This window comes from Agrobacterium sp. 10MFCol1.1 (assembly GCF_000381165.1).
Classification (GTDB): Bacteria; Pseudomonadota; Alphaproteobacteria; order Rhizobiales; family Rhizobiaceae; genus Agrobacterium; species Agrobacterium tumefaciens.
On sequence record NZ_KB906074.1, the window covers coordinates 510710 to 566669 of the forward strand.

Sequence of the window (55960 nt, forward strand, 5' to 3'; positions counted from 1 at the left end):
GTGGCATTAGGGCGCCCGCAGATCGAGGAAGAGGCGAGCAGCCTGCTTCCGGACGACGTCCCTTTGCCAAGCTTCCGGCCCGAGGTTGCGGCTGCCGAAACGGTGGAGCCATCACCCCGCCCTGCCGTTCTAGCGAAGACCGATGAACACCCGGCAGCCGTTGCTTCCGCACCTGCTTTCGATGCGCCGGTGCCTGCGCGTGCACCCCAGCAGCCGCGGCAGGGCACGGCCGGCATGCTCGCCTTTGCAAAACCTGATAATCCGGTGCGCGAGCCGAGCAAGATGGATGCGGTTCCGTGGCCGGATCGCGGCAACGGCACGGCGATCTACGATATTTCCTCCGGCCTGGTTCATATGCCGAACGGCGAAAAGCTCGAGGCACATTCGGGCATCGGCAAGATGCGCGACAACCCCGACTATGTTCATGTGAGAATGCGCGGCTCGACGCCGCCCTCCAGCTATCGTCTGACGATGCGCGAGGCGCGGTTCCATGGCGTCGAAGCAATCCGTCTGACGCCGGAAAATGGCGTCAATCCGCATGGCCGCGACGGTCTTCTCGCCCACACCTACATGCTGGCGAAACGTGGTGAATCGAATGGCTGCGTTGTGTTCCGGGATTACTCCCGGTTCCTTGCGGCCTTCAAACGTGGCGAAGTCAAACGCATGGTCGTGGTGCCGAAGCTGAATGGTGGTCGCCCAACGCTCGCAAGCAGCGGTGGCAAGAGTGGCGGCAAGACCCTGCTCAGCATGTTCTCACGCGATAACGATACCTGATTTACGCTTCCGCGGACGTAAAACCGCTGCACATTTTTACCGGAGAAATGCCCTAGCGGCCGCGACGCTGGGTCAGCACCATGCCGGCGAGAATCAGCAGAATGCCGAGTGCGCTTGCCCAGAGTTTCGGCGGCTGATCGCTGAAAAAGTCGAGCACGACGCTTGAGACCATCTGGCCGCTGATGACGAGAAGTGCGGTATTGACTGCGCCGATGCGGGGGATGAGCCAGCTTCCCGAAGCGATGAAGACAACACCGATGGGGCCACCGATAAAGGCAAGCCACGGCGCGTCGGCCGCGCCCGGCGGAATGAGGCCGCCGACGATGAGGCCGATGACGGTCAATACCCCGAAACCGACGATATGGTTCCAGAACGAGGCGATCAGCGGTGAGTTCGACAGGCTGAGGCGACCGTTGACCTGACGGCTCAGCGCCACGAAGACGCCGCCGGTAAACGCCATGGCTATCCAGACGATCATGCCGTTCTCCCGACAAGGATAATAAGTGCGCTGCCACAGAGAATCAGTGCCACCGCCGCCATGTCACGCAAATCCGGCCGCCGTTTGGGCAGGCCAAACAGGCCGAAGAAATCGGCCAGAAGGCTGAAGATCACCTGTCCGCCCAACCCGAGCGCGATGGTGCCGGAGAGGGCAAGCGGCGAATTGACGGCGGTGGAGGTGAGGATGACGATGGCCGCACCAATCACCCCACCGCAATAGGCCCAGAGCGGCGCCTTCGGTTTATTCAGCGCACCCGCCTCCGTCTTCGGGCGCATGATCGCGAGATAGATCAGCGCCGCCACCGTGCCGGTGCCGTGTGCAGTCCAGGAGGAGAAAAGTGCGTTACCGTAGTGCGCAAGCTGGCCGTTGAAATGCACCATCAATGTCAGAAGACAACCGCTTGCGAAGGCGGCGGCAAGGTGCAACGGGTTCAGGCGGGGATGGGTCGTTTCTGTCATGGCCAGCCAAAATATGATTATTCAGCGAAGCGTTACAACATCGGCACCTGAATCGAAATCGATTTGTCAGTTGTTTCCAGAAACATGTGCAACCAGCGCACCCCACTCTCTTACTTAGCGCAGTCGGTCATAACATCCGCGAAAAAATCGGCGATCAGCGTGGATACGCCCTTCGGGTTTTCCCAATGCGGATTGTGGCCATGCCCATCGAGCGTAACGGTTTGAGCCTCGGGAAAGGCGGCGGCCAATTTTCGACGATGCGACGCGCCGAAAAGGGGGTCTTCGAAACCGGCGAGGCACAGTACCGGTTTTTTTATTCTGGACGCGCTGTGATGCAGGTTTGTATCCGCAAAGCGCTCAACGACGCCATGCCAGACGGCGGCCGGCATGTTGGCGGCATCCTGTTTCATTTTCGACAAAAAATCATCGTCGACTGGCTGACTGCACGAATACCAGCCGCGCAGAAAGCCGCTATTGGGTCCGATCGGGTCCCGAAGTGCGAGAATATCTCTGGTCAACTGGCTTTCCGCGCCAAAATCCGGCTCAAGCGTTGCCGAGATGAGGGCAAGAGCCCGGATCGTGTCGCCTCGCCGGGCGGCAAGTTCGATAGTGGTCATCGCACCCATGGAGTGGCCGAGCAGAAACAGCCGTGAAATACCCAGGAGCGTTAGAAACCGATCGACCGTTTCGGCGAAATCAGCGACATGCAGGCTCTGTCCCGCCGAGGAAACACCGTGTCCGGGCAGGTCAGGAACGATGAGCCTGTATTCGCTGAAAAAAGGCTCCAGCATGGAGAAGCTGCGGCTGGTGTCCGAAAAACCATGCAGCATCAGCAGGACTGGGCCCGGACCGCCGGTGTCGATGAAAGCCAGCTGGCGACCGCGGGGCAATTCTACATATTGCTTCCGCTTCTCCCAATCATCCTGCAATATTGCTGTCACAGGCCGATCCCCGCCTTTACGGCAGTGAGACCATCCTGCCCGTCGAACGTCGATACGCCCTTCAGCCAGGCGTCCAGTCGTTGCGGCTCATCCTTGATCGCCTGCCTTGCCGCGTCTTCCGGGGACATTCCACCGTTCATGATATGGTCCATGCCCTTGTTCTCATACTCCACGTCGAATGCGAGATTATCGAGCAGCTTCGCCACATTCGGGCATTCCTGTAGGTAGCCTTTGCGTACCTGCGTATCGACTGTTGCAGCGCCGAAGTCGGGCCCGTAAAATTTATCGCCACCCGTCAGGTACTTGATGTCGAATTTGCTGTTCATCGGGTGCGGCGCCCACCCCTGGAAAACAATGAAGGACTTGTTGCGGGCGAAACGGGTTACCTGCGAAAGCATGCCCTGTTCGCTGGATTCGACCACTTCCCAATTGTGCAGTCCCAGTGCCGGATCGTTGACGGCATCCAGCATCAACTGGTTGGAGCCCGGTTCGATGCCGTAGAGCTTGCTGTCGAACTTGTCCGCGAATTTTTGCAGGTCGGAGAAATCCCTGACGCCGGCATCCCAAACATAGGTCGGAACCGCGAAAGTGTATTTGGCGCCTACAAGATTGGTTCGGACTTTTTCGACCGATCCGTCTTCCTTGTAGGGCTTGTAGTAGTTCACCATTGCCGGGTTCCAATAGCCCAGAAAGACGTCGAGATCCTTGCTCTTCAGGCTCGTGTAGATGACGTCGATCCCGAGAAGCTGGCTTTGCGGCTCATATCCCAGTGATTTCAACAGCGACATGGCGATGCCGGTAGTGAAAGCGAGATCGTTCCAGCCGGGTTCAGCCAGTCGCACAACCTTGCAAGTTTCAGCATCCGATGCGAGCGCGGAAGTGCCGACGGTCGTCAAAACCATCGCGGCCGAAAAAACACCTGCCCATTTTTTCATTGTTCCACCTTTTTGTCTATTGGGTCATTAGATTGACCGGTGGGACAATAATTGATCTTTACGGAAAATTTGTCAATATTGCTCACGCAAGGAGACAAAGATGCGACTGACCAAGATAAGTGATATTCGCCGGGCGGAGCTGAGGCGGGCTGCATTCGAAGTTCTTCAGCGTGAGGGAATGGCGGGTGCCACGCTTGAAAGGGTGGCGGCGCAGGCAGGCGCCTCAAAAGGCATCGTGCTGCATTATTTCGCCAACAAGCAGGAACTGTTCGAGCACGCGATGCGCGAAGCCAATGTGAAGCTGAAGGAGGCCGTGGTGGCGCGCCTCAATCGGGCGGTCAGTCCGCGTGAACGGCTCGATGCGATTATCGAGGCGAATTTCGACGAGAGCTTCTTTCAGCCCTCGATCTGCCACGCCTGGCTGTCGCTTTGCGCCGAGGTTCCGCGTGAGCCGCAGCTCGCCAGGATTCAGAAGGTGATCCATGCGCGGATGCGCTCCAATCTTTTGTCGGCTTTGGTGCATCTCGTGCCGAGGCAAGACTGCGCAACTGTCGCGCTTGGAATCACTTCGCTTATCGACGGCCTCTGGTTGCGCTCAGGATTGCAGTCCGGTGGTTTGACGCGCGAGGAGGCAATGGAGCAGATGCGGGATTACCTGTCTCACAGGTTACCGCACGCAAAAGCTGGCAATCCGTAGGGAACCAGTACGCGCGCTTCGCATTATTCCACCATGAAGAAAACGACACGCAAACCCTTGAACCGGATGACGATTTTCGTCATTTCGATTTTCACTCTCGCAGCTGTGATCGCCGCGGTCTATCTGGTTGGGTTCACGCCCGGCGAAGTGTAGGTCAGCGCAGTCAATTGCCGGTGGGAACGGTCTTGCCCTTGCCGCGCTCCAGCGCAACGGTCAGCTTGGCAACGCCAAAGCGGAGGCTGCGCATGAGGAAACGGCTGGTTTCCAGAAAAGTGCGGTAGGGCAGCACTGTGAAGTAGCGCCAGCGGGGCAGACGGTATATCCGCAGATTGTTCTGGATCTGGCTTTCCCCGTCCGCATCCTGCGTGGCGCAGAGTGGGTAAATGAAGGCTGCCTTCAGGCCAGCGAGGTATTCCAGGTCGAAGGCAATATCGTAGGCAAGCCGCATGGGGATCAGCTTCGAGATCCATTTGCCGGCGCGGCGGTTGACGAGATATGCGCCCGAACCCTTTTCCCGCGTCAACGCAATTGCGAGTGAGCGTCCGCCAACGAGCTTGCGGAACGGAAACTTGCGACCGTTGCTGACCGTGGTCAGCCGAAGCAAATCCCAGTCGCTCCCGTTCACTATCGCCTCGTCGATCGCTTCCAGGAAATCCTTTTCGAAGATGACATCGTCTTCAAGAATGAGCGCGATGTCGGCATCGCTGCCCATGAACCTGTTTGCACAGGCGACATGGCTGAGATAGCAGCCGATTTCCGGCGGCGAGGTGCGGCGGCCATGCATGAGCATGTAGGAAAGCTCGCTGAATTCCGGGATAGGATAATTCAGTTCGCGGCCATTGACGCCCTGGACCCGCTCTGCCTTCAGCCCGATGGCGTCGAGGCGTGCGTTCATGTCCTCGAGGCGCTTGGTGGCGCTGTCCATATTGATCAGGAAAACGGCAAGCTTGCGCCCGCTTTTCGGTAAAATATGCAAAGCAGTCCTCGCCCGGTTTCTGCACCCTGTTGCAACTCCTTTATTGCAACGGCGTGACGGGGGCTATGGAAAAAACTGCATTCGCACACTCATAGTTGTCGAATCAAACCTTTTCCACAAATCCATCCAGCACACGCTTTTGTCCGGCGCGGTCAAAATCGATGGTCAATTTGTTACCCTCGATGGCGGAGATGTTGCCATTGCCGAATTTGATATGGAAAACGCGGTCTCCGACCACGAATTTCGACGGTGTGTCGGCAACCGATTTGGCCACCAGTTCGCCGTCGATCGTGCGGGCGCGGGGCCCGCTTTCGCCATAACCAATCCGCTCGACCGCATGGCCGGAGCGTGTGCCCCAGTTATCGCGGGTCGCGTCGGACTTGTTGGCCTGGGCACGTTTCCAGCCGGGGGTGGAGTAGTTGTTGGCGAAGGGCTCCGCCTTGTCGAAACGGGACTGGCCATAACCGCCGCGTCCGCCGTAACCACCGTAATTGCTGTCGGATGCCGCCACATCCACGTGCGCTGGCGGCAGTTCATCGAGAAAACGCGAGGGCAGGGTGGATTGCCACAGACCATGGATACGCCGGTTCGATACGAACCAGATATGGCATAGCTTCTTGGCGCGGGTGATGCCGACATAGGCGAGACGACGTTCTTCCTCCAGACCGGAGCGGCCGCCTTCGTCCAGCGCCCGCTGGTGCGGGAACAGACCTTCTTCCCAACCGGGAAGGAAGACGGTGTCGAATTCCAGCCCCTTGGCGGAATGCAGCGTCATGATGGAGACGGCATCTAGATTTTCGTTCTGCTCGGCATCCATGACGAGCGCGACATGCTCGAGGAAACCGCGCAGGCTCTCGAAGGCCTCCATCGAGCGGATGAGTTCCTTCAGGTTTTCCAGCCGACCGGGTGCTTCCGCCGTCTTGTCGGCCTGCCACATGGCAGTATAGCCGCTTTCGTCCAGGATCTGCTCGGCAAGCGTGGTGTGTTCGGTGTTTTCCAGAAGCCCCTGCCAGCGGCGGAAATCCTGCACCACGTCGAACAGCGCCTTGCGCGCCTTCGGTTTCAGCTCGTCGGTCTCGATGATGTCGGTCGCTGCCGCCAGCATCGGAATGTCGCGGGCGCGGGCGTAATCATGCAGATTGCGGATGGTCGTGTCGCCCAGGCCGCGCTTGGGGGTGTTGACGATGCGCTCGAAGGCCAGATCGTCGGCCGGCTGGCAGACAAGGCGAAAATAGGCCATGGCATCGCGGATTTCGAGACGCTCGTAGAAGCGCGGACCGCCGATGACGCGGTAATTGAGGCCAAGCGTGACGAAACGGTCTTCGAACTCGCGCATCTGGAAGGAGGCGCGAACGAGAATGGCCATGTCGTTCAGCTTGTGGTTCTTGCGCTGAAGCTGCTCGATTTCTTCACCGACGGCGCGGGCTTCCTCTTCGGAATCCCAGGCCGCATGCACCACGACCTTCTCATCGTCGGGGCTGCTGCGCTCGGTGAACAGGGTCTTGCCGAGACGCCCTTCATTATGGGCGATCAGATGGCCGGCGGTGCCGAGAATATGCTCGGTGGAGCGATAGTTACGCTCCAGCTTGATGACCTTGGCACCGGGAAAATCCTTGTCGAAGCGCAGGATGTTATCCACTTCGGCGCCGCGCCAGCCATAGATCGACTGGTCGTCGTCGCCGACGCAGCAGACGTTTTGCGGCTCGCCTTTGGGGCGCTGGGCAAGAAGCCTGAGCCACATATATTGCGCCGTATTGGTGTCCTGATACTCGTCCACCAGAATGTAGCGGAATTTCTGGTGGTACTCCTTCAGAATATCGGGATTGCGGCGGAAGATGCTGATGGGGTGCAGCAGAAGATCGCCGAAATCGCAGGCGTTCAGCGTTTTCAGCCGGTTCTGATAGGCCGTGTAAAGTTCGCGGCCCTTGCCATTGGCAAAGGCGCGGCTGTCGCCCTCGGGAATATCCGGCGGTGTCAGTCCCTTGTTCTTCCAGCCGTCAATCATGCCGGCGAATTGTTTGGCCGGCCAGCGCTTGTCATCAAGACCTTCGGCCTGGATAAGCTGTTTGATCAGCCGCACCACATCGTCGGTGTCGAGAATGGTGAAATCAGACTTCAGGCCGATGAGTTCGGCATGGCGACGCAAGAGCTTGACACCGATGGAGTGGAAGGTGCCGAGCCAGGGCATGCCCTCAACCGCGCCGCCGACCAGAACGCCAATACGTTCCTTCATCTCGCGGGCGGCCTTGTTGGTGAAGGTCACGGCCAGAATCTGGCTGGGATAGGCGCGTCCGGTCGCCAGAATATGGGCGATGCGGGTGGTGAGAACGCGGGTCTTGCCGGTGCCGGCGCCCGCAAGCACCAGAACCGCGCCGTCCAGTGTCTCCACGGCTTCGCGCTGTTCCGGGTTAAGACCGGACAGATAGTCGGGCGTGGGCCGGGCCTGATCGCGTGCCGCCATGGCGCGCGCGGCAATGCCAAGCCCGCCGGCGTTGCCTGCATCGGCATTGTTCGTCGCCTTGCGCGGCGCCTCAGGTTCTTCGTCGAAGAACGGCATATCGTCAAAACTGTTGCTCATGCGGCCCAATGTAGTGATTCGGGATATAAAGGCTAGAACCGTGTTCTGCTTTTATTCCGGTATCATCAGTCAAAACGCCTATTCCAAGACGTTTTTTCGTCTCAGGCCCGCCTGTCGGCATCAAAAGCCGTGTCCACCGGCAATTGTAGCGCCACGGCCAGTTGGTTGGTCTTGGCGGCAAGGGCGATGACGCGCATGAGATCGGCATGCTGTTCGCCCGTCATGCCCTTGGCTTTTGCAGCCGCGGTATGGGAGTGGGCGCAGTAGGAGCAGCCATTGGTGACGGAAACGGCGATATAAAGCATTTCCTTCACCAGCGGATCGAGCGCTGAAGGTGTGGCCATCACCGCCTTGACCTCGGCCCAGGTCTTTTCCAGAAGATCGGGGTCGAAGGCGAGGTAGAGCCACATATTGTTGATGAAATCCGATTTCCGCGTTGTGCGGATATCGTCGAACACAGCCTTGACGCGCTGGTTGGCTTCAGGATTTTCGGCTTTCGTTACGGTGCTCATGCATTCCTCCGGTCATGGCTATCTCAGCTGCAGATTACCGGATTGGCGAATGTTTGCGACAGAAATGGCCGTCAGTGCGCTTTCGACGATAATTCATCACAAATTACAATTATGTAAGGAACGGATTTGTGCGTTGCCTTCGTTAAGGCATGCGGGAATACTTCTACCGTTCCGAAAAGCTCTTTTCGGGGCGGGTTTATGCTGTGCGGATAATCGGAGAATTGTATGCGGGTGTGGAAACAGGTGGGTGTCTGTCTTGCTGTGGCGGGAGCAGGACTCTGTCTTTGGGGGTTTTATTCACCCGAAGCGCGGAATCTGCTCGCGGGTATCGGCATCGGCAAAACACCTGTTGGCGCGGTCGAGGTTGCCGCATCCGGTGCCAGAACACCCGCTTCGTCATCTGGACAGAATGCCGGCGCCGCACGTCGCGATGGCAATGCGACCCTGGTGGCGATGGCCCCGGTCAAGCAGGGCACGGTCAATGACAGGCTGAACGCCATCGGCAGTGGCGAGGCCATCCAGTCGGTTGTCGTCATGCCGCAGACATCAGGCACGCTTTCGGAAATCCGCATTTCATCCGGCGCCCGCGTCGTAAAGGGGCAGGTGCTCGCGCGGCTCGATGACGAGGAGCAGGTGATCGAGCGGGACAAGGCGCAGGTTGCGCTACGCAGCGCCGTCGAAAAATCGAGTTCCTACAGTAACCTGAAATCCGTATCCCGCCTTGATGTGCTGGATGCGCAGATTGCCGAGGAAGCCGCCAAGCTTGCACTGAGCACCGCCGAGCTGAACCTCAGGCGCCGCGACATCGTCGCACCGATTGAGGGTGTTGTCGGGATCGTGGCCGCCAATATCGGCGACAATGTCACCACGCAATCAACGATCGTCGGCATTGATGACCGTTCTCAAATTCTGGTCAATTTCTGGGCGCCGGAACGGTTCGTAACTGCAATTACCGTCGGAATGCCTGTAGAGGCCACCTCGATTTCACGCCCCGGCGAGACGTTCAAAGGTGAGGTCGAGGCCGTCGACAACCGTGTCGACGCCGCAAGCCGTACCATCCGCATCCGGGCACGGTTTGCTAACGACAAGGATGAGCTTCGAGCCGGTATGTCCTTCGGCGTTACCATGCGTTTTGCCGGAGAGACCTATGCATCCGTCGATCCGCTGGCCGTGCAGTGGGATGCCGAAGGTTCCTATGTCTGGCGCGTGACCGACAATAAATCGGCCAAGGTGCGGGTGCAGATCGTGCAGCGTAACCCCGACGCCGTTCTCGTGAAAGCGGAACTGGCGGAAGGCGATCAGGTCGTGACCGAAGGATTGCAGCGGGTGCGGGAGGGTGGTGCCGTCCGTGTCGCAAGCCAGCCGAAGCCCGAGGAGGTTGCCAGCCAATGACGACTCAGTCGCCTTCGGGTCAGGATTCCAAGCTCGCCTTCACCGCACTGTTCGTTCGCCGGCCCATTCTGGCAGCGGTTCTCAATACGTTGCTTGTGGTTGCCGGCCTTGCCGCGCTGGTTGGCGTTGAGGTGCGCGAGTTGCCGGATGTGGACCGGCCGTCCATCAGCGTCAGGACGACTTATGAAGGTGCGGCGCCCGAAACCATCGATCAGGAAGTGACGCAGACCATCGAGGGGGCTGTTGCGCGCGTCAGCGGCGTCAAATCCATCTCCTCCAATTCGCAATTCGGCACCAGCCGCGTAACGATGGAATTCGGCGACAATGTCGATATGGCCGTCGCCGCAAACGATGTGCGCGATGCCATTGGCCGCGTAACCAACCAGTTGCCTGATGATGCTGACGAGCCGCAGATCATCAAGGCGGATTCCGACAGCCAGCCGATCATGCGTCTTGCCGTCACTTCGTCCACGCTCAGCATGGAAGATCTGACCAAGCTGGTGGATGACGAGGTCATCGACCGCCTTGCCGCCGTCGACGGCGTGGCGGATGTGGAGCTTTACGGCGATCAGGAAAAAGTCTTCCGCGTCGATCTCAATCAGGCCGCACTTGCCAGCCGTGGTCTGACGGTGACGGATATTTCGACCGCGCTGGCCAGTGCCGCGCTGGATGTGCCGGCGGGATCGCTGAAAAGTTCGACGCAGGACATCGTCGTGCGCGCGACCGCGAGCCTCACGAAGCCTGAGGATTTTTCCAACCTTCTGATCAAGGACAATATCCGCCTGCGCGATGTGGCAACCGTGATGCTGGGTGCGGATGACGAATCCACCTCGCTGCGGTCCAATGGTGTGCAGGGCGTGGGTCTGGGCGTCATCCGGCAGGCGCAGTCCAATACGCTCAATATCTCCACCGGCGTGAAGGCTGCCGTCGAGGCCATGTCGGCCAACCTGCCGCAGGGTACGCGCATCGTGGTGACCAGTGACGACGCCGTCTTCATCGAAGGCGCGTTGCACGAGGTGGAACTGGCGCTTGGTCTTTCCGCGCTGATCGTGGTTGTGGTGCTCTACCTGTTCCTGCGTGACTGGCGGGCAACCCTCATTCCGGCGATCACCATGCCGGTGGCTTTGATCGGCACGATCATCGCCATCTACATGGTCGGATTCTCGATTAACATCCTTACGCTGCTCGCCATCGTTCTGGCGACGGGTCTGGTGGTCGATGATGCGATCGTGGTGCTGGAAAATATCGTACGCCGCCGTGCGGAGGGCATGGGGCCGCGCGCTGCCGCTGTTCTCGGCACGCAGGAAGTGTTCTTCGCGGTGATTGCGACGACGGCGACACTTGCCGCAGTGTTCATTCCGCTCTCCTTCCTTCCGGGCCAGCTGGGTGGCCTTTTCCGTGAATTCGGTTTCGTTCTCGCCTTCGCTGTCGGTCTTTCCTCCATCGTGGCCCTGACGCTTTGTCCGATGCTCGCTTCGCGGATGCTGAAAGACGGATTGAAGGAACCCACGGGACCGCTGGCGTGGTTCGGCAATGTCTTTGCCTCCACCTACAAGAAGACGCTTTCCGCCTGCCTCAACAACCCGCTCATCGTCATCATCGTTGCGCTCGTCTTTTCGGGCCTGTCTTGGATTGCCTTCGGCATGATCCAGAACGAACTGACGCCGCGCGAGGACCGCGCCTCGGTGATGATGCGTGTGACGGCGCCGCAGGGTGTCAGCCTCGACTATACGCGCGACCAGTTGCAGCGGATCGAAGAAAATCTCCAGCCGCTGCGCGACAGTGGCGAAATCCGCAATATTTACTCCATCACCGGTATGAACGGTTCCTCCAACACCGGTTTTCTGGTGCTGACGCTGGCGCCGTGGGCTGATCGCGACCGCACGCAGAACCAGATTGCCGCCGACGTTACCGCTGCCGCCAACAAGGTGCCGGCGCTGCGCGGCAACGCCATGCAGCCGAACAGCCTGCGCATTCGCGGTGCGGGCAACGGCCTGCAGATGGCAATGGTCGGCAGCAATTATCAGGCACTGACAGCTGCAACGCAGAAACTACTGCTTTCCATGGAGGAAAGCGGCCTGTTCGAAACGCCGCGTTTGGACAACGAGCCCAACCAGGCGCAGCTATCCGTTTCCATCGACCGTGAGCGCGCCTCCGATCTCGGCATTGATATCACCGGCCTGTCACGCGCCATGCAATCGCTGCTGGAAGGACGTTCGGTTGTCGACGTCTTCGTGGATGGGGATGCAATCCCGGTCCGGCTGCTGTCCTCCACCCGGCCGATCAACGACCCGACCGATCTCGAAAACGTCTTCCTGAAAACGGGTGACGGCAAGATCGTGCCGATGTCGGTCATTGCCACCCTGAAGGAAAATGCGGTGGCGCCGCAGCTGAACCGCGAGCAGCAGCTTCCCTCCGTCGGCTTTACCGCCAATCTCAAGGACGGCGTTTCGCTCGGTCAGGCTTTGGAAAAGGTGAACGAGCTCTCACAATCCCTCCTGCCGCCCGGCGCCCGCCTTCTGCCGCTCGGCGAGGCGGCGACGCTTGAGGAGAATTCGAGCGGCATGCTGCTGACCTTCGGTTTCGCCATCGCCATCATCTTCCTTGTCCTGGCCGCGCAGTTCGAAAGTGTCCTGAGTTCGATCATCATCATGTCGACGGTGCCGCTCGGTCTTGCCTGCGCCGTCATCGCGCTGCTCGTCACCGGATCGAGCCTCAACGTTTATAGCCAGATCGGGCTTGTGCTTCTGGTGGGCGTGATGGCGAAGAACGGCATTCTCATCGTGGAATTCGCCAACCATCTGCGTGACCAGGGCGCCACCGTGCGCGAAGCCATCGAAAAAGCCACCAGCATCCGCCTGCGCCCGGTGATGATGACAATGATCGCGACCATTTTGGGCGGCGTGCCGCTGGTGCTGGCGCAGGGAGCAGGGGCGGAAGCACGCATCGCGCTGGGCTGGGTTATCGTTGGCGGTCTGGGTTTTGCGACGCTGGTGACGCTTTACATCACCCCGGTCTCCTACCTGCTGATTGCCCGTTTCGCCAAACCGCAAGCCGATGAGGAAATCCGCCTCCACCGCGAACTGGAACTTGCCGCGCGTCGGAAGGCGCTTGAGGAGGACAAGCAGCTGCTTGCGGCGGAATAAACGGTCCTCGCCAAATGTGTCCCGCGCAATCGCGATGCTGGACAAAGCCTTAACCTTATCCCATACCACCCAACGGAATTTCGTAACGGATCGAGTCCGTTACGGCGGTATCTTGCGGTGGAGATGGACGATGGCGCTGAAAGATGTAGTCGCGGGAAAACGCAACGAGGAAGGCATCGCGTCGGTGCTTGCAGCGCTGAAGCAGCAGCTGGGTGACAAGCTCCAGACTGGGCAGGCGTTTCGCGAGCAGCATGGCCATACCACCACCTATCTGACCTTGCAGGCGCCTGATGGTGTCGTCTTTGCCGAAAACGCAGATGATGTGAAAGCTGTGGTGAAAGCCTGCGCGCTCTATAAGGTGCCGGTCATTCCTTTCGGTACGGGGTCGTCGCTTGAAGGGCAGGTCAATGCGCCTGATGGCGGAATCTGCATCGATTTCAGCCGGATGAATCGCATCATTGAGGTAAACGCCGAAGATCTTGACGTGACGGTGGAGCCGGGTGTGACGCGCGAGGACCTTAACGTCTATCTGCGTGATACCGGCCTGTTCTTTCCGATCGATCCGGGTGCCAATGCCTCTATCGGCGGCATGGCCTCCACGCGAGCCTCCGGCACCAATGCCGTGCGTTACGGCACGATGAAGGACAATGTGCTGGCCGTTACCGCCGTTGTTGCCAATGGTGAGGAAATCCGCACTGCTCGCCGTGCCCGCAAGTCGTCGGCCGGTTACGATCTGACGCGGCTTTTCGTCGGCGCCGAGGGCACGCTTGGGGTTCTGACCTCGGTTACGCTGCGGTTGCAGGGTATCCCGGAAAAGATCGCCGGTGGCGTCTGCACCTTCGACAGTATTCAGGCGGCCTGTGATGCCGTTATCATGACGATCCAGATGGGTGTTCCGGTTGCGCGCATCGAACTGCTTGATGAAGTGCAGGTGCGGGCCTGCAATGCCTATTCCGGCCTGAACTACGCGGAAAAACCGACGCTGTTCGTGGAGTTCCACGGCACCGAAGAGACGGCGGCCCTTCAATCGCAGCAATTTGCAGAGATCGCGGCGGAATGCGGTAGCGTCGATTTCCGCTGGACCAGCGATGCGGCCGAGCGCAACAAGCTGTGGAAGGCCCGGCATGACGCTTATTGGGCCTCGCGGGCGCTCGCGCCGCATCTCGACGGTTTGTCCACCGATGTCTGCGTGCCGATTTCGCGGCTGGCGGACTGCGTGGTGGAAACGCAGCTGGATATCAAGGAAAACGGCTTTCTGGCGCCGATCGTCGGTCATGCCGGCGACGGCAATTTCCATGTACTCATCCTGTTCGATGGCAAGGATGCCGAAAGTGTCGCCAAAACCGAAGCTTTCGTTGCGCGTCTCAATCGCCGGGCCATCGCCATGGACGGCACCTGCACCGGAGAACACGGCATCGGCCAGGGCAAGATGAGTTTTCTGGCCGAAGAGGCGGGAAATGCGCTGGATGTTATGCGCGCCATCAAAACGTCGCTCGACCCCGATAACATCTTCAATCCAGGCAAACTGTTCCGTCTTGTCTGATCATTCTCACAATTGATTGGTACAAAACGCTGCTTGCCGTTAAGGCAAATAAGAATAGGTTTGCAGCGTTCGCGAAGGGAGAAGCAGTTCAGTGCTCGGGCGTATTCTGGTTTTTCTGGGCGGACTGCTGGCCGTGGTGCTGTTTTCAGCGCTGCTCATTCCCTATTTCGTTGACTGGACCGATTTCCGCCGCGATTTCGAAGATCAGGCAAGCCGCATTCTGGGCAAGAAGGTGGTGGTGCACGGTCGCGTCGAAGCCCGGCTTCTCCCTTTCCCTTCGGTGACGCTGCATGACGTGCGCGCCGGAACGGATGCGGACGGATCGCCGCTCATTCAGGTGGCGCGTTTTTCCATGGATGCCGAGCTGGCGCCTTTCCTTTCCGGTGAAGCGCGTATCTTCGACATGCGCATCGAGGAACCCAAGGCCAAGATCCGGCTTTTGAAAGACGGCACTCTGGACTGGATGCGCGGCAGCCGGGCGGAAATTCCAGCCCGCACCGTGGTTCTGGAAAGTGTGCAGATCGAAGGCGGGCAGATCGAATTCATCGACGAGCAATCCGGCCGCAACCGTGTTGTGACGGGTCTTAACGCCGACATGTCCGCCAATTCGCTGGCCGGACCATGGAAGGCGGAAGGGCGCGCTGCCGTTGACGGGCATCCAGGCTCGTTCTCGCTGTCCAGCAGTGAGCCGGATTACGCCAATGGGCGCATGGGCCTGCGGATTCGCGTGGTGCCGGATGAACATCCGGTCGAGGTCGATCTGGACGGTGCGATTGCCGCGACTGCGGGAAAGCCCGCCTATAGCGGTTCCTTCGCCTTCAGTTTCCGTGAAGACCAAAAACAGAAGCAGCAGGCCGGGCAATCGCTGTTCTCGTCGCCGCGCACCCGCGGCAGCTTCGAACTGACGAATGAAAGCGTGCGCATACCGAGCTACCGCATGGAGCTCGGCGGCAACGAAAATCCTTACGTCGTGACCGGCGAGGCAACGCTGGATACCGGGGCCAAGCCGGAATTCCTGCTGACGGCGGATGGCCAGCAGATTGACGTCAATCGTTTCGCACCGCCCGTCGTGCAGACCGGCAAGACCTCGCGCCAGCCCACCGCCTCCGTGCGCCAGCGCATCGAGGCATTTGCCGCCATGGTCGCCCGCATTCCGGTTCCGCCGGTGCCGGGCAAGGCCAGCATCAGCCTACCGGCGCTGGTTTCCGACGACACGACCATTCGTGACATCCGGCTGGACGTGCGCCCTGATGGCAGCGGCTGGCAGGTGGTTAACGCCGTGGCAACGCTGCCCGGCAGGACGCAGCTGGAAGCCAAAGGTTCCCTGACGCTGCTGGATGGTCCCGCTTTCAACGGCAATCTGCTCGTTGCCTCCAACCAGCCATCCGGGCTGGCAAACTGGCTTTCCGGTTCTGTCGATCCGGCGATCCGCCAGCTCAATGCCGCCGGTTTTTCCGCCGACGTCTCGTTGACGACGCTGAACCAGCGTTTCGACAATCTCGAGCTTGCCATTGGCGATGCCTCTCTGAAGGGGAAGCTGGAACGGCGCTCTGACGGCAAGGCCTCCAATCTTTCGATCGATCTTGCCGGTAACGAGATCGATCTCGACGCCCTGAAGGCGCTTGGCAGCCTGGCGCTCGGCGATCAGGTCGGAAGTTCTGTTCTCGACCATCGCATCGACGCCAAGTTCAAGGCCGACCGGTTCAACATGGCCGGTGTGACTGCAAATCATGTGGAAACCGCCTTCACCATGGCGGGCGGCGTTCTCTCGCTTGAAAAGATGACGGCTGGCGATATCGCCGGTGCCGAAGTCAAGGCGAAAGGGCAGTTGCAGGGGTCGTTGCTGAAATATGCGGGCAAGGGCACGGTGAACCTGCATGCGACGGACATGCAGCCGTTCTTCGCTATGCTGCAGCAGAAATTGCCTGGTCATCCGTTCCTCAGCCGTCTGGCGGCGAGTTCGCCGTGGTACGCCAATTCCGACCTTGCCATGGATGTTTCGGTCAACAGCGAAAATGGCGGCGCCAATGTCGCCGTTTCCGGCACAGTCAACGGCAGCCGTCTGTCGGCCGTGGCCAAGATGCCGGATTTCCTGTCCATCACCGATGATACAGCGATGTCGCTGGAAGGGGTTTTGAAAAACCAGTCGACGGCGATCCTGTTCGGGCAGGCAGGGCTTGATCCTCTGCCGTTCGATGCCGACGGGGAAGGGCTGCTTTCCGTCAAGCTCAACGGCACGCTCGGTTCTCCCGTCCAGACCGATATCCGATTCTCGACGGAGCGCACGCATTTCTCGATGATCGGATCCTTTGCCGTTGCCGCCGCCAATTTCGGCGAGGGTAGTGCGGATCTGGCGCTCGAAAGCGCTGATATAGAGCCCTATCTCATCATGAACGCCGTTGGCCTGCCGCAGCTTGGTGGTGGCATGGCGCTGAAGGCGAACGGAAAAATTGCGGTGGATGCGCAGAAGATTGCGTTTTCCGCCCTCGGCGGGCAGGCGGGCGGCAACCCCTTCTCGGGCAGTCTGGCGTTCCAGCGCGCGGCCCCCCATTCCGTCACCGGTGATCTTGCCCTTCGGACCGTCGATCTTGCCTGGCTCGGAGATGCGATCTACGGACCGGTGATCGACCCGGAAACGGGCGCGCTCAACGCCAAGCCGCTGGCCATGCCGGCTTTCCCGCAACTCAAGGCCGCGCTGTCGCTGAAAGCGGAAAGTTTCGAGGCCGGTCCCTTCGGTACGGTCACGGGTCTTTCGACCAAGGTCACGCATGATGATGGCAATCTCGCGCTTGATGATATCGCCGGCACCTTCATGGGCGGAAAGCTGACCGGGCGGCTTGCCATGTCCACAGGCGAGGGAGCGGGCATTTTCCGCACCAAGATCGCGGTGAACGACGCCAATCCCGAGTCGATATTGTGGGCGAATGCCAACGGCCCGGTCGCGACGGGCCGGGTGGCGATCGATCTGACCGCCGAATCGACGGGCAAAAGCGTTGGTGAAATTTTGAAATCGGCAGGTGGCTCCGGGGAAGTGCGCGCCAGCGGGCTTGTGCTCAAAGGGCTTAATCCCGGCGCCTTTCCGCCGATCCTGCAGGCGGCGGAAGGCTTGCAGCAGCCGATCGACGCGCCAAAGGTTCGGCCGCTGGTGGATCAGAGCCTGTGGCAGGGCGAAATACCGCTCGGCAACGTAGCCCTGCCATTCACCCTGAATGGCGGCGCGCTGCACTTCCAGAATTTGCGCGCCGGGATCGATCCGGTGACGCTTACCGGAGATGCGACGGTCGATATTGCAGCATCGACCGTGAATGGCGATCTCGATCTTATCTTCAATCCCGGCACCGAAGTGGTTGCTGGCGCCGAACCGTCGCTGCGTCTCAACTATAACGGTCCGCTCGCCGCACCTGCTTTGACGACCGATGTTTCGGCGCTCGGCAATTATCTGTCACTTCGGGCTTTCGAAAAGGAACGCCGTCGCGTCGAGGCCATGCAGGCCAGCGTTCTCGAAAAGCAGCGCCTGCGTCGTGAAACGGCGCTTTATCGTTCTCAGGCGGCTGAACGTCAGGCTGAAAAGGAACGGGTGGAGGCGGAAGCCAAGGCCAAGGCCGAAGAGGAGGCGCGCCTTAAGGCGGCGGCAGAGGAGCGTCTGCGGCAGGAAAAGGAACAGCAGGAGCGGTTGCAGCAACAGCAGCAGCAGCAGCAGCAACCTGTTCCCGAGCGGCAATCAACGCCGGCCCTGACGGTGCCTCCAACGGAAGATGCGATCAGGCAACTGGCGCCCGAAAACGCTCCGGCCAATCCATAAGTTTGCTGCGACGACGGCGCATTTTGGAGAGAGGTTAGAGACCGTGTCTCAGGGCGAATTTTGACGCGGTCCGGGCAGCTGCCGCCTCGACCACTTTGCGAAAATTATCCGTTAGCCTGTTAAATCCAGGCTTCACGCTCGCCGAAGGGCGTGTCGGCATCAAAATTCTTGGTGCCGATCCTGCTGCTTTCCCCCGACAGGCTGGGCTTGTCCGCGCTGTTGCTTGAGGAAGCCGATTTGTCGGAGCTGTTTTCGAGTGCCTCGAGCTGCGCTTGCAGCGATGCAATAGTACTCTTCAGTTCTTCCTGTGCTTTCGCTTCGGAGGTCTGGGCGAGTTCTGACTGCTTTTCGGCAATCTGCGATTTCAGTTCGGCAACGCTTGAAGACGAGGTGGATGAAGAGGAGAGGACGGAAACAGCGATGCTCGTTCCCGAAACGGCTGAAACCATGGGTCGCCTCGTGGCGTGCGGATGAAAAGGAAAAGCTTGAAATACAAATCTGGAAGCAAGGCTACGCAGTACTGAAGCGCCTTGCAGTACAAATTAGCGCGCTAATGTTTAATGAATGCTTTCACGACATTATGAGTTTTCGGCAAGAATGTTTGTAGTCGGAGAATGGCTGGATATGAGCCGGCGCATATGCGCGCCGCTGCAGTGTCATCTTTCGATGCCACCTTGCAGCAAGCTCACTTGCTCTTCAGCCAATTCAGTACATGGACCCGAAGGGATGAGGACAGATTGCTGTCGGCTGGCCGGTTGTCGTCTATTTCCGCAAGCAGGGCGGCGAAACTGATCTTGCGCTTTTCGGCGATGATTTTAAGCTCGTCCCAGAAGGCATCCTCGAGTGAAATGCTGGTGCGGTGGCCGTGCAATGTCGTGGAGTGCTTGCGGATCATCAGATCAATCTCTCCGGCTGGTCCGGTTGGGAATCTGAATCATGTCGTGCCTGCAAGCCTCTGTTTAGCGGTGTTTTTTCCGGTCTTCCGAAAGCTTGCCCGGGCAGGCCGGCTCTTCAATCCCTGTCGGTCCTGTCATCGTCCTTTTCAAGCCGCCCCTGATCGAGCGCCTTTGCGGCTTTTTCGTTAAGGGCCGATGTGAGGTTTTTTTCCGCTTTGTTGCGACCGAAATACAGGCGGTTCTGATCCGCCTGTTTTTCTTTTTCGCTACGGGCTTTCTGCTTCCGGAACTGACGCAGATTGACGATATCGGCGGCCATGCGGATATGTCTCCTTGAGCTTCGCGCGATCGGGCAAAACGCCGTTATTGCTTCTTGCGGAAGGCATCCAGAGAAACGACAGAGCCTTCCTTCTTTTCCTCGCCGGACTTGGGCGTCTCGGACGTTGTAGCCGGCTTTGCCTCATGGGAAACGGGATAGGCGGTGATTTCGGCCTCTTCCAGTTCTTCCTCGTCTGCCAGGGGTACATCGAACTCAAGCTCGAAATTGACGGAAGGATCGTAGAAACCTCTGATGGCGTTATAGGGAACAACCAGCTTTTCCGGCGTATCCGAGAAGGACAGGCCGATTTCAAAGCCGATCTCCGTCACTTTCAGGTCCCAGAACTGATGCTGGATGACGATGGTCATCTGCTCGGCATATTTGGACTTGAGGTGCTGCGAAATCCGCACACCGGGCGCGCCGGTCAGAAATGTTATGAAGAAATGGTGGTCGCCGGGCAGGCGGCCGGTTGCGGCCACTTCACCCAAAACTTTGCGAATAACGCCGCGAAGGGCATCCTGTGCGAGAATGTCGTAACGGATATGATCCTGCCCCATGCGGTCCTGTCTTTCCCTTATTCGAACGTCTTTTAAAGCGCTGCGCACCAAGTGCGCCAAGGACGCTGTAACACTTTGAATCTTTGCGTAATCCGCAAGCCGGGATCAATTTCGATCCTGGCGGCTACGCATTACCCAAGTATACGCAATGTCCTGAACGGCAGCAACGGAAAAGCCGATGCTGTGTGCAAGTCAGCTATCATATAACCAATTCAGGCAAAATGGAGAAGGTGGAGGTTTCTGTTGCCAGGTACCTCCGAACCCCGCCTCACGGGGCTAACCGTGAGGACTTTAGAGCGGAATTCCCGCACCGCCATTAGGCAGCGAGAGCGTATTCCTTAGCGTTGTTGTCATTTGCAACTACACTTGTGACCCGATAACGGCGGTATCATGCCGAGCAAAAGTTCGATCTTTACGCCCTTGTCGATCCTATTTCGCCCCCATCAAAAGCCGGCCTTCATCTTCAAAAGCCGCCGGTTTTTGGTGGAGGCGCCGGGTACCGCCCCCGGGTCCAATAGGTTTATTACACCGACCGTTTATCGCCATAGCCGGGTTGCCCCGGCAAGGTTCATATAGGCGTTTCCCTTGGCGGAGAAAAGGGGCCGATGACAATTCCATGAAAAGATTTCGTGTTTGCCGCCCACAATTTAGACAATTCTTGACGACGAGGGATTGCTGACACATTCTCCCTACAACCGGTCACCACAAGCAACACCGGGCCGGGGACACACGAAGGAGTGGACATGACTGACTATCTCGCAGATGTGAAGAAATACGACGCAGCGGCCGACGAAGCGATTGTCGGCAAGATCGTCAAACATCTCGGCATTGCCCTGCGCAACCGGGATTCATCGCTGGTGTCCGCTTCCGATCCGGAAGAGCTTGCGCGTGTGAAGGCGAACTGGTGCGGCAAGAAGCTTGGCGTGACCGATGACAGCGCCGACAAGGCGATCGATGCAACCGCCAAGGCCATGGCCGCAGACCGCTCCAAGTCGCGTGTGACCTTTTATTATCTGGTGGCCAAGGAACTGGGCAAACTCCAGTCGCTCTGATTTTTTCGCGGGGATAAGCGACCCGCTGGTGATTGGTTCTGTCGCCCTGTGTTATTATATTCCCTTGATATCAGGGAATCGGCGGCAGAACACATGAAACAATATCTCGATCTTCTCCGGCATGTGATGGACACCGGCTCCGACCGCGGAGATCGCACCGGCACGGGTACGCGTTCGGTCTTCGGTTACCAGATGCGCTTCGATCTTGCGGAAGGTTTTCCGGTTCTCACCACCAAGAAGCTGCATCTGCGCTCGATCATCCATGAACTCCTGTGGTTCCTGAAGGGCGATACCAATATCGCCTATCTCAAGGAAAACGGCGTTTCCATATGGGACGAATGGGCCGATGAAAATGGTGATCTGGGTCCGGTTTACGGAGCACAGTGGCGTTCCTGGCCGGCGCCCGACGGCCGCCACATCGACCAGATCGCGCTTTTGATCGAGGCCCTGAAAACCAATCCCAATTCCCGCCGCCACATTGTTTCGGCCTGGAACCCGGCGCTGGTGGACGAGATGGCGCTGCCGCCCTGCCATTGCCTGTTCCAGTTCTATGTTTCGGATGGAAAGCTGTCCTGCCAGCTTTACCAGCGCTCGGCCGATATTTTTCTCGGCGTGCCTTTCAATATTGCTTCCTACGCACTTCTGACGCTGATGGTGGCGCAGGTCACGGGGCTGAAGCCCGGCGATTTCGTCCATACGCTTGGTGACGCGCATATCTACGCCAACCATTTCGAGCAGGCGAAATTGCAGATGACGCGGACCCCCAAGTCCCTGCCGACGATGCGCCTCAACCCGGATGTGCGAGATCTCTTCTCCTTTAAGTTCGAAGACTTTACGCTTGAGAACTACGAAGCGGATTCAACCATCAAGGCACCGATCGCGGTATGAGCGAGCCGCGCATCACCATCATCGTCGCGGTGTCGGAAAACGGCGTTATCGGCCGCGACCTCGATATGCCTTGGAAGCTTTCCACTGACCTCAAGCGCTTCAAGGCGATGACGATGGGCAAACCGCTCATCATGGGCAGGAAGACATTTCTCTCGGTGGGCGAGCGTCCCTTGCCGGGCCGGCCGCACATCATCGTCAGCCGAAATGCCGATTACAGGCCCGATGGCGTGGATGTCGTGTCGTCGCTTGAAGATGCCCTCGCGCTTGGCAAAAGCAAGGCTGCAGAACTGGGTGTGGACGAGGTTTTCGTGGCCGGTGGCGGGGAAATCTACCGTCAGGCCATGCCGTTTGCCGATCAACTTTCCGTCACCCATGTGGCCGTAAAGCTTGATGGCGACACTTTTTTTCCGGAAATCGATCCCGCCGTCTTTGAAAAAATCGAGGAAAATGCCGTTCCCGCCGGGGAAAAGGACAATTATCCGGTTCTGTTCACCACTTATTTGCGCAGAGCCGCGTCAAAGTGAACTATTTACCCTGATTGGGTATTTAGTTACCACCTCTGCGTTGAAACGCACGCTTCTCCTTCTTATAACGGGTCCATATTCCCGCCGCACGCGAGCAATCGCTTTCGAACGGGATCGGGAGAGGCTTTTATAAAGAGGTATTGATGCCCTGGAGCAATCAGAATGGCGGCGGCGGCCCTTGGGGCGGCGGCGGTGGTGGCGGAAACAACCAGGGCGGCGGAGGCGGCCCATGGGGGCAGGGACCTAACCGGCCTCGCGGCGGTGGCGGCGGCAATGGCGGCCCGCCCGATCTGGAAGAGATCATCCGGCGCAGCCAGGACCGCTTCAAGAATGTCCTGCCGGGCGGGTTCAATGGCGGCGCGATTGCGATCGTCGCTCTCGTCGTTCTGGTTTTCCTCGGCATTCAGTCCATCTACACCGTCCAGCCGGACGAGCGCGGCGTGGAGCTGCGTTTCGGGCGTCCGAAGGATGAGATTTCGATGCCCGGCCTGCATTTCCATCTGTGGCCGATCGAGACGGTTGAAATCGTCAAGGTGACCGAACAGCAGCAGAATATCGGTTCGCGCGCTTCGTCTTCCTCCGCGAACGGCGTGATGCTGACCGGTGACCAGAATATCGTCAACGTGCAGTTCTCGGTGCTCTATACGGTTTCCGATCCGAAATCCTACCTCTTCAACGTCGACAGCCCGGCTGAGACCTTGCAGCAGGTTTCCGAAAGCGCGATGCGCGAAATCGTCGGCCGTCGTCCCGCACAGGACATTTTCCGTGATAACCGTCAGGCGATCGCGGCGGATGTGCGCACCATCATCCAGTCCACCATGGACGGATACGGGGCCGGCATCTCCATCAATGCTGTCGCCATCGAAGACGCGGCGCCGCCGCGCGAAGTGGCCGACGCCTTCGACGAAGTGCAGCGTGCCGAGCAGGACGAGGACCGCTTCGTGCAGGAAGCCAACCAGTACGCCAACCAGAAGCTGGGTGCCGCACGTGGTCAGGCAGCACAGATCATCGAAGAGGCAAACGCCTACAAATCTCGTGTCGTCAACGAGGCAGAGGGTGAGGCACAGCGCTTCATTTCCATCTACGATCAATATCGCACGGCACCTGACGTGACCCGCCAGCGCATGTTCCTGGAAACGATGGAACAGGTCCTGAAGGGGTCCAACAAGGTCATCATCGACGAAAAACAGGGTGTGGTGCCTTATCTGCCTCTGAACGAGATCATGCGCGGCAATCCGGGCGCGGCACAGCAGGGAGGCAACTGATATGAGCAACCGTCTTACGGCCGTTCTCGTCGGTCTCGCCGCCGTGCTTTTCCTGGCCTATTCGTCGATCTTCGTCGTCACCGAGCGCCAGCAGGCCATCGTTGTGCGCTTCGGTCAGATCCAGGACGTGAAAACGGCGCCGGGCCTCTATTTCAAGCTGCCCTTCGCCTTCATGGATGCCGATCGGGTGCAATATATCGAGAACCGGGCGCTGCGCTTCGATCACGACAACATCCGTGTTCAGGTTTCCGGTGGCAAGTTCTACGAGGTTGATGCCTTTGTGGTCTATCGCATCACGGATGCCCGCCGCTTCCGGCAGACGGTCTCCGGTGACCAGATGTCGGCGGAATCGCGTCTACGCACTCGTCTCGACGCGTCGTTGCGCCGGGTCTACGGTCTTCGCGGCTTCGAATCGGCGCTTTCGGATGCGCGCGCATCGATGATGCAGGAAGTACGTGACGATCTGCGTCCCGATGCGGAATCGCTTGGCGTCAGCATCGTGGATGTCCGTATCCGCCGCACCGATCTCACGCAGGAAGTCTCGCAGCAGACCTTCGAGCGTATGAAGTCGGAACGTCTGGCCGAAGCCGAGCTGATCCGCGCCCGCGGTAACGAGGCGGCACAGCGTCGTCGCGCTATTGCCGACCGTCAGGTCGTGGAATTCGAATCCGACGCCCAGCGTCAGTCCGAAGTCCTGCGCGGTGAAGGCGATGCGGAGCGTAACCGGGTCTTCGGCGAAGCTTTCCAGCGCGACCCGAGCTTCTTCGAGTTCTATCGTTCCATGGCGGCCTATTCCAGCGCGCTGTCTGGAACCGGCACTACGCTGGTCCTGTCTCCCGACTCGACCTTCTTCCGTTATTTCAACGACATCAACGGTGCTCCATCCACGGCTCCGGCCGCACCTGCCGCACCGCCGGCAAATTGATAACGGATCGAATGATTTTGGAGGGGCCGGTTTTAACCGGCCCTTTCTTTTTGAGTGAATGGCTGGGTGGCAGCAAAGCGGAAAGGGGCAAAATCCTGTTGTCTCGCGCCCGGAAAGGGATATCCGTTTTCGCGCCGATGCTGTAGGCAGTGAGCAAGGCAGCCGGTGCTGTTCACGAAAAGGTATTTTTACACTTCATCATTCCGCCTTATGCTTTGACGATATATGCAGGGAATGACGATTTGAAACGCGAGGACGCTTATGGCCGTGACCCTTCTTTCGCCTTTTCGCAGCAGCATTGCCGCAGTCGCGGGCTTCGCACTTGTGGCGGGTAGCCTTTCGGCACCGGTTGCGGCATGGGCGCAGAGCCATGGGCCGGCATCGGTCGCCGATCTTGCCGCACCGCTTCTTGATGCGGTGGTGAATATTTCGACGTCGCAGAACGTCAAGACCGAGGGCAAAGGGCCTGTGCCACCGAAACTGCCGGAAGGTTCGCCTTTCCAGGAGTTCTTCAAGGATTATTTCGACAACCAGAAACCGGAAGGCGGCGACAAGGTCAGTTCGCTGGGATCCGGATTCGTTATCGATCCGGCTGGCTACATCGTCACCAACAATCACGTCATTGAGGGCGCAGACGCCATCGAGGTGATTTTCCCGAATGGTTCGAAGCTGAAGGCAACGCTGGTCGGCACTGATACCAAGACCGATCTTTCCGTTTTGAAGGTAGAGCCGAAGGCTCCGCTGAAGGCAGTCAAGTTCGGCGATTCGCGCAGCATGCGCATCGGTGACTGGGTCATGGCCGTTGGCAATCCCTTCGGCCTCGGTGGATCGCTGACCGTCGGCGTCGTTTCCGCGCGCGGGCGCAATATCAATGCCGGCCCCTATGACAACTTCATCCAGACGGATGCTGCAATCAACAAGGGTAATTCCGGCGGTCCGCTCTTCAACATGAAGGGTGAGGTGATCGGCATCAATACGGCGATCATTTCGCCGAGCGGCGGTTCGATCGGCATCGGTTTCGCGGTTCCGACGGAACTCGCCCAGAATATCGTCGAGCAGCTCATCCAATTCGGCGAAACCCGCCGTGGCTGGCTCGGCGTGCGCGTCCAGCCGGTTACCGACGACGTGGCCGCAAGCCTTGGCATGGAAGCGGCAAAGGGTGCCTTGATTTCCGGCGTGGCCAAGGGTGGCCCGGTAGAAAACGGCCCGATCCAGGCCGGCGATATCGTGCTGAAATTCGACGGCAAGGATATTCACGAGATGCGTGACCTCTTGAGGATCGTGGCGGAGAGCCCGGTCGGCAAGGAAGTCGATGTCGTGGTCTTCCGTGACGGAAAGGAAGAGACCGTCAAGGTACAGCTTGGCCAGTTACAGGATGCGCCCGATGAAAAGGCCGCAACCGACGATCCGCAGGCCGAGGACGGTGACGGCGGCATGGTCGTGCCTGATGACAAGGGCGGTTCCGACGATCAGGCGCAGGACCAGACGCCGGAGGTGCGCGAAGCGCCGCAGCGCGTGCTCGGCATGAACCTCGTAGTGCTGAGCAACGAGTTGCGGACCGAGAAGGGCATAGCCGAAAGCGTCGAAGGCGTGCTTGTCGCCAGCGTCGATCAGGGTTCGCCGGCCGAACAGAAGGGCATGAAGGCGGGTGATGTCATCGTCGAGGTTGGACAGGACTTCATGGAGGTTCCGGGCGACGTGCTTGTGCGTGTCAACGGCCTGAAATCCGAGGGTCGCAAGAATGCGCATATGATGGTTGCCGATGCACAGGGCAATCTGCGCGTCGTGGCGCTGCCGCTGGAGTAAAGCTTCTTTCGCCCGGTTCGGCAGGAATCGGGTGGCTGTGGTTCGGCTTGCTCTCTATTCCTCGGTCTCCGGCAAAGGAGGCCAAGGATATGAAATTATTAGAAAACAAGGTTGCGATCATCACTGGCGCGTCATCCGGCATCGGCCGGGCGACGGCAAGCCTGTTTGCCGAACAGGGCGCGGCCGTCATTATCAACGCGCGTGGTGCCAAAGCACTCGAGGACGTGGCTTCCGCCATTCGCCAGGCCGGCGGTCGCGTTCACCCTGTCGTGGGTGACGTCACAGTTGCGGAAACCCATGCCCGTCTGACGGATGCGGCCATGACCGTCTTTGGCGGTCTCGATATCGCCGTCAACAATGCCGGTGCCGTTGGGGCAACAAAACCGCTTGCGGAGATTTCGGTAGAGGAATGGGATCACGTGATCACCGCCAACCTCACTTCCGCATTTCTCGGCGTGCGCAGCCAGATCCCTGCAATGTTGAAGCGGGGAGGAGGTTCGGTCGTCTTCATCTCCAGCTTCGTCGGCACCAGCGCCGGCATACCCGGCATGGCAGCCTATGGCACCGCCAAGGCGGCGCTGATGGGGCTGGTGAAGGGCATTACTGCCGACTACGCCTTCAAGGGAATTCGCGCCAATGCACTGCTTCCCGGCGGAGTCGATACGCCGATGGCGGGAGATGCGGCCCAGAAGGAGTGGGCTGCGGGGCTGCATGCGATGAAGCGCATTGCGGAACCGGAGGAACTGGCGCAGGCCGCCCTTTTTCTCTCCAGCCCCATGTCGAGCTTTGTTGCCGGATCGGCCCTGTTTGCCGACGGCGGAAATGCGGCGGTGAAGTAATTGCCGAACTGGCGGACGAGGGCGCTACTGCGCTCGTCGTTCCCGCCACTCCGCGAGCGTCAGCGCATAGGTCACATGCGGGCGCAGATGCGGATGGGTGTCTTCCGGGACACGCGGGTGGTCGAAGTCTCGTGACGGGTCACGCTTGAGGCCGATACGTTCCATCACCCGCGTCGAACGCTGGTTGTCATGGACGGCAAAGGAGACGATTTCCGGCGTTTCCTTTTCGTCAAAAGCCATGACGAGCAGCGATTGCGCGGCCTCGGTGACATATCCGTGACCCCAGAAACGGGTGGCGAGCCGCCAGCCGATTTCCATGGTTCCGAGCGGGAAGGGCGGATCGAGGTTCATGACCGGCGATATGCCGCAAAATCCCATAACCTCACCAGTTTCGCGCAGTTCCATGGCGTAGAAGCCGTAACCGCTGCCGCGGATCATGCCATTGATGGTTTCGAGAACCGCATCCGCTTCCGCATGGCTGCGGCGGAAGGGAAAAAATTCCATGACCTTTTCGTCGGCGTTGATTTCGCGGAACAGATTGCGGTCGCTCTCCTTCCACTCGCGCAGAATGAGCCTTGATGTTTCACGGATGATCATGGGACGACAAAATCCGTCTTGCGGTAACCCTGAATGTAAAGGAGTGCGGTCAGGTCGCCATGGTCGATGCGCATCTGCGCCTCGGCGGCGACGGCGGGCTTGGCGTGCAGGGCAACGCCCGCGCCGGCCAGATGCAGCATGCCGAGATCGTTGGCGCCATCGCCGACCGCCATTGCCTCGTCCGGCGAGATGCCGAGCTTTGCGGCGATATCGTTCAACGCATCCACCTTGGCCTGTTTGCCAAGGATCGGTTCGGCAACGGTGCCATCCAATTGGCCATCGGCCTCGCCGAGAAGATTCGCGCGGTTCTCATCAAACCCCAGCATCGCAGCCACCCGGCCGGTGAAGACCGTGAAACCGCCGGAAACGAGGGCGGTATAGTAGCCTTTCGCCTTCATGGTGGCGATCAGCTCCTTGCCGCCTGATGTCAGCGTGATGCGCTTTTCGATGACGTCATCGATGACGGAGACCGGCAGGCCCTTCAGCAGCGCCACGCGCTCGCGGAGCGCCGGCTCAAAAGCGATTTCGCCATTCATGGCGCGGGCGGTAATCGTGGAAACCTTGTCCTTCAATCCCACTTCGGCGGCCAGCTCGTCGATGCATTCCTGACCGATCATGGTCGAATCCATATCGGCGATCAGAAGCTTCTTGCGGCGCTTGTCCTGTTCCTGAACGACGATATCGATCGGCTGGCCCGAAAGCACGCCGGCAATCGCGTCACGTGCCTGTTCGGCATCGGTGCCAGAGGGCAGGGCAATATCGCAGGCGATGCCATCGGCCAGCCAGTATAGACCGGATGCGTTTACGGCATTGGCGGCCGCTTCGCCGAGGGCCGGTGTCATAACAGGATTTGACGGATTGGCGATAAGCGTGGCAACGAAAGCCATGATGAAAAACCTTGATGAGAATTTTGATGCGATCCTGATAACCGGCCCGACGGCAAGCGGCAAGTCCGCGCTTGCGCTTCGTATGGCGCGGGAGCGGAACGGTGTCGTGATCAATGCCGACAGCATGCAGGTTTATGACACGCTGCGGGTGCTGACCGCCCGGCCATCCGAGGAAGAAATGGCAGGCGTGCCACATCTGCTATACGGCCATGTGCCGGCAAGCAGTTCCTATTCAACGGGTGAATGGCTGCGGGACATTTCCGCCCTGCTTGTGGAATTGCGCAGGCAGCAGCGTTTTCCGGTCATCGTTGGCGGTACGGGGCTTTATTTCAAGGCACTGACGGGCGGCTTGTCCGATATGCCCGCCATTCCTGACGACATACGCGAGAGGCTGCGCGCCCGGCTGATCGAAGAGGGGTCAACGGTCCTGCACGCGGAACTGTCGCGGTGCGATCCCTTGATGGCACAGGGGCTTCAGCCGGGGGACGGCCAGCGGATCGTTCGGGCGCTGGAAGTCATGGAGGCGACCGGAAAGTCGATCATGGAGTTCCAAAAAGCCAGTGGTCCGATGATAGTTGATCTGGACCGAGCGGAGAAATTCGTGGTCCTGCCGGAACGGCCCGTGCTGCACGACCGCATCAATCGGCGGTTCGAAACCATGATGGAGAGTGGTGCTGTGGAAGAGGTGAAAGCTCTTCTCGCCCTGAACCTTGCGCCTGACGCCACAGCGATGAAGGCGATCGGCGTTTCCCAGATCGCCGATATGCTGGCTGGCGGTATGAGTGAGGCAGAGGTCATCGAAAAATCGGCGGCCGCGACCCGCCAATATGCCAAGCGGCAGATGACCTGGTTCCGCAACCAGATGGGGCCGGACTGGGCACGTATCCAGCCGTAGGGGCCGCGCTCAGTCCTTGCGGTAAAGGCTGCCTAGCGGCTTTTTCATCAGGCTCTCCCGCAGCGAAGGACGTGTCTCTGATGGAGGCGGGCCACTCTGTGCCTGCATCTGGAAGCCGACTTTGCGCAATTCGTTGACAGCGCTGGTATCCGTTGCCGTTGCGGGCGACTGTGGCGCGAGGGTTGTGCGTCCGGGCAGCATGTCGGGGCGGTAAGGTTCGTATCCCTCTGTCGCCGCCGTCCCCAGTTCGCGTTTCCAGCGATCGACGTCGTCCGCCTCTCTGGGAGCGGACATCGGTTCCTGCATATCGGAGAAGGCCGCTTCGACGCTTTGCTGGAAGCCGGTGATGACCGGCTTGGCTACCGCGCGCATGCGGCTGACGATGGTGTTCAGATCCACCGTATCGGGCGTTTCGTGGGGCGTATGGCTGACTGCGCCGTTCGCCTTCGGCAATTTTGCCGTGGAGACGCGGTCGAAGCGCATGCGCATCGGTACGCCCACCGCCTCGCCAAAGGCGATTGCCTCGCCATTGCCGATGGACGAGAGGAAACTGGTGGTCGAGGTTGAGGCGTTCGGTACGGCGGACAGAATGATCTTCTGGTCGATCTCGTTCGTCAGCCGCATGGCAAAAACGGTCGAGCATTGTGACAGGATGGTCTGGTCCAGCTCACTCGGACGCTGGCTGATGACGCCAAGCGAAATACCGTATTTGCGGCCTTCCTTGGCGATCTGCGCGATCGCCTGCCGGGTCGGGAAAAATCCGCGCTCAGGGTCTGCCGGAACATAACGGTGCGCTTCTTCGCAGACGACAAGCATATGAAGCGAGCCGCGCGCCAGCACCGCGAGTTCGAAGGACATACGGCAAAGGACGGAAACGACCGAGTTCACCACTTCCGAGGGGATACCGGACAGCTGGAAAACCGAAATCGGCTTGCCTTCTCCTGGAATACGGAAGATATGCGCCACCGTTTCCAGAATGGTGTCGCTGATCGTATTGCTGGAGAACATGAAGTTATAGCGCGTATCGTTGATGGCCGAGAGGATGCGGCCCTTGAGGGATCGCAGTGTCGGCTTTTCGCCGCGCCCTTCCAGCCGCCCGATGCGCTCGTCGATGAGGGCGAGAATATCGGCCATGCGGTAAGGCACCGGCGTGTCGGGCGTGATCGCGCTCTTGTCGGACGTGCGGCGAACGGCGGAGCCATCTGTGCCGCGAAATGCCTTTTTCGCTTCCGGAATGATGTCGCGAAGGACGTCCATCTCTTCCGGTACGGGCTTGCGTCCGCGGAAAATCACTTCCGCGAATTCTTCAAGGCGCATCAGCCAGAAGGGAAGGTCGAGCGTGTCGGTGTCGATGACGACAGAATGATCAGGAAAGGCGGCCGCAAATTCATTGTGCGGATCGAGAATGAGGACACGCAGCTTCGGGTCCGTCTCGATCGCCTTGTTCAGAAGAAGGGAGACGGCGGTGGTTTTGCCCACGCCCGTCGAGCCGACGACGGCGAAATGTTTCGCCAGCATCTGCTGGATGTTGATGGCCGCGCCAATCGTGTCGTCCTGCGTCAGCTTACCAATGACGCATGTGTCTCGCTTGCCGCTGTCATAGATCTTGGAAAGGTCTCCCGTGCGGATGCGATGCGCGACCGCGCCCAGGTAGGGGTAACGGGAAATGCCGGTGGAAAAACGTTCGCTGCCATCTTCGGTGCGGTAGACTTCTCCAACGAGTTCCACGTCGATCAGCAGCCGGTTCGGCTTGTCCGACGACCAGTGTTCTTCGCCCGTGCGCATGGCATATACCAGTGCGGCGACACGGCTCGTTCCCATTTCGATCGAGATCAGGCGTCCGACGGACCAGAGCTGCGCGACATCGGTTGAGCCGATTTCCGTTTCTGCGGCGATTGTCGCATGGGCGCCATCACAGGCGATGACGCGGCCGAGCATGCGGTTAGCCGGCTGCTGGCCGGATCGCCGTTCGGTTTCGTCCATGCGGGACGCTCTATGAAACTCGTCACTATTCACGTCTTATCCCGGTACATGCGGATGATCGCGGTGGTTCGGGCATTATCTGCATCTTTGATTGTAAAAGATTATATTTAACAACCTGTGTATCTGTTGCGTTCGAAAATTTCGTCCATGGCGCCTTACGGGTAATAAAAGAAGCGGACGCCGATTTTTTCCGCAATATGCGTTGACGACTGGCGCTTTTCTGGCTAACACTCCGGCCCATGAAAAATCTTAACGTACTTATCGTGGTGGGACGGCGCATGGGCAGGATGGTGTAACCATCCGGCGAAAGCACCCATGCGCTGAACGAGGCTCCTCTAGGGGCCTTTTTTTATGTCTTCAAACAGGCCCTCGGGCTCCTCGATATCCAAAGCCAAAGCGGGATGGAAACAGGCAATGACGGATAAGGATAATACGGAAAACAGCAATAGCATGACAGGTGCGGAGATTGTTCTGAAGGCGCTGAAGGACAACGGCGTCGAGCACATCTTCGGTTATCCCGGTGGTGCCGTGCTTCCGATCTACGACGAGATTTTCCAGCAGGAAGACATTCAGCATATTCTCGTGCGTCACGAGCAGGGTGCCGGCCATGCTGCCGAAGGTTATGCCCGCTCCACCGGTAAGGTCGGTGTCATGCTCGTTACCTCCGGCCCCGGCGCCACCAATGCGGTCACCCCGCTGCAGGATGCGCTGATGGATTCCATTCCGCTCGTCTGCCTTTCCGGCCAGGTTCCGACATCGCTGATCGGCTCCGACGCATTTCAGGAATGCGATACCGTCGGCATTACGCGCCCCTGCACCAAGCACAACTGGCTGGTAAAGGACGTCAACGAACTGGCGGGCATCATCCATGAGGCCTTCCGCATCGCACAGACCGGTCGTCCCGGCCCCGTCGTTGTCGATATTCCGAAGGACATCCAGTTCGCCACCGGCACCTATACGCCGCCTTCCGCCGCCATTCAGCAGAAGAGCTACAAGCCGAAGGTTCAGGGCGATCTCAACGCCATTCACGCGGCCATCGAATTGATGTCTAAGGCAAAGAAGCCGGTTTTCTACACCGGTGGTGGCGTCATCAACTCCGGCCCGGAAGCGACACGGCTGCTGCGCGAACTGGTAGAGCTGACCGGTTTCCCGATCACCTCGACGCTGATGGGTCTCGGCGCCTATCCGGCTTCCGGCAAAAACTGGCTCGGCATGCTGGGCATGCACGGTTCATACGAAGCCAATATGACAATGCATGATTGCGACGTGCTGGTCTGCATCGGCGCGCGTTTCGACGACCGTATTACCGGGCGCCTGAATGCGTTTTCGCCGAACTCCAAGAAGATTCACGTCGATATCGATCCGTCCTCGATCAACAAGACCGTACGCGTCGACGTTCCGATCATTGGCGACGTCAGCCATGTTCTGGAAGATATGGTTCGCCTTTGGCGCGCTTTGCCGAAGAAGCCGGAAAAAGCGCAGACCGCGGAGTGGTGGCTGCAGATCGAGCGCTGGCGCGCCCGCAACTCCTTTGCCTACAAGAATTCCAACGATGTCATCATGCCGCAATATGCATTGCAGCGTCTTTACGAGGCATCGAAGGGGCGGGAGACCTTCATCACCACCGAAGTTGGCCAGCACCAGATGTGGGCGGCGCAGTTCTTCGGCTTCGAGGAGCCGAACCACTGGATGACCTCGGGCGGTCTCGGTACCATGGGATACGGCCTGCCGGCAGCTATCGGCGTTCAGGTCGCGCATCCGGAAGCGCTGGTTATCGACATTGCCGGTGATGCCTCGATCCAGATGTGCATTCAGGAAATGTCCTGCGCCATCCAGTACGGTCTGCCGGTGAAGATTTTCATCCTCAACAACCAGTATATGGGCATGGTGCGGCAGTGGCAGCAGTTGCTGCACGGCAACCGCCTGTCCAACTCCTATACCGAAGCCATGCCTGACTTCGTCAAACTGGCGGAAGCCTATGGCGCGGTTGGCATGTATTGCGACGATCCGAAGGAACTGGACGACAAGATCGCCGAGATGATTGCGGTCAACAGGCCGGTCATCTTCGATTGCCGCGTTGCCAATCTCGCCAATTGCTTCCCGATGATCCCATCTGGTAAAGCCCATAACGAGATGCTGTTGCCGGACGAGGCGACGGATGAAGCTGTTGCCAACGCCATCGATGCCAAGGGCCGTCAGCTAGTCTGAGCCGGGAGAGGAAAAGGATATGAACGCACACCTACAACCCACCGGCTCCGCCTATTTCATCCAGAAGGAAACGGCTGCCGTCGAAAATCACACGCTGTCGGTTCTCGTCAGCAACGAGCCGGGCGTTCTCGCCCGGGTCATCGGTCTATTTTCCGGCCGGGGTTACAACATCGAAAGCCTGACGGTTTCGGAAACCGAGCATGAGGCGCATCTGTCGCGCATCACGATCGTGACGCGCGGCACGCCGATCGTGCTGGAGCAGATCAAGGCGCAGCTGGAACGCATCGTTCCTGTGCACCGGGTGCTCGATCTTACCGTTCGCGCCCGCGAACTCGGTCAGGAACGGCCGATCGAGCGTGAAGTAGCGCTGATCAAGGTCGCCGGTTCGGGTGAAGCCCGCGCCGAGACGCTGCGTCTTGCGGATGCGTTTCAGGCCAAGGTGGTGGACGCGACAGTCGAGCATTTCATCTTCGAAATCACCGGCAAGTCGTCCAAGATCGACCAGTTCGTGGCCATCATCAAACCGCTCGGCCTGATCGAGATCTGCCGCACAGGTATCGCAGCGATGAACCGCGGTTCGCAGGGGATGTGATCCTCCGCCTTTCGAATATCCTTGTAATACCAAGCCCGCGGTTCGCCGCGGGTTTTTTTATGGGCTGCGCTCCGGTGAATTGATATTCAACCATATGGTTGACTTTTTAGTCTGGCGGCCTATATTCAACAACATGGTTGAATTATCTGTTCCACATCTCGACACTGTCTTTCATGCCCTTGGCGATGCGACGCGGCGCACGATGCTGCGCGATCTATCCCGTGGCGAGCGAACGGTGAGCCAGCTGGCCGAGCCGTTCGACATATCGCTGGCTGCGGCATCCAAGCACATCAAGGCGCTGGAAAACGCCGGGCTTATTCGTCGTGAGGTGAGGGGGCGTACCCATGTCTGCCGCCTTGCGCCGGAACGGTTGGCAGAGGCGCATGAATGGCTGGATTTCTACCGGCAGTTCTGGAACAGCCGCCTCGATATTCTTGAGCAGATGCTCAGGGAGGATGATCAGGGAAAATCCCCTGCAGATGGAGGAAATGACAATGGCTGATATTGCAATGCCTGACGCCTATGGCCGGCTCGTCGAGCCGACAACACTGAAGATAGAACGGCTCCTGCCGGGACCAATCGAGCGGGTCTGGGCCTATCTGACACAGAGCGAACTTCGCCGCCGGTGGCTGGCGTCCGGCGAGATGCGGCTTGCGCCCGACGCACCATTTGAACTCGTCTGGCGCAACGACGAGCTTTCCGACCCGCCGGGCAGCCGCCCGGAAGGTTTTTCCGAAGAGAACAGGATGACCTCACGCATCATCACTGTCGTTGCGCCGCACCGCCTCGTCTTCACCTGGGGTGAGAGCGCAGAGGTGTCGATCGAGCTTCAGGCTCTGGGCAAGGATGTGCTTCTGACACTGGTTCACCGCCGGCTTGCGGATCGCACGACCAAGCTTAATGTCAGCGCCGGCTGGCATGCGCATCTCGACATTCTCGCCGCCCGTCTTCAGGAAAAGGAACCGGGGCCTTTCTGGGATAGCTGGCTGGGGCTGAAAGAGGAATATGAGCGCCGCATACCGTAACTGGGTGCAGCATGTCTGGGAGACTGACGGCGCGGTTCGCTGCGCCGTTATTGAATTGAAATGGTGCAGCCCAAAGCATCAGCCCGCAGGGCTCACATTTCGATTCAATTGCTTGAGTGCCTGATTCCGAAAAACATCTTAATGCTTTGTTAAATCAAAGCATTTCCAGCGCCGTCTTGCGTGTCGGTGGAGGGAAAGCGGCATCCAGTGCGGCCCAGTCCTCATCGGTGATTTCGAGATCGGTGGCACCTCGGTTCTCCTCCACGCGTGCGGCGCTGGCGGATTTTGGAATGGCGATGACGCCTTCTCTTTCCAGAAGAAAGGCCAGTGCCAGTTGCGCAGGCGTAGCCTGATAGGCCTTGGCGATGCGGATGAGTTCGTGGTTGTTGAGGATGCGCCCCTGTTCGATTGGCGAATAGGCCATCAGCGGCACGCTGTGCCACTGACACCAGGGCAGAAGGGAAAATTCCGGTCCGCGCCGGGAGAGATTGTAGAGCACCTGATTGGCGGCGCAATTCTTACCGTCGGGAACAGCAAAAAGCTCCTCCATGTCGTCGGTGTCGAAATTCGAGACGCCCCAGTCGCCGATCTTGCCTGCTTTTTTAAGCTTTTCGAAAGCGGCCACCGTTTCTTCCAGCGGGTGATCACCACGCCAATGCAGCAGATAGAGATCGAGGCGGTCGGTGCCGAGCCTTGCGAGGCTGCGCTCGCAGGCCTCAATCGTGCCTCGGGCGCTGGCGTTCCAGGGATAGACCTTGCTGACCAGAAACACCTCGTCGCGCCGGCCGGCAATCGCCGTGCCCACCACCTCTTCGGATCGGCCGTCTGCATACATTTCGGCCGTGTCGATCAGCGTCATGCCGAGATCGATCGCCTTGCGAATGCTCTCGACTTCCTGCGGAGCCGATGATCTCATCTCGCCCATGTTCCAGGTGCCGAGGCCAAGGGCTGGTATCTCTTTTCCGGATGGCAGGGTGACGGAAGGAATGTCGTCATACATCGGTTCGCTCCAGCGGTTGTTGACGGAGAATAGCCCTTTGTTCCGACTTCTCAAACCCGGCATGGAAAGGATCGATCCATCAAAAAATTTGACTACGCCTATCGGTTGATCGGACTGGTTTGATGGTGGTTCGGCGGATAGGGTCTTTTCACAGGAGAGATCATGACTGTCGAAACCCTCGTTGCGCTGGTGCTGTTTGCCTTCACAACCTCCATCACGCCCGGCCCGAACAATATGATGCTTTTTGCCTCCGGCGTGAATTTCGGTTTCCGCCGCACGATCCCGCATATGCTGGGCATCGGGGCGGGGTTCCTGTCATTGCTGATCGGCGTCGGATTTGGGCTTGGCGCGCTGCTGCACTCTGTGCCCTTGCTCTATACCGTGCTGAAATTCGCGGGCGGACTTTATCTCGTCTGGATCGCGTGGAAGATCGGCACGTCCCGCAGCCTGAACGAGGGTGCTGCCGCATCGGTGCCGATGAGCTTTCTTGCCGCCGCAGCCTTTCAGTGGGTCAATCCCAAGGCTTGGGTAATGGCCGTGACCGCGATGGCGACCTATACGGATGAGCGGCAATATCTCGTCACCGTTTTGATCGTCGGCGTGGTTTTCGCCGCCGTCAATCTTCCCAGCGTTTCGACCTGGGCGGGCTTCGGCTCGGCCCTGCGCGACTGGCTTTCCGTTCCCGTGCGGCTCAAATGGTTCAACATCACCATGGCCGTCCTTCTCGTCGTCAGCCTCTGGCCGATGTTGAAATAGGGGGTCTCCCTTCATCCCTGTGCCTGTCGCATGGATGTGGGGTGGGGGTATAGGTTATTCTACGCAGGGAACTGGCGGTAACATTCCTCGGCGATCTTCTGCACCTCGGCGCGCGTCAGTTCGGCAGAAACCGCATAGCCCAGTTCGTTGTCGATCCAGTAAAAGGTCTCGACGCCATCGGCGCTCGCCATGCGGAAGCTGGTGGTGCGGTTTTCCTCGTTGTGGCCGACCAACACCGTTACCCGGCGGCCGGTCTTGTCCTGATACATCAGCATCGCCCCTGGCTTGCCGCTGACAGGGATCAGGCGCCCGCCGACGAGATCAAATCCGATCTTGGAAAGATCGGGGATGGCGAAGGGATAACCGAGCCTTTTGCCGAGCCATGTTGCAAGGTGCTGCTGCTGTTCGGCTCCAACTTCAACGGGGTGGCGCACCTCGCTTGCATAGATGAGATAGGCCGATTTCGCCTGCGCGGGAATGTCAGTCGTCAACGATGCCAGAACCACGTCCTGCGGCGTGGCGAGCGGCGGCGGCACGAGCCTTCCGGCTGCGGCACCTGCCGCGAAGATCAGCAACACAGCTGCCGTTCGCAGAAGAACCGGTTTCAGCCGCCACGCGGGTGCCTGTTTTCTTTCGGCAAGCATCGCGGTGTCGTGCGGATGTTCGGCGGCATAGGCGGCGAATGCGGCTCGCAGGGTTTCAGCCTGTTTTTTCCAGTCTTCCACACGCTCCCGCTCCTGCGGCCTTTCGGTCAGCCAGGCCTCGACAGCCGCGCGGTCGTCGTCGGACAAAAGCCCATCGACATAAGCGTGCAGATCGTCTTCGGTAATGGCATCGGGCCTTTTCATCGTGGTCTCCGCAGGGGAATGATATTGTCCGCCGCCAGGTGCTGGCGCAGGGTTTCGCGGGCGCGGGAAAGTCTGGACATGACGGTACCCACGGGGATCGACAATGTCTCGGCTGCCTCCTGATAGCTGTAGCCTTCCACCGTCACCAGCATCAGCACCGCCCGCATCTCTGGCGAAAGCAGCCCGAGCGCGACGTGCAGCCTATCGTTTTCCAGCGTGTCGCCGAGTGTGTCGGCAACGGCCAGGCTTTCATGGCCGTCGAGACTTTCGGACGGGTGACGTTTCGCGGCGCGGTGGCGGTTGCGATAAAGATTCGTCATTATCGCGTAAGCCCATGATTTCAAAGCCGTTCCGTGCCATTGCCTCTTGTTGGTCAGCGCCTTTTCCACGCAGTCCTGCAATAGGTCCTCGCCATCGGCGTCGGAGCGGGAAAGGCTGCGAGAATAACGCCGCAGCATGGGTATCAGCGCCAGCATCTCCGCCTCGAAGGAGCCGGCTGCGGGGGAGAGGCTCCCCCGCGTATTGCCATTCATGCCATCATGGTTTTGCGGCATCCCATACACCGTTCATACCGTCGCCGGTTGCATCGCCTTTTTTCATGTCCTTGGCCCAGTAGTAGAGCGGCATGCCGTCCTTTGCCCACTGCATCTTGCCGTCCTTGCGCGTCACGAGAGAATAGGCGCCTTCGGCCTTGTCGCCAGTAGCCGCGAAGAACGGCGGCCAGTTGGTGGCGCACTTGTCATAACAATTGGATACGCCCTTCTTGTCGTTCTTGAAAGTGTAGAGCGTCATGCCTTTTTCGCCTGCGAGCACATTGCCTTTGGCGGTCTTGACCGTTTCGACCGCGGGTGCCGCATAGGCCGTTCCGGCAAATGCCAAAACGAGGGCGGGAACGATAAAGCGGATTTTCATGGACATATCCTCCTTGGTTCGGGCGGCTTCTGCCGCCAGCACATCAAAAGACACCGCAGGTCACTGCTTTATTCCCTCCGCCGGTGCGATTTTTAAACTTATCCGTTGAGCTAAGTGTTTTGCCGTGATAGTTAGTCTTATGGATAACTATTCAGCGCCACTTGACGATATCTTCCAGTCCCTTGCCGATCCGACACGAAGGGCCGTGCTTTTGCGGTTGGGCAGCGGGGATGCGAGCGTCGGCACGCTTGCCGAACCTTTCGCCATGGCCCTGCCGTCGTTCATGAAACATATCCGCCAGCTGGAAGGAGCGGGGTTGATCGTGACGCGCAAGCAGGGCCGGGTGCGGTTCTGCTCGCTGGAGAAACAACGGTTTTCAATGATCGAGGGCTGGCTTTCGCAACAGCATGCCATCTGGGAAGGCCGGACGGACCGGCTTGAACAGTTCGTCATGGCGCAACAGGACAGAACCTCCGATAAAGGGGAGAATGACAAATGACCGACACTTTCAATCCCGATCTCGATCTGAAGATTTCAAGGATCATCAGGGCGCCGCGCCAGCTGGTCTGGAACGCCTGGGTCGACAAAAACAGCCTCGAACAGTGGTGGGTGCCGCATCCCGGCAAATGCCGTGTCGAGAAAATGGAGCTTTTCCCCGGCGGCGCTTTCGAGACCCGCTACAGCGATGACGGTAAGGCATTTGGCGATCACATAAGTGGATGTTTCCTGGCGGTGGATCATGAGGAGCGGCTGATCTTCACCGACGCGTTGACGGCAGGCTTTCGGCCGTCCGCCCGCCCATTCCTCACCGCCGTCATGACGTTTCGCGACCATCCCGAAGGCATGGAATATGTGGCCTATGCCATGCACAGAAACCCTGAAGATCGCGACAAGCACGCGGAGATGGGCTTTTTCGACGGCTGGAACACGGTTGCCGAGCAATTGGCGCAGCTTGTCGAAAGACAGGCGGTCAATTGAGGCGCATCAACCGAACAGGGCAATATCCGGCTTGGTCAGCATCAGCCAGATGATGCTGAGAACCGCGAAGAAAGCCGGAAAACCGCAGGCAAACCAGATGCGGTAGAGACGGAACCATTGCTGCGGCAGGGCCTCTCCGGTTGCGGCGCAATCGCGGGCGATATCGCGTAGCTTGATCTGGATCCACACCACCGGCAGCCAGAAAATGCCGGTGAAGACATAAAGGCAGAGCGAAAGGGCGATCCAGCCTTCGCTCAGCGGCCAGCCGATGATGCGCGCCAGAAAATAACCGGTGACCGGCTGGATGATCGCCGCCGTGGCGGTAAAGATGGTGTCGGCGATGACGACCGTGCCCGAAACATGGGCGATCAGCGCCGGGTTTGCCGTCCGCCGCGCCATCACCATAAAAAACGCTATGCCAGCCCCGGTGCCGAACAACACGGTTGCGCCGATGACATGGGCGAGCCGCAGAAGGTCTTCAGGCGTCATCAGCGTTCATCCAATGTGGCAAGGGCGACAAGTGTCAGGGCGATGGAGGGCAGGACCTTGACGAGGGGGCCGAGCGGATCGAGCCACAGACCCGGCTCCAGCAGACTGCCACCAGTCAGATAGGCGGCGGTGACCAGGAGCATGGCGACGAGCGCTTTTCTGGCAAGTGGTCTTATCAGGACGGTGACGCCCAGGGCGATATCGATGAGGCAGGTGGCGAGTGTGAGGGCGACGGCCGGCACTTGCGGCATGAAGGGCAGGAAATGCGCCGCCGAGCTGTCGATATCAAGCAGCGGTACGAGGCCGGACAATAGCCAGAACAGCGACAGGCAGAGAATGAGGACGGGTTTAAGCAGATATGATCTGGCAAACCACAGGTCCTGCACGCCGGAAGGGTGAGCCGCCAGCGTGTCCCTCAAGCTCTTGAGCGACGTCGTCGCTTTTGGCGCGCTGTTCTCCGTCACGATACCTTCCGACATCACCGTCATGGCGGTTGAGCGCAACGGCGACCGCCAGCCGAGCTTTCCCGCAATATCCGCCGTGAGGGCGACGGGGCGCATGAAGGCAGCCGGAAGATTTAGCGCGGGAGCAGGGGTGAGGCCGAGCCATTGCCGGTGCGCAGCGATCACGCCTTGCAATGTCAGCGTTTCGTTTGCTGCCAGCTCGATATCGCTACCTGACGGGATTTCGCCATCTATTGCCGCGCTGACTGCCAACGCGACATCTTCGACTGCGACGGTCTGTACAGGCATCTTGCCGTTTACGAGCGGCACAGCGAAGGGGAAGCTTGCAAGCGCGCGCACGAGTGCTGTGCCGCCATGGGCGTTGCGGCCGACAACCAGTGCGGGGCGGAGAATGACAAAGCGCAGACCGCTTGCGGCAAGTGCCACATCGGCGCGGCGTTTGGTGGCGAGGAAGGGCAGTTGGGAAGCGGCTCCGGAAGTGCGAGCCGATATCTGGATCACCAGTTTGCCGCCCGCATTTACCGCTGCCCGGTAGAGCGCCAGCATCGCCTTTTCCTGCGTCGCGGCAAGATCATCCGACAGGCCGTCCTGAAGCGCACCTGCGCAATTGACGATGCCGTCATGGTCGCTAACGAGTGCCGCCCAGTTGGCTGCGCTGGTCATACGCGAGAGATCGGCCGGAACCCAGCTGGCGAAAGGCCATTTATCTTTAGCTCGCGCAATGGTGCGAGCCAGCCCAGTAACGGTGTGACCTTTGCCGTGAAGGCTGCGGATCACTTCGGAACCGATGAAACCCGTTGCGCCCAGAATCAATATCTTCATGCGCGGCATGATACCCGCCATGGTTTAAAAACCAGCCGTGTTTTATTGCCGCATTCTGATGGTGTGATTCATCTTTCGTTCTTTTTCTGTTGCGCACGGTGCTCGAATCCTGCGATGAGGGCGCATGTTATTTTCACCGCAACAGGACGAAGCGCTCAAGGCTGTTTCCCGCTGGCTGAAGGAAGGCCGGACGCCGGTTTTTCGGTTGTTCGGTTATGCCGGAACCGGCAAGACGACGCTTGCCAAACATTTCGCGGAAAATGTCGATGGCGAAGTGCTGTTTGCGGCCTTCACCGGCAAGGCGGCGCAGGTGCTGCGCTCGCGCGGGGCGACCAATGCCCGCACCATCCATTCGCTGATCTACCGCCCGCGCGGCGAAGAGACCGTGGAAGACGAGGAAACCGGCAAGACCTCGGTCGCACCGATGTTTTCCATCAACCGCCAGAGCCCGCTAGCCAAGGCGGCACTCATCATCATCGATGAATGTTCGATGGTGGATGAGCAGCTCGGCAAGGATCTGATGAGCTTCGGCACGCCGATTCTCGTGCTCGGCGATCCCGGACAGTTGCCGCCGGTTTCAGGCGGTGGCTTCTTCACGGAGCAGGAGCCGGATTACCTGCTCTCCGAAATTCATCGGCAGGCCAAGGACAATCCCATCATCCACCTTGCCATGGATGTGCGGGAAGGCCGCGAGATCATGCGTGGCGATTACGGTGCCGCGCAGGTGATTTCCAAGTCCGAGGTGACACAGTCGCTCGTGCTCGATGCCGATCAGGTGCTCGTCGGCACAAATCGCACGCGCCGCCGTTATAACCAGCGGCTTCGCGAGCTGAAGGGCTTTACGGCCGATTATCCGCAATCCGGCGACAAGCTGGTTTGCTTGAGGAACGATCCGGCCAAGGGCCTGCTGAACGGCTCTCTCTGGCAGGTCATGAGTTCGTCGCGCGAGACGGTGAAACCCGGCATCAACCTGATGATCCGGCCTGAAGACGACGATATGGATCGCGGCGCGGCCAAGATCAAATTGCTGAAGGCGGCTTTCGAGGATGTGGAAACGGAAATTCCGTGGACCACCCGCAAGCGTTATGACGAGTTCGATTTCGGTTATGCGCTGACCGTGCACAAGGCGCAGGGTTCGCAGTGGAACAATGTGGTTCTCTTTGACGAGAGCTATGCCTTCCGCGATTCGCGCGAGCGGTGGCTTTACACCGCCATCACCCGCGCCGCAGAAACACTCACAATCGTTCGCTGAGATAGAGCATTTCCGGTGAATAGCGGGACACCTTCAATGCTCCATTTCTTTTGTCTGCGCATTGTCCGGACGGAAAACCGCTGTGAAGTTTTCGTGGAAATGCCTTGTCAGGCACGGATGACGCCCAGCAGAACCGCTTTGGCAACTGCCTGAAAGCGGTTGCTGGCACTGAACTTGCCGATAATCTTCGCCTCCAGTTCGTTGAGGTCGTTACCTGAAAGGCCGAGAGCGCGCGCGAGCCTTACCGGGGCGTACCCCTCCGCCATCAGTTCCAGGCATTTTCGCTCGTTGTCTGTCAGCGCGATATCCTTGCCCGGTCCCCGCTCAGCCGCATCGAGGCCATCAGCATCGTTATCGGTGGCGAGCAGTTCCTCGATCTGCTGGGCCTGGCGCTGAAGCGTGGAGCGTTCCGCGGTCAGTTCTCTTTTTCGCTGCCGCAGTGCGGAGTGGAATATCTCGTCCGCTTCTTCCTGCGAGAGAGAGCGGGCAAGTTTTTCCATGATGTCTGTAATGGCTGCGACGGAAATGCCGACTTCGCGACAGACATTTATCACCGCCATGCGTTGCACGTTGCGGTGGGAGTAAACCCGCATCTGGCCGATGCGTTTTGAGGTCAGCAGCGCCTTTTCTTCGTAAAAATGCAGGGTCCGGTGCGTTACGCCGAAAATGTTGGCCATGTCGGCGATGGGAACCGGTTCGGCGGGCAGGGAGGAGGGCAGGCTTATATCCGGTAAAAAGCTGCTGATCCTTAGATTGGGTTTGTCCTCGTCGCCGTGTTCAAACGGCATCCTGCCATTCTGCATCGTTTCCCCCTTCGCGCGTTTTGACAGTGTGCCTGCTTTTTATGGCATTCGTTACTTGTTCCCCACCGCAGACCTGTCTTCTGATCAAGACATTTTGCCGATGCTGCATGAGAACCGTAACCTGTATTGCCTGCTTTCGTTCCCGTATCCTTAAAAAATTTTATCGGCCTCCTTGCGGTCGGCGTCAACCTGCGTGAAACAGGATGTCAATTCCGAACCGGAGTCTCGATGTCATGCCCGCAAAACTTTCCGTCAATCTGAACGCAATTGCCATGCTGCGCAACCGTCGCGATCTCCCATGGCCGGATGTCGCGCATTTCGGGCATATTGCACTCGCTGCGGGTGCTAGCGGGCTGACTGTACACCCTCGGCCGGACCAGCGCCATATCCGCTTTTCGGACCTGCCGGTGCTGCGTGCGCTCATCGATGACAGTTTCCCAAGCGCGGAATTCAACATCGAAGGTTATCCGACCGAAGATTTTCTCGTTCTGTGCGAACAAACCCAGCCTGAGCAGGTGACGCTGGTGCCCGACGATCCGTCGCAGGCGACATCAGACCATGGCTGGGATTTCCGCAAGCACGCGGCTTTCCTGAGAGAAGCCGTTGGGCGCCTGAAGGCCGGCGGTATGCGGGTTTCGCTTTTTGCCGATGGTGACGGCGAGCGCGAAGCGGTAGAGCTGGCGGCTGAGACGGGTGCTGCCCGCATTGAGCTCTATACCGGTCCCTATGGAGGTTGTTTTGACGATCCGCAAAAAGGTGACGCGCTTCTGGAAAAACTCGGACAGACGGCGGACTACGCCGCAGCGCTCGGGCTTGCCGTCAATGCCGGGCACGACCTGACTGTAGCAAACCTGCCCAAGCTTATGAAACGCATACCTGATCTTGCAGAGGTCTCCATCGGTCACGGGTTGACGGCGGATGCGCTGGAATATGGTATGGCTGAAACAGTCCGGCGTTTTTGTCGCGCCTGCGGTCAGGCTATTTCATAACCAAAGTCATTTTTTTTGCCTATAATCTGCTTGCGCATGCTCCGTGCGCGAGCTTTTAAAGGCAGAGACACATGCAAGAACATCACGTTGTCGTCGTGGGTGGAGGCTTCGGCGGCTTACAAATGGTACACGGGCTGGAGGGGGCCCCTGTCCGCATCACATTGATTGACCGCCGCAACCATCATCTATTTCAGCCATTGCTTTATCAGGTTGCGACGACGGCTCTTGCGACATCCGAAATCGCCTGGCCGATCCGCCATCTTTACCGCGACCGCAAGGAAGTGACGACGCTGCTTGCGGAAGTGAACGGCGTAGACCGTGACGCGCGCACCGTGCATCTGAGTTCCGGTCAGGTCATCGGCTTCGATACGCTGGTGCTGGCCACCGGCGCCCGTCATGCCTATTTCGGCCGTGACGAATGGGAGCGTGCCGCTCCCGGCCTCAAGACGCTCGAGGATGCAACGACGATCCGCCGCCGCCTGCTTCTGGCTTTCGAGCGTGCGGAACTTGCCACCAGCGAGGAGGAACGGCAGGCGCAGCTGACCTTCGTCATCATCGGGGCAGGCCCGACGGGCGTGGAAATGGCGGGCATGATCGCCGAGCTCGCCCACAAGGCGCTGCCGCCGGAATTCCGCAATGTGGATACCAGAAAGAGCCGCGTGCTGCTTGTCGAGGCAGGTCCGCGCGTTCTGCCGGTTTTCACGGACGATCTTTCGGCCTATGCCAAGCAGGCGCTTGAAAAGCTCGGCGTCGAGGTTCTGCTCGGCACACCGGTGACGGCCTGCACCGATGAGGGCGTGACTGTGGGTGAGACCTTTTATCCGTGCCGCACGGTGGTCTGGGCCGCTGGCGTGCAGGCGTCTCCCGCTGCAAAGTGGCTGAATGCCGCTGCCGACAGGGCGGGACGCGCTATCGTAGGGCCGCATCTCAATCTGGAAGACGACCCCAATATTTTCGTCATCGGCGATACGGCCGCCGTCAATCAGGAAAACGGCAAACCGGTGCCGGGCATTGCGCCTGCAGCCAAGCAGCAGGGCGCCCATGTGGCAAAGGTCATCAAGGCGCGGCTATCCGGAGAGCCGGAGCCCGCGCCGTTCCGCTACAGCCATCAGGGTAATCTGGCGACAATCGGCAAACGCGCGGCGGTGATCGATTTCGGCAGGTTCAAGCTCAAGGGCGTGCTTGCATGGTGGATCTGGGGGCTTGCCCATATCTACTTCCTGATCGGAACGCGCTCGCGGCTGGCCGTGGCGTGGAGCTGGCTGTGGATTTACCTCAGCGGCCAGCACAGCGCGCGGCTGATCACCCAGAAAGAGACATTGAAGGACGAGGCCTGAGGGCAGGGCGGGTAAAGGAAAGCGCGGGAAGCATTGGCTTCCCGCGCTCGCATTTACGGTCAGTGCGCCAAACCATTCCTCCGTCACGCCATATTAAGTCCGGGGTGACGGAGTGCGGATGTGGCGAGCTTGTGCCAATCCAGGGCTCAAGCGTCGAGCGATGCCATGTCGATGACGAAGCGGTAGCGAACGTCGCTCTTCAGCACGCGCTCATAGGCTTCGTTGACATCCTGGATGTTGATCGTTTCGATCTCCGAGACGATGTCATGCTCGCCGCAGAAATCCAGCATTTCCTGGGTTTCCTTGATCGAACCGATCATTGAGCCGGAGAGGCTCTTCGCACCGATGATGAGCGAGAAGGCGTGGACCGGGATCGCATGTTCCGGTGCACCGACCACGACCATGCTGCCCTTGGGCTTCAGGAGGCCGAGATAGGCGTTCCAGTCGATTGCGACACCTGCCGTGCAGATGATCAGGTCGAAGGTGCCGGCCAGCTTTTCGAAGGTCGAGGCGTCGCTGGTGGCGTAATATTCCTTCGCGCCGAGCTTCAGGCCATCTTCCTTCTTCGACAGGGTCTGGGAAAGAACTGTGACATCCGCGCCCATGGCAGCGCCGAGCTTGACGCCCATGTGGCCAAGACCACCCATGCCGACGATTGCGACCTTCTGACCGGGACCGGCGTTCCAGCGGCGCAGCGGCGAGTAGAGCGTGATGCCTGCGCATAGAAGCGGCGCGGAAGCGTCGAGCGGCAGGTTGTCCGGGATCGACAGGACATAACCTTCCTTGACGACGATCGAGTCGGAATAACCGCCATGGGTGGCTGTCTTCGTATTCGGATCGACATCGTTATAGGTCTGGACGAGGCCGGGCATGTAGTGTTCGTTGTCGAGGTCACGGGTGGCGCAGCCGACGCAGGAATCGACGAAGCAGCCAACGCCGACATGATCGCCGACCTTGAATTTCGTGACCTTGGAGCCAACGGCTTTCACGACACCGGCAATCTCATGGCCGGGAACGATCGGGAAGACGGCATTCTTCCATTCGTTGCGGACGGTGTGGATGTCCGAGTGGCAGATGCCGGCATATTTGATATCGATGACAACGTCGTCATCGTTAGGCTCGCGGCGTTCGAAGGTGAACGGGGTAAGCGGCTTCGACGCATCGGTCGCAGCATAACCTCTTGCAATGGCCATCTGAATATCCTTTCGGGAGTTGGGGACGGCGGAATATGCAATGGATGGGTGCCGGGGCGTTAGAGCGATCCTCCGAGCTTTTTGCACGATCCTGCAAAAAATTGCGGTGGGCTATTTGCGGAAACTGGCCCGGCTTTCTAGATAATGCAAACAGACACGCTGCTTCCTTCCCTAAAGGGTTTCCCAGATGACCATGCCGTTCAATCTCTATCAGGAGATCGCCTCCATCGCCGCACGGCATGCCACCCGCGATGGCGAGGTCCAGACGGCAATCGAAACCCTCGGCATCAGCCGCCGGTCCACACCCAGCGCGCCGTGCCACGGCAGCTATCGTCCCTGTTTGGCAATGGTGATCCAGGGGTCGAAAAGCGTGCAGCTGGGAACGGACACCATCAATTACGGGGCCGGCGACTATCTTCTGACCTCGCTCGACCTGCCGGTTGCCTGGCGTGTGGTGGAAGCGAGCGAGGAAGTACCGCATTTTTGCATCGGGCTTGCGATCGACAGCGAAAAGCTGCTCGACCTTATGAGCCGCATGCCGATCGAGCGGCCTCAGGAGCCGGTAAGCGGCCAGCGCGGCATCGTGGTGAACGCCGCCACACCGGAGCTGCTTGATGCGGCCATCCGGCTGATGCGCCTGCTTGACCGCCCGGCGGACATTGCGGCCATGGCGCCGCTGATCGAGCAGGAAATCCTCTATCGAATCCTGACGGGACCAGCGGGTGGGCAGCTGATGAACATCGTCGCTGCCGGAAGCCATGGCAATCGGATCGCCCGCGCCATCGCCTGGCTGCGCGAGAATTTCGCGCGCCAGTTGCGTATCGAGGAACTTGCGGAGCATATCGGCATGAGCGTGTCGTCTTTCCATCACCATTTCAAGACGATCACGGCCATGACGCCCATTCAGTACCAGAAGCAGCTGCGGCTGCATGAGGCGCGCCGGCTGATGCTGCTGGAGCGCCTGGATGCAGGCACGGCCGGCCATCGTGTCGGTTACCAGAGCCCTTCGCAGTTCAGCCGGGAATACAGCCGCTTTTACGGGATGTCGCCCTCACGCGACGTCGACGCCTCGCGTGAGATAAGCGCGGCCGGATAAAGCGGCATTATGGTGCGGCGCATCCTGCTTCCGCATCGCGTCAATTCGTACATCACTGTGAAGAAAGCGCTTGACGGGCAAGCTGTCTCCGCTTAAATGGCGCTCGAACCGTACCGTACGGTACATTAATCGAGCCTCTGGAGTGGAAATAAGTGGCCTCCGACCCGATCACAGCGCAGGAATTTTCGCCGCGCCAGAACGCCGTTCTGGATCAGGCATTGCGTCTTCTGGTCGAGGGTGGCGAGAAAGCGCTGACCACCTCCGGTCTTGCGCGCGCGGCCAACTGTTCCAAGGAAAGCCTCTACAAATGGTTTGGCGACCGGGACGGCCTGCTGGCTGCGATGATCACTTTCCAGCAGAGCAAGGTTCGCACCTTCGAGAAGGCGGGCGACCGCGTGTCTGCGCCGCAGCTTGCCGATCATCTCGAGGTTTTCGCACATGATCTGCTTGATGTGCTGGCGGGCGATGTGTCGCTGGCGCTCAACCGTCTGGCGATAGGGCAGGCGAGCCGTGATGGTTCCAAGCTTGGCGATCTTCTTCTGGAACGTGGCCGTCGCCAGATCGACCGCCGCGCCCGCGGGTTGATCGAGGCGGGTCGCCGTTCGGGTTACCTGCGTTTCGATGACGCCGAAGAGGCGTATCGCAGTTTTTACGGCCTCATCGTTTCGGATCTGCATGTGCGCATGCTGCTGGGCGAGGCGCCTGACAAGGATTTTTCCGCCCGGGCAAAGAAGGCGGTGGTCGCCTTTCTAACACTCTACGGCACGGAAAAGGTACATTCGGAACTGGGCGGCAAGGTCGCCTGAGGTTCCGGTTCACACAGAGACAAGCATTAGGGAAGGACCATAAAATGCGCGTTTATTATGATCGTGATGCGGATCTCAATCTCATCAAGTCCAAGAATGTCGTCATCGTCGGCTACGGTTCCCAGGGCCGCGCCCATGCGCTGAACCTCAAGGATTCCGGCGCCAAGAACGTCGTCATTGCTCTGAAGGCCGGTTCGCCGACCGTCAAGAAGGCGGAAGCCGACGGCTTCAAGGTCATGACCGTTGCCGAAGCCGCCAAGTGGGGCGACCTTTTGATGATGGCGACGCCTGACGAATTGCAGGCCGACATCTACAAGGCCGACATTGCCGGCAACATCCGTGACGGTGCGGCGATTGCTTTCGCACACGGCCTCAACGTTCACTTCGGCCTCATCGAGCCAAAGGCTTCGCTCGACGTCGTCATGATCGCACCGAAGGGCCCCGGCCACACGGTTCGCGGCGAATACCAGAAGGGCGGCGGCGTGCCCTGCCTCGTTGCCGTTCACCAGAACGCTTCCGGCAACGCACTTGAACTCGCTCTCTCCTACGCCTGCGGCGTTGGCGGTGGCCGTTCTGGCATCATCGAAACCAACTTCAAGGAAGAGTGCGAAACCGACCTCTTCGGCGAACAGGTCGTTCTGTGCGGCGGTCTCGTAGAACTCATCCGCGCCGGTTTCGAAACCCTGGTCGAAGCCGGTTACGCACCGGAGATGGCCTATTTCGAGTGCCTGCACGAAGTGAAGCTGATCGTTGATCTGATCTATGAAGGCGGCATCGCCAACATGAACTACTCGATCTCCAACACGGCCGAGTGGGGCGAATACGTCACCGGTCCTCGCATCATCACCGCTGACACCAAGGCTGAAATGAAGCGCGTTCTTCACGACATCCAGACCGGCAAGTTCACCACTGAGTGGATGCAGGAATGGAAGGCCGGCGGCGCACGCTTCAAGGGCATCCGTCGCAACAACGACGCCCACCAGATCGAAGAAGTCGGCGCAAAGCTGCGCGGCATGATGCCCTGGATCGGCAAGAACAAGCTGGTTGACAAGGCCGTCAACTAAGCTTCATTGCTTGACAGAATATTGGAAGGCCGGGGCGAGAGCTCCGGCCTTTCTGCATTGCGCCTGGCTAGGATCACACGATGGCGTCGGCTTCCTCGATAATGACCGATACGGGAAAGTGATCGGAGAAACCACCGAGATTGACGTTTTTGACTGCATCGCCTTTCGACAGGCCGAAGCGGATCGGCCCCTCATTCTTGCTGTGGCTGACCATGGCGGCAATGGCTTCAATTTTCGCGGTTTCCTCGCGCACCGCGAAGCCGCTGCTTCCGGTCAGAAGCGATCTTGAGACGAGTATCTGGTCGAAGATATTGGCGTCGCCGTTGAAATAGAGCGTGCCATAGATCGTTCTTGCCGTACCGACTGAATCCACCACCTGCTGGCGCAGGTAGTTCCAGGTGAGATTGTAGAACATTGCCGATTGCGAGCTTTCGACATCGTCGCGCTCGCGGGTGGAATTGGCGTGATAGCGCAGCGATGCATCGGAAGGGTCGTCGTTGAAATCGCCGAAGGCGACGACGGCGATGTCGTTTCCTTTTTCTTCCCTGATCCGCTGGTGCCAGTAGCCAAGCGTCTCACCGGCGGTCATGCGAAAACCGGCGCTTTCCACCGCGCCGCCGGAGCGCGACGGCCAGTGATTGGAAAGGGCGATAAGCTGGCGTCCGCCCTTGGTGATGAAGGTGCATTGGGTAATGTCGCGGGTACCGGTGCGGCGCATCACGAAATGGCTGAAAATCTCGGTTTCGTTGATCAGTAGCTTCTTGCTGTCATAGATGAAGGCCGTATCGATGCCGCGCTGGTCCTTGCTGGAATCTGCATGCACCACACGGTAGGCGCGCTCAGGCATGAGGTCGTTCAGATGTTCCGCAAGCGTCTCCAGAACGAAACGGTTCTCGACTTCGCACACGCCGAGAAGATCCGGCCCGGCGCCGCCGATCTGCCTTATGATCAAACCGAGTTGCCTGAGCTTGGTCTTGAACAGATCTTCGGTCCAGCCTTTCAGATCGTTCTTCAGCCGCTCGGCAATCCAAGGTTCGCGCGCCGGATACCCTTCCGGCGCAAACAGGTTTTCGACATTCCAGAACGCCAGGACATATTGGGTCATGATACCTCACACCTCCGGTTGGTTTTACAAAACCTAGTGGAAGTTTTTGCCACAACAACTTGAAATTGTCATGACGGGTTTAGCACACGACCCATTTTGCCGTTCGATCTTACTTGCCCGGCGGGATGACGCCCTTCGTCAGCAGGAAGCAGCCGTAAAAACGGGTCTCGCCTGTTGTGATGACGCAATATGCTTTTTTAGCCTGTTCATAGAAGGCGAAGCGTTCGATACCATACATGGGGGTGGATTTTCCCTCCGCCGCGTCTATTTCCTTCTGCACTTCGACCTGTACGGGTTCCAGCTGGTCCGGTGCGCCCATCACTTCCATGCGTCCGACCGAAGGCTGCAGCGGCGTGTCGAGTGGCAGCACCGAGAGAATCGCCTGCATGGCGCGGGCGGCGGAAATGTTGTCCATGCGCAGCACCTTGCCGACCGTTGTCTGGCGAGCCACCGAATCGGAAGGGAAGTTGGTGTCGGAAATCACCAGCGTATCGCCGTGACCCATGGCGCGTAACGCGTGAAGGACATCGGCATTCAGCGCCGGGTCGATATTTTTCAGCATGTCGTCAAACTCCCATGATGCTTTCGCCGTGTCGCGGCGCGTGGCCGCAATCCAGCCGGAAAACCTTGCCGCGTCAATCGCAAACGGAAGATTGTGAAGCTTTGCGCAAGGGTGTATTTGGCTTTGTCCGCCAAAGGCGGGCCCAAATGCGGGTAACGTGCAGGGAGGCAGAAATAATTCGAAAAACTGATAAGTCAGTATTGCTGACGTATCGACATTTCTGTAAAGATGCACGCATAAAAACGACACAAGAGGAAACGTACCCATGCTTGATTGGGAACAAATTTTCGCCACGCGCTCGTCGCGCATGAAAGCGTCTGAAATCCGCGAGCTGCTGAAGCTGCTCGAGCAGCCCGATATCATCTCCTTTGCCGGTGGCATTCCGGACCCGGCTCTTTTCCCCGCAGAGGAGTTTCAGCAGGCTTATGCGGAAATTTTTTCGGGTTCGCAGGTCAACTCGGCGCTGCAATATTCGGTGAGCGAAGGTTACAAGCCGCTGCGCGAATGGCTGGCGGGCGAAATGGCCGAGATCGGCATCGAATGCACAGCCGACAACGTCTTCATCGTTTCCGGTTCGCAGCAGGGTCTCGACTACCTCGGCAAGCTGTTCCTGTCGCCGAAGGATACCGCGCTGGTAACCTGGCCGACCTATCTCGGCGCACTTTCCGCCTTCAACGCCTATGAGCCGAATTACGACCAGCTCAATCCCGGCGGCAACCGCACGCCCGAAGCTTACCGCGAAACCGCGGCAAAGCTCGGCGGCGCCGTGAAGTTCGCTTATCTCTCTGCCGATTTCTCGAACCCGACCGGGGAAACCGTTGATCTTGCCGGCCGCGAAAAGGTTCTGGTGCTGGCCGACGAGCTGGATATCGCCGTCATCGAAGACGCCGCCTATCAGTCGCTGCGTTACGACGGCGAGGCGGTTCCGCCGATCATGGCGCTGGACATTGCCCGCTCGGGCGGCATCGAGAACACCCGCACCATCTATTGCGGCAGCTTCTCCAAGACGCTCGCACCCGGCCTTCGCGTCGGTTACATCGTTGCGTCCGCGCCTGTTATCCGCAAGCTGGTGCTGATGAAGCAGGCCGCAGACCTGCATTCCTCGACGATCAACCAGATCGCCATCGAACGTGTCGCTTCGCGCGGCTTCGACAAGCAGGTCGCCAAGATCAAGGCTGCCTACAGCGCCCGCCGCGATGCGATGCTGGCTGCGCTGGACAGATACATGCCGAAGGGCACGCGCTGGACGAAGCCGGAAGGCGGCATGTTCATCTGGGTCACCCTGCCGGAAGGCATGGATGGCGCCGCACTGCTGGCAAAATCCATCGCAACGGAAAAGGTCGCGTTCGTTCCGGGTCGCGCCTTCTTTGCCGATGGCTCGGGCACGAACACGCTGCGCATCAGCTTCTCCTGCGCCAATGAGGCGATGATCGAGGAAGGCATGAAGCGGCTTGGCCGGTTGATCGCGACGGCGCAGGCGGAGACGACCGAAGTGGTTCCGGCGATTTGAGGGTTGCGAGGTTTTCGGCAGCGACGGGGGTGCGGCGTACCACCTCTGTCCTGCCGGACATCTCCCCACAGGTGGGGAGATCGACCCGTGGTGAGGTTTCGCCCATCTCAACGTTTGAAAATTAAGTGACGAAAGAGCGTCTTGCCGATCTCCCTCCTTCTGGGGGAGATGCCCGGCAGGGCAGAGGGGGGTAGGCCCCGGTCTCCACCTTGGCTACCGAGATCACACCCCTAAAATCCTGCCTGTCACATACATGTTATGCAATCATGTTTTAGCGGTCCCACGAAACAACAGGGACTGGACCTATGAAAACGCTGCTTTCCGCTTTTACCGCCATCGTATCGCTCGGCTTCATCGCCACCGCTGCCAATGCTGCCGATCTGGTGCTTTATACCAGCCAGCCGAACGAGGACGCGCAGGCGACCGTTGATGGTTTCAAGGCCGCCAATCCCGGTATCGAAGTCGAATGGGTGCGTGATGGAACGCCGAAGATCATGGCCAAGCTGATGGCTGAGATCAGCGCCGGCAATCCGGTTGCCGACGTGCTCTTGATCGCCGACACCGTCACACTCGAGCGCATGAAGCAGGCTGGCCAGCTTATGGCCCACAAGTCCCCGGAAGCTAAGAACATCGACGCCTCGCTCTACGATGCGGACGGCTATTATTATTCCACCAAGCTCATCACCACCGGCATCATGTATAACACTGCCGCTGCGATGAAGCCGACGAGCTGGAAGGATCTTGCCAAGGCGGAAGCCAAGGGTCTGGTGACCATGCCGAGCCCGCTGACCTCTGGTGCAGCGCTGATCCACGCGCAGACGCTGGCCGCTGCCAACGGCCTCGGCTGGGACTATTACAAGCAGCTGAAGGCCAATGAAGCCATTTCCGGCGGCGGTAACGGCGCGGTGCTGAAGTCGGTTGCATCAGGTGAGAAGGCTTACGGCGTTGTCGTCGACTACATGCCGATCCGCGAAAAGGCCAAGGGCGCCCCGGTGGAGTTCGTCTTCCCGGAAGAGGGCGTTTCGGCCGTGACCGAACCGGTCGCGATCCTCAAGGGTACCAAGCATGAGGAAGCCGCTAAGAAGTTCGTCGACTACGTGCTTTCGGAAAAAGGCCAGCAGGGCTTCGTCAAGCTCGGTTACATCCCCGCGCGCGCTGACGCTGGCATGCCGGAAGGTTTCCCCGCCCGCGACAAGCTCAAGGTCCTGCCGCTCAACGCCGCGGACGCGCTGAAGAATTCCGAGCAGGATCTGAAGACCTTCTCCGATATTTTCGGCTCCAAGGGCTGATATAGCGGCATGTCCCGATCAAGTGCCTATGGAAACAGCCAGCCGCGCTGGCTGTTTCCTTTTGTGGTGAGCGTCGTTTTTGCGCTCAGCGCCCTGCCGCTCGGGCGGCTCGCCTATACCGGCATTGTTTCGTCACTCAACGGTGACATATGGCGATTGCTGGCTGATCCCGCCCTTTGGGATGCGGCGCTGAACACGCTGTCCACCTCATTTTTTGGCATGCTGATTTCACTCATGATCGGCGGGGGCTTCGCGCTGGCGCTGACGCTTTGCGACATACGTGGCAAGTCGATCTTAAGCTTCCTCTTCATGCTGCCTATGATGATCCCGCCGCAGGTGACGGCGCTGTCGTGGATCGGCATGACCGGCCCGTCGAGCACGCTGTTAAAGGCCATCGGCCTTGCGCCGCCCATGGGGTCGCCACAGCCGCTCTATTCCATTGCCGGTATCGCGCTTTTGCTCGGCGTGCAGCATGCGCCGCTCGTCTATCTGTCGCTGCGCGCTGGTTTGCTGGCCTTGCCGCAAGATGGCATCGAGGCGGCCAAGCTTTCCGGTGCTTCGCCTCGCCGCGTGCTGTTCGATATCATCCTGCCGCTTTCGACGCCGGGATTGATCGCCGGGGCGGCGATCTCGTTTGTGTCCAATGTCGGCAATTTCGGTATTCCGGCGATCCTCGGTATTCCGGCCTCGATCTTCACCCTGCCGACGCTGATCTACAGCCGCTTCGCCAGTTTTGGCGCGAGCACCTTCGGCGATATCGCCATTCTCTCGACCATGATCGCCATCATCTCCGTGGCCGGTCTTGCGCTGCAAGAGCGGGCAATGAAGGGCAGGGACTATCGCATCATCGGTCTTTCCGGCAAGGCCGCGACTTTCAAGCTGTCGCGCTGGCGTGTAGTGGCTGAGCTTGTCCTTTGGCTCGTGCTGTTCTTCATGCTGGTTGCACCACTTGCTGCGCTGGTGGCAAGCTCGCTTGCCCCCGCCTATGGCGTGCCGCTCAGTCTCAAGACCGCTACGATGCACGCCTATGAGGAGCTACTCTACCGGCAGAGCGTAACCCGCACAGCCTTCCGCAACTCGCTGTTTCTGGCGACGGTCACATCCCTTTGCCTGCTTGCGGTGACGGTGTTGACCGCCTATTTCCTGGTGCGCGGCAAAAGCCGCTTCATGTTCC

The 55960-nt window shown here is 59.2% G+C and carries 54 protein-coding genes and 1 other RNA gene (2 of these 55 cut by a window edge); 30 read left to right on the plus strand and 25 right to left on the minus strand.

The genetic code is table 11. The annotated features are described in order from the left end of the window. Window positions 1-774: the 3' portion of a DUF2778 domain-containing protein gene (locus F617_RS0110795; RefSeq protein ID WP_026330782.1), read on the plus strand. Its footprint begins 513 nt before the window's first position; the window shows 774 of its 1287 coding nt (coding positions 514-1287); the start codon falls outside the window, past its left edge; the stop codon is at window positions 772-774. Window positions 775-826: 52 nt separating this feature from the next. Here the strand turns inward: F617_RS0110795 and F617_RS0110800 are convergent, their stop codons facing one another. From F617_RS0110800 to F617_RS0110815, 4 genes are all read right to left on the minus strand, one after another. Continuing rightward, window positions 827-1252, minus strand: coding sequence for a DMT family transporter (locus F617_RS0110800; RefSeq protein WP_003513163.1), 426 nt, complete (start codon window positions 1250-1252; stop codon window positions 827-829). After that, a complete protein-coding gene (locus F617_RS0110805; protein WP_019565301.1) occupies window positions 1249-1731 on the minus strand; it encodes a DMT family transporter in 483 nt (160 codons plus the stop codon). The genes F617_RS0110800 and F617_RS0110805 overlap by 4 nt, the downstream gene beginning before the upstream one ends. Before the next feature lie 110 nt (window positions 1732-1841). After that, window positions 1842-2672, minus strand: coding sequence for an alpha/beta fold hydrolase (locus tag F617_RS0110810; RefSeq protein ID WP_026330783.1), 831 nt, complete (start codon window positions 2670-2672; stop codon window positions 1842-1844). Next, window positions 2669-3607 carry a choline ABC transporter substrate-binding protein gene (locus F617_RS0110815; protein WP_019565303.1) on the minus strand — a complete coding sequence of 313 codons (939 nt, stop codon included), beginning with the start codon at window positions 3605-3607 and terminating at the stop codon, window positions 2669-2671. The genes F617_RS0110810 and F617_RS0110815 overlap by 4 nt, the downstream gene beginning before the upstream one ends. A 100-nt stretch (window positions 3608-3707) precedes the next feature. Here F617_RS0110815 and betI point away from each other — a divergent pair, with 100 nt between their 5' ends. Further along, entirely contained in the window at window positions 3708-4304 is a 597-nt protein-coding gene (gene betI / locus F617_RS0110820; RefSeq protein ID WP_019565304.1) for a transcriptional regulator BetI, read from the plus strand. A gap of 163 nt (window positions 4305-4467) precedes the next feature. Here betI and F617_RS0110830 read toward each other — a convergent pair whose 3' ends face one another. From F617_RS0110830 to F617_RS0110840, 3 genes are all read right to left on the minus strand, one after another. Continuing rightward, a complete protein-coding gene (locus F617_RS0110830) occupies window positions 4468-5280 on the minus strand; it encodes a glycosyltransferase family 25 protein (protein ID WP_019565305.1) in 813 nt (270 codons plus the stop codon). A gap of 103 nt (window positions 5281-5383) precedes the next feature. Next, complete coding sequence (locus tag F617_RS0110835; protein WP_025594016.1) at window positions 5384-7858, minus strand: ATP-dependent helicase; 2475 nt, start codon at window positions 7856-7858, stop codon at window positions 5384-5386. A gap of 101 nt (window positions 7859-7959) precedes the next feature. Then, window positions 7960-8370 (minus strand): carboxymuconolactone decarboxylase family protein, encoded by a 411-nt coding sequence (locus F617_RS0110840; RefSeq protein WP_019565307.1) that lies wholly within the window; start codon window positions 8368-8370, stop codon window positions 7960-7962. 225 nt (window positions 8371-8595) lie between these two features. On the opposite strand from F617_RS0110840, the gene F617_RS0110845 reads away from it, so the two are divergent. The 4 genes from F617_RS0110845 (at window position 8596) to F617_RS0110860 (ending at window position 18253) form a co-directional block, all read left to right on the plus strand. Further along, the gene (locus F617_RS0110845; RefSeq protein ID WP_019565308.1) at window positions 8596-9762 is read left to right on the plus strand and encodes an efflux RND transporter periplasmic adaptor subunit; all 1167 of its coding nucleotides are present in this window, start codon (window positions 8596-8598) and stop codon (window positions 9760-9762) included. Next, window positions 9759-12908 (plus strand): efflux RND transporter permease subunit, encoded by a 3150-nt coding sequence (locus F617_RS0110850; protein WP_003513144.1) that lies wholly within the window; start codon window positions 9759-9761, stop codon window positions 12906-12908. Before F617_RS0110845 ends, F617_RS0110850 begins: the two co-directional genes overlap by 4 nt. A 130-nt stretch (window positions 12909-13038) precedes the next feature. Further along, complete coding sequence (locus F617_RS0110855) at window positions 13039-14451, plus strand: FAD-binding oxidoreductase (RefSeq protein WP_019565309.1); 1413 nt, start codon at window positions 13039-13041, stop codon at window positions 14449-14451. A gap of 91 nt (window positions 14452-14542) precedes the next feature. After that, entirely contained in the window at window positions 14543-18253 is a 3711-nt protein-coding gene (locus F617_RS0110860; protein ID WP_019565310.1) for an AsmA-like C-terminal region-containing protein, read from the plus strand. A gap of 119 nt (window positions 18254-18372) precedes the next feature. On the opposite strand, the gene F617_RS0110865 is transcribed toward F617_RS0110860, so the two are convergent. The 5 genes from F617_RS0110865 to ssrA form a co-directional block, all read right to left on the minus strand. Further along, complete coding sequence (locus F617_RS0110865) at window positions 18373-18702, minus strand: hypothetical protein (protein WP_019565311.1); 330 nt, start codon at window positions 18700-18702, stop codon at window positions 18373-18375. A 236-nt stretch (window positions 18703-18938) separates the two neighbouring features. Then, window positions 18939-19148, minus strand: coding sequence for a ribbon-helix-helix domain-containing protein (locus F617_RS0110870; RefSeq protein WP_013636481.1), 210 nt, complete (start codon window positions 19146-19148; stop codon window positions 18939-18941). 116 nt (window positions 19149-19264) lie between these two features. Next, on the minus strand, window positions 19265-19468 hold the full coding sequence (locus tag F617_RS0110875; RefSeq protein ID WP_019565312.1) for a DUF4169 family protein: 204 nt from the start codon (window positions 19466-19468) through the stop codon (window positions 19265-19267). A 44-nt stretch (window positions 19469-19512) separates the two neighbouring features. Beyond that, window positions 19513-20025 (minus strand): SspB family protein, encoded by a 513-nt coding sequence (locus F617_RS0110880; RefSeq protein WP_003513127.1) that lies wholly within the window; start codon window positions 20023-20025, stop codon window positions 19513-19515. Between the two features lie 229 nt (window positions 20026-20254). Beyond that, window positions 20255-20627, minus strand: a transfer-messenger RNA (tmRNA) gene (gene ssrA / locus F617_RS27800). 141 nt (window positions 20628-20768) lie between these two features. Between ssrA and F617_RS0110885 the strand changes: the two genes are divergently transcribed. From F617_RS0110885 to F617_RS0110920, 7 genes are all read left to right on the plus strand, one after another. Next, window positions 20769-21077 (plus strand): DUF2853 family protein, encoded by a 309-nt coding sequence (locus F617_RS0110885; protein ID WP_003513125.1) that lies wholly within the window; start codon window positions 20769-20771, stop codon window positions 21075-21077. Between the two features lie 93 nt (window positions 21078-21170). After that, the gene (locus F617_RS0110890) at window positions 21171-21965 is read left to right on the plus strand and encodes a thymidylate synthase (protein WP_019565313.1); all 795 of its coding nucleotides are present in this window, start codon (window positions 21171-21173) and stop codon (window positions 21963-21965) included. After that, window positions 21962-22489: a dihydrofolate reductase gene (locus F617_RS0110895; RefSeq protein WP_019565314.1), complete on the plus strand. Its 528-nt coding sequence runs from the start codon at window positions 21962-21964 to the stop codon at window positions 22487-22489. The genes F617_RS0110890 and F617_RS0110895 overlap by 4 nt, the downstream gene beginning before the upstream one ends. A gap of 143 nt (window positions 22490-22632) precedes the next feature. Next, window positions 22633-23754, plus strand: a complete 1122-nt coding sequence (hflK, locus tag F617_RS0110900) for an FtsH protease activity modulator HflK (RefSeq protein ID WP_003513120.1) — start codon at window positions 22633-22635, stop codon at window positions 23752-23754. Window position 23755: 1 nt separating this feature from the next. Then, complete coding sequence (gene hflC / locus F617_RS0110905) at window positions 23756-24679, plus strand: protease modulator HflC (RefSeq protein WP_003513118.1); 924 nt, start codon at window positions 23756-23758, stop codon at window positions 24677-24679. Window positions 24680-24940: 261 nt separating this feature from the next. Further along, window positions 24941-26485: a Do family serine endopeptidase gene (locus F617_RS0110915; RefSeq protein WP_019565315.1), complete on the plus strand. Its 1545-nt coding sequence runs from the start codon at window positions 24941-24943 to the stop codon at window positions 26483-26485. Between the two features lie 89 nt (window positions 26486-26574). After that, window positions 26575-27324 (plus strand): SDR family oxidoreductase, encoded by a 750-nt coding sequence (locus F617_RS0110920; protein WP_019565316.1) that lies wholly within the window; start codon window positions 26575-26577, stop codon window positions 27322-27324. Window positions 27325-27348: 24 nt separating this feature from the next. Here the strand turns inward: F617_RS0110920 and F617_RS0110925 are convergent, their stop codons facing one another. Together F617_RS0110925 and serB are read right to left on the minus strand one after the other, a co-directional pair. After that, a complete protein-coding gene (locus F617_RS0110925) occupies window positions 27349-27921 on the minus strand; it encodes a GNAT family N-acetyltransferase (RefSeq protein ID WP_003513109.1) in 573 nt (190 codons plus the stop codon). Further along, a complete protein-coding gene (serB, locus tag F617_RS0110930; RefSeq protein ID WP_019565317.1) occupies window positions 27918-28808 on the minus strand; it encodes a phosphoserine phosphatase SerB in 891 nt (296 codons plus the stop codon). The genes F617_RS0110925 and serB overlap by 4 nt, the downstream gene beginning before the upstream one ends. Here serB and miaA point away from each other — a divergent pair. Then, window positions 28807-29703 carry a tRNA (adenosine(37)-N6)-dimethylallyltransferase MiaA gene (miaA, locus tag F617_RS0110935; protein ID WP_019565318.1) on the plus strand — a complete coding sequence of 299 codons (897 nt, stop codon included), beginning with the start codon at window positions 28807-28809 and terminating at the stop codon, window positions 29701-29703. The two genes, serB and miaA, sit on opposite strands and share 2 nt — an antisense overlap. Before the next feature lie 9 nt (window positions 29704-29712). Here the strand turns inward: miaA and F617_RS0110940 are convergent, their stop codons facing one another. Continuing rightward, window positions 29713-31719 carry an ATP-binding protein gene (locus F617_RS0110940; protein WP_081626695.1) on the minus strand — a complete coding sequence of 669 codons (2007 nt, stop codon included), beginning with the start codon at window positions 31717-31719 and terminating at the stop codon, window positions 29713-29715. 381 nt (window positions 31720-32100) lie between these two features. Here F617_RS0110940 and F617_RS0110945 point away from each other — a divergent pair, with 381 nt between their 5' ends. From F617_RS0110945 to F617_RS0110960, 4 genes are all read left to right on the plus strand, one after another. Then, window positions 32101-33894, plus strand: a complete 1794-nt coding sequence (locus F617_RS0110945; protein ID WP_019565320.1) for an acetolactate synthase 3 large subunit — start codon at window positions 32101-32103, stop codon at window positions 33892-33894. Between the two features lie 19 nt (window positions 33895-33913). Continuing rightward, the gene (gene ilvN / locus F617_RS0110950) at window positions 33914-34486 is read left to right on the plus strand and encodes an acetolactate synthase small subunit (protein WP_003513099.1); all 573 of its coding nucleotides are present in this window, start codon (window positions 33914-33916) and stop codon (window positions 34484-34486) included. A gap of 133 nt (window positions 34487-34619) precedes the next feature. Beyond that, entirely contained in the window at window positions 34620-34988 is a 369-nt protein-coding gene (locus F617_RS0110955; protein ID WP_003513097.1) for a helix-turn-helix transcriptional regulator, read from the plus strand. Next, window positions 34981-35511 carry an SRPBCC family protein gene (locus F617_RS0110960; RefSeq protein WP_003513094.1) on the plus strand — a complete coding sequence of 177 codons (531 nt, stop codon included), beginning with the start codon at window positions 34981-34983 and terminating at the stop codon, window positions 35509-35511. Before F617_RS0110955 ends, F617_RS0110960 begins: the two co-directional genes overlap by 8 nt. A gap of 154 nt (window positions 35512-35665) precedes the next feature. Here the strand turns inward: F617_RS0110960 and F617_RS0110965 are convergent, their stop codons facing one another. Further along, on the minus strand, window positions 35666-36511 hold the full coding sequence (locus tag F617_RS0110965; protein WP_013636471.1) for an aldo/keto reductase: 846 nt from the start codon (window positions 36509-36511) through the stop codon (window positions 35666-35668). 162 nt (window positions 36512-36673) lie between these two features. Here F617_RS0110965 and F617_RS0110970 point away from each other — a divergent pair, with 162 nt between their 5' ends. Next, window positions 36674-37267, plus strand: coding sequence for a LysE family translocator (locus F617_RS0110970; RefSeq protein ID WP_013636470.1), 594 nt, complete (start codon window positions 36674-36676; stop codon window positions 37265-37267). Window positions 37268-37326: 59 nt separating this feature from the next. Here the strand turns inward: F617_RS0110970 and F617_RS0110975 are convergent, their stop codons facing one another. The 3 genes from F617_RS0110975 to F617_RS0110985 are packed head-to-tail and all read right to left on the minus strand — an operon-like array spanning window position 37327 to window position 39033. Beyond that, entirely contained in the window at window positions 37327-38115 is a 789-nt protein-coding gene (locus tag F617_RS0110975) for an anti-sigma factor (RefSeq protein WP_019565321.1), read from the minus strand. Continuing rightward, window positions 38112-38669, minus strand: coding sequence for an RNA polymerase sigma factor (locus tag F617_RS0110980; protein ID WP_013636468.1), 558 nt, complete (start codon window positions 38667-38669; stop codon window positions 38112-38114). The genes F617_RS0110975 and F617_RS0110980 overlap by 4 nt, the downstream gene beginning before the upstream one ends. Next, complete coding sequence (locus tag F617_RS0110985; RefSeq protein WP_075807749.1) at window positions 38653-39033, minus strand: hypothetical protein; 381 nt, start codon at window positions 39031-39033, stop codon at window positions 38653-38655. The genes F617_RS0110980 and F617_RS0110985 overlap by 17 nt, the downstream gene beginning before the upstream one ends. Before the next feature lie 133 nt (window positions 39034-39166). Between F617_RS0110985 and F617_RS0110990 the strand changes: the two genes are divergently transcribed. Further along, window positions 39167-39526: a helix-turn-helix transcriptional regulator gene (locus F617_RS0110990; RefSeq protein ID WP_019565324.1), complete on the plus strand. Its 360-nt coding sequence runs from the start codon at window positions 39167-39169 to the stop codon at window positions 39524-39526. Further along, window positions 39523-40005 (plus strand): SRPBCC family protein, encoded by a 483-nt coding sequence (locus tag F617_RS0110995; RefSeq protein WP_019565325.1) that lies wholly within the window; start codon window positions 39523-39525, stop codon window positions 40003-40005. The genes F617_RS0110990 and F617_RS0110995 overlap by 4 nt, the downstream gene beginning before the upstream one ends. 6 nt (window positions 40006-40011) lie before the next feature. On the opposite strand, the gene F617_RS0111000 is transcribed toward F617_RS0110995, so the two are convergent. Both F617_RS0111000 and F617_RS0111005 read right to left on the minus strand, forming a co-directional pair. Next, window positions 40012-40494: a DUF2269 domain-containing protein gene (locus F617_RS0111000; RefSeq protein ID WP_019565326.1), complete on the minus strand. Its 483-nt coding sequence runs from the start codon at window positions 40492-40494 to the stop codon at window positions 40012-40014. Continuing rightward, on the minus strand, window positions 40494-41780 hold the full coding sequence (locus F617_RS0111005) for an SDR family oxidoreductase (RefSeq protein WP_026330784.1): 1287 nt from the start codon (window positions 41778-41780) through the stop codon (window positions 40494-40496). The genes F617_RS0111000 and F617_RS0111005 overlap by 1 nt, the downstream gene beginning before the upstream one ends. A gap of 124 nt (window positions 41781-41904) precedes the next feature. On the opposite strand from F617_RS0111005, the gene F617_RS0111010 reads away from it, so the two are divergent. Next, entirely contained in the window at window positions 41905-43032 is a 1128-nt protein-coding gene (locus F617_RS0111010) for an ATP-dependent RecD-like DNA helicase (RefSeq protein WP_003513075.1), read from the plus strand. Between the two features lie 107 nt (window positions 43033-43139). On the opposite strand, the gene F617_RS0111015 is transcribed toward F617_RS0111010, so the two are convergent. Further along, window positions 43140-43835: a MerR family transcriptional regulator gene (locus F617_RS0111015; RefSeq protein WP_026330785.1), complete on the minus strand. Its 696-nt coding sequence runs from the start codon at window positions 43833-43835 to the stop codon at window positions 43140-43142. A gap of 233 nt (window positions 43836-44068) precedes the next feature. On the opposite strand from F617_RS0111015, the gene F617_RS0111020 reads away from it, so the two are divergent. Together F617_RS0111020 and F617_RS0111025 are read left to right on the plus strand one after the other, a co-directional pair. After that, window positions 44069-44824 carry a pyridoxine 5'-phosphate synthase gene (locus F617_RS0111020; protein ID WP_026330786.1) on the plus strand — a complete coding sequence of 252 codons (756 nt, stop codon included), beginning with the start codon at window positions 44069-44071 and terminating at the stop codon, window positions 44822-44824. 71 nt (window positions 44825-44895) lie between these two features. Next, entirely contained in the window at window positions 44896-46161 is a 1266-nt protein-coding gene (locus F617_RS0111025) for an NAD(P)/FAD-dependent oxidoreductase (protein ID WP_003513069.1), read from the plus strand. Between the two features lie 146 nt (window positions 46162-46307). Here the strand turns inward: F617_RS0111025 and F617_RS0111030 are convergent, their stop codons facing one another. Beyond that, the gene (locus F617_RS0111030; protein WP_003513067.1) at window positions 46308-47354 is read right to left on the minus strand and encodes an NAD(P)-dependent alcohol dehydrogenase; all 1047 of its coding nucleotides are present in this window, start codon (window positions 47352-47354) and stop codon (window positions 46308-46310) included. Window positions 47355-47541: 187 nt separating this feature from the next. Here F617_RS0111030 and F617_RS0111035 point away from each other — a divergent pair, with 187 nt between their 5' ends. The 3 genes from F617_RS0111035 to ilvC all read left to right on the plus strand — a co-directional run bounded on the left by F617_RS0111035 (window position 47542) and on the right by ilvC (window position 50320). Next, window positions 47542-48450 carry an AraC family transcriptional regulator gene (locus tag F617_RS0111035; RefSeq protein ID WP_019565330.1) on the plus strand — a complete coding sequence of 303 codons (909 nt, stop codon included), beginning with the start codon at window positions 47542-47544 and terminating at the stop codon, window positions 48448-48450. A gap of 152 nt (window positions 48451-48602) precedes the next feature. Continuing rightward, entirely contained in the window at window positions 48603-49256 is a 654-nt protein-coding gene (locus F617_RS0111040) for a TetR/AcrR family transcriptional regulator (protein ID WP_003513063.1), read from the plus strand. 44 nt (window positions 49257-49300) lie between these two features. After that, window positions 49301-50320 carry a ketol-acid reductoisomerase gene (ilvC, locus tag F617_RS0111045; protein ID WP_003507583.1) on the plus strand — a complete coding sequence of 340 codons (1020 nt, stop codon included), beginning with the start codon at window positions 49301-49303 and terminating at the stop codon, window positions 50318-50320. A gap of 73 nt (window positions 50321-50393) precedes the next feature. Here ilvC and F617_RS0111050 read toward each other — a convergent pair whose 3' ends face one another. Beyond that, the gene (locus F617_RS0111050; RefSeq protein WP_019565331.1) at window positions 50394-51425 is read right to left on the minus strand and encodes an endonuclease/exonuclease/phosphatase family protein; all 1032 of its coding nucleotides are present in this window, start codon (window positions 51423-51425) and stop codon (window positions 50394-50396) included. 109 nt (window positions 51426-51534) lie between these two features. Further along, the gene (locus F617_RS0111055) at window positions 51535-51987 is read right to left on the minus strand and encodes an RbsD/FucU family protein (protein WP_026330787.1); all 453 of its coding nucleotides are present in this window, start codon (window positions 51985-51987) and stop codon (window positions 51535-51537) included. A 265-nt stretch (window positions 51988-52252) separates the two neighbouring features. On the opposite strand from F617_RS0111055, the gene F617_RS0111060 reads away from it, so the two are divergent. From F617_RS0111060 to F617_RS0111070, 3 genes are all read left to right on the plus strand, one after another. Continuing rightward, window positions 52253-53497: a PLP-dependent aminotransferase family protein gene (locus F617_RS0111060; RefSeq protein WP_019565333.1), complete on the plus strand. Its 1245-nt coding sequence runs from the start codon at window positions 52253-52255 to the stop codon at window positions 53495-53497. 305 nt (window positions 53498-53802) lie between these two features. After that, complete coding sequence (locus F617_RS0111065) at window positions 53803-54786, plus strand: ABC transporter substrate-binding protein (protein WP_013636459.1); 984 nt, start codon at window positions 53803-53805, stop codon at window positions 54784-54786. Between the two features lie 9 nt (window positions 54787-54795). After that, window positions 54796-55960: the 5' portion of an iron ABC transporter permease gene (locus F617_RS0111070; protein ID WP_019565334.1), read on the plus strand. It continues 530 nt past the right edge of the window; 1165 of the gene's 1695 nt are visible here — the first part of the coding sequence; it begins with the start codon at window positions 54796-54798; its stop codon lies beyond the right edge, outside the window.

Excerpts from the sequence above, each read along its gene's own strand:
- F617_RS0110800 (WP_003513163.1), bottom strand. The coding sequence starts at position 1,252 with ATGATCGTCTGGATAGCCATGGCGTTTACCGGCGGCGTCTTCGTGGCG.
- F617_RS0110805 (WP_019565301.1), bottom strand. The coding sequence starts at position 1,731 with ATGACAGAAACGACCCATCCCCGCCTGAACCCGTTGCACCTTGCCGCC.
- F617_RS0110815 (WP_019565303.1), bottom strand. The coding sequence starts at position 3,607 with ATGAAAAAATGGGCAGGTGTTTTTTCGGCCGCGATGGTTTTGACGACC.
- betI (WP_019565304.1), top strand. The coding sequence starts at position 3,708 with ATGCGACTGACCAAGATAAGTGATATTCGCCGGGCGGAGCTGAGGCGG.
- F617_RS0110835 (WP_025594016.1), bottom strand. The coding sequence starts at position 7,858 with ATGAGCAACAGTTTTGACGATATGCCGTTCTTCGACGAAGAACCTGAG.
- F617_RS0110840 (WP_019565307.1), bottom strand. The coding sequence starts at position 8,370 with ATGAGCACCGTAACGAAAGCCGAAAATCCTGAAGCCAACCAGCGCGTC.
- F617_RS0110845 (WP_019565308.1), top strand. The coding sequence starts at position 8,596 with ATGCGGGTGTGGAAACAGGTGGGTGTCTGTCTTGCTGTGGCGGGAGCA.
- F617_RS0110850 (WP_003513144.1), top strand. The coding sequence starts at position 9,759 with ATGACGACTCAGTCGCCTTCGGGTCAGGATTCCAAGCTCGCCTTCACC.
- F617_RS0110855 (WP_019565309.1), top strand. The coding sequence starts at position 13,039 with ATGGCGCTGAAAGATGTAGTCGCGGGAAAACGCAACGAGGAAGGCATC.
- F617_RS0110865 (WP_019565311.1), bottom strand. The coding sequence starts at position 18,702 with ATGGTTTCAGCCGTTTCGGGAACGAGCATCGCTGTTTCCGTCCTCTCC.
- F617_RS0110870 (WP_013636481.1), bottom strand. The coding sequence starts at position 19,148 with ATGATCCGCAAGCACTCCACGACATTGCACGGCCACCGCACCAGCATT.
- F617_RS0110875 (WP_019565312.1), bottom strand. The coding sequence starts at position 19,468 with ATGGCCGCCGATATCGTCAATCTGCGTCAGTTCCGGAAGCAGAAAGCC.
- F617_RS0110880 (WP_003513127.1), bottom strand. The coding sequence starts at position 20,025 with ATGGGGCAGGATCATATCCGTTACGACATTCTCGCACAGGATGCCCTT.
- F617_RS0110885 (WP_003513125.1), top strand. The coding sequence starts at position 20,769 with ATGACTGACTATCTCGCAGATGTGAAGAAATACGACGCAGCGGCCGAC.
- F617_RS0110890 (WP_019565313.1), top strand. The coding sequence starts at position 21,171 with ATGAAACAATATCTCGATCTTCTCCGGCATGTGATGGACACCGGCTCC.
- F617_RS0110895 (WP_019565314.1), top strand. The coding sequence starts at position 21,962 with ATGAGCGAGCCGCGCATCACCATCATCGTCGCGGTGTCGGAAAACGGC.
- hflK (WP_003513120.1), top strand. The coding sequence starts at position 22,633 with ATGCCCTGGAGCAATCAGAATGGCGGCGGCGGCCCTTGGGGCGGCGGC.
- hflC (WP_003513118.1), top strand. The coding sequence starts at position 23,756 with ATGAGCAACCGTCTTACGGCCGTTCTCGTCGGTCTCGCCGCCGTGCTT.
- F617_RS0110915 (WP_019565315.1), top strand. The coding sequence starts at position 24,941 with ATGGCCGTGACCCTTCTTTCGCCTTTTCGCAGCAGCATTGCCGCAGTC.
- F617_RS0110920 (WP_019565316.1), top strand. The coding sequence starts at position 26,575 with ATGAAATTATTAGAAAACAAGGTTGCGATCATCACTGGCGCGTCATCC.
- F617_RS0110925 (WP_003513109.1), bottom strand. The coding sequence starts at position 27,921 with ATGATCATCCGTGAAACATCAAGGCTCATTCTGCGCGAGTGGAAGGAG.
- miaA (WP_019565318.1), top strand. The coding sequence starts at position 28,807 with ATGATGAAAAACCTTGATGAGAATTTTGATGCGATCCTGATAACCGGC.
- serB (WP_019565317.1), bottom strand. The coding sequence starts at position 28,808 with ATGGCTTTCGTTGCCACGCTTATCGCCAATCCGTCAAATCCTGTTATG.
- F617_RS0110945 (WP_019565320.1), top strand. The coding sequence starts at position 32,101 with ATGACGGATAAGGATAATACGGAAAACAGCAATAGCATGACAGGTGCG.
- ilvN (WP_003513099.1), top strand. The coding sequence starts at position 33,914 with ATGAACGCACACCTACAACCCACCGGCTCCGCCTATTTCATCCAGAAG.
- F617_RS0110955 (WP_003513097.1), top strand. The coding sequence starts at position 34,620 with ATGGTTGAATTATCTGTTCCACATCTCGACACTGTCTTTCATGCCCTT.
- F617_RS0110960 (WP_003513094.1), top strand. The coding sequence starts at position 34,981 with ATGGCTGATATTGCAATGCCTGACGCCTATGGCCGGCTCGTCGAGCCG.
- F617_RS0110965 (WP_013636471.1), bottom strand. The coding sequence starts at position 36,511 with ATGTATGACGACATTCCTTCCGTCACCCTGCCATCCGGAAAAGAGATA.
- F617_RS0110970 (WP_013636470.1), top strand. The coding sequence starts at position 36,674 with ATGACTGTCGAAACCCTCGTTGCGCTGGTGCTGTTTGCCTTCACAACC.
- F617_RS0110975 (WP_019565321.1), bottom strand. The coding sequence starts at position 38,115 with ATGAAAAGGCCCGATGCCATTACCGAAGACGATCTGCACGCTTATGTC.
- F617_RS0110980 (WP_013636468.1), bottom strand. The coding sequence starts at position 38,669 with ATGCCGCAAAACCATGATGGCATGAATGGCAATACGCGGGGGAGCCTC.
- F617_RS0110985 (WP_075807749.1), bottom strand. The coding sequence starts at position 39,033 with ATGTCCATGAAAATCCGCTTTATCGTTCCCGCCCTCGTTTTGGCATTT.
- F617_RS0110990 (WP_019565324.1), top strand. The coding sequence starts at position 39,167 with ATGGATAACTATTCAGCGCCACTTGACGATATCTTCCAGTCCCTTGCC.
- F617_RS0110995 (WP_019565325.1), top strand. The coding sequence starts at position 39,523 with ATGACCGACACTTTCAATCCCGATCTCGATCTGAAGATTTCAAGGATC.
- F617_RS0111000 (WP_019565326.1), bottom strand. The coding sequence starts at position 40,494 with ATGACGCCTGAAGACCTTCTGCGGCTCGCCCATGTCATCGGCGCAACC.
- F617_RS0111005 (WP_026330784.1), bottom strand. The coding sequence starts at position 41,780 with ATGAAGATATTGATTCTGGGCGCAACGGGTTTCATCGGTTCCGAAGTG.
- F617_RS0111010 (WP_003513075.1), top strand. The coding sequence starts at position 41,905 with ATGTTATTTTCACCGCAACAGGACGAAGCGCTCAAGGCTGTTTCCCGC.
- F617_RS0111015 (WP_026330785.1), bottom strand. The coding sequence starts at position 43,835 with ATGCAGAATGGCAGGATGCCGTTTGAACACGGCGACGAGGACAAACCC.
- F617_RS0111020 (WP_026330786.1), top strand. The coding sequence starts at position 44,069 with ATGCCCGCAAAACTTTCCGTCAATCTGAACGCAATTGCCATGCTGCGC.
- F617_RS0111025 (WP_003513069.1), top strand. The coding sequence starts at position 44,896 with ATGCAAGAACATCACGTTGTCGTCGTGGGTGGAGGCTTCGGCGGCTTA.
- F617_RS0111030 (WP_003513067.1), bottom strand. The coding sequence starts at position 47,354 with ATGGCCATTGCAAGAGGTTATGCTGCGACCGATGCGTCGAAGCCGCTT.
- F617_RS0111035 (WP_019565330.1), top strand. The coding sequence starts at position 47,542 with ATGACCATGCCGTTCAATCTCTATCAGGAGATCGCCTCCATCGCCGCA.
- ilvC (WP_003507583.1), top strand. The coding sequence starts at position 49,301 with ATGCGCGTTTATTATGATCGTGATGCGGATCTCAATCTCATCAAGTCC.
- F617_RS0111050 (WP_019565331.1), bottom strand. The coding sequence starts at position 51,425 with ATGACCCAATATGTCCTGGCGTTCTGGAATGTCGAAAACCTGTTTGCG.
- F617_RS0111055 (WP_026330787.1), bottom strand. The coding sequence starts at position 51,987 with ATGCTGAAAAATATCGACCCGGCGCTGAATGCCGATGTCCTTCACGCG.
- F617_RS0111060 (WP_019565333.1), top strand. The coding sequence starts at position 52,253 with ATGCTTGATTGGGAACAAATTTTCGCCACGCGCTCGTCGCGCATGAAA.
- F617_RS0111065 (WP_013636459.1), top strand. The coding sequence starts at position 53,803 with ATGAAAACGCTGCTTTCCGCTTTTACCGCCATCGTATCGCTCGGCTTC.